The organism is Streptomyces sp. NPDC107654 (assembly GCF_055639035.1).
The window spans coordinates 227462-284509 of record NZ_JBVKBI010000010.1; the positions used below are offsets into that span (position 1 = coordinate 227462).

Below are 57048 nucleotides of genomic sequence, written 5' to 3' on the forward strand. Positions count from 1 at the left end.
GGACGCACTGACCTTTCCGGCGCTGGCCGAGCGGACGGGGCTGGCGCGCTCGTCCGTGTACGAGTACTTCCGCTCCCGGGCCGCCGTGGTCGAGGAGCTGTGCGAGGTCGACTTCCCGGTGTGGGCGGCCGAGGTCGCGGCGGCGATGGAGCGTGCCGAGTCGGCCGAGGGCATGATCGAGGCGTATGTGCGGCGGCAGCTGGCGCTGGTCGGGGACCGGCGGCACCGCGCGGTCGTCGCCATCTCCGCGAGCGAGCTGGACGCCGGGGCACGCGAGAAGATCCGGGCCGCCCACGGGGGTCTGGTCGCGATGATCGTCGAGGCGTTGGCGGAGACGGGGCACGGGCAGCCCCGGCTGGCGGCGATGCTGCTGCAGGGGGTCGTGGACGCGGCGGTGCGACGTATCGAACTGGGAGCCGCGGAGGACCCCGCGGTGGTGACGGAAGCGGCCGTGGCCATGGCGCTGCGGGGCGTGGTGGGCTGAGCCCCGCCGGGGCCGCGGGCGACCCCGGGCAGGGCGACCCCAGGCGGCAGGAACCGTGCGGCCGGCCGCGGCCGGCCCGCGGCTACGGCACGACCGGCAGCAGCCTCGACGGTCCCCTGGACAGCAGCCACGGTGGCAGCAGGGACAACGGGTTCAGGTAGGTCCCGCCCCGCAGCAGGCCCCAGTGCACGCACGCCGTGCGCCCGCAGTGGGAGCCGGTCGGCTCCACCGCTCCCACCACCTCACCCGCCCCCACCTGGTCCCCCTCGCGCACCGAGGCCCGCACGGGTTCGTACGTGGTCCGCAGGTCCGTTCCCCGCAGCTCCAGCGAGACCACCCCGCGTCCGGCCACCCGCCCCGCGAACAGCACCCGGCCGGCCGCGACCGCCCGCACCCCGGCGCCGGGAGGAGCGCCGAGGTCGGCCCCCCGGTGCCCGGGGCCGTACACCGTCGCCGGCGGTTCCCAGCCGCGCAGGACCGGTGGGCGCAGGCCCACCGGCCAGGCGCGGGCGAGAGCCGGGACCCGGGGCTGCGGAGCCCCCGGCGGGGCCGTCGGCGGGGCCGGGGGCGAGGTGGCCGCGCGGGCCGCGGGAGTCAGTGCCGTAGCCGCCGAGACCAGCAGCAGGGCCGTTCGGAGCATCACGTGTCGCATGCCGACACCGTCCCGCAGCCCGCCGATCACGGCCGGAGCCTGTGGACCACCCGCCGGTTGTGGACAGCGGCGTCACCCGGTGCCCCGCCGGTCCCGTACACTTCTTCTGGCGATCCGGGTCACCGGGTCGACTTCGCACGCCCCGGTACGAGTCCCGGCAACGGTTCGTACCAAGCGCCCCTCGGTCCTTCGCGGCACGGCGCATCGCGGGCGTCAGGCGCGACCGCCGTCCGGCGGACGCGGCACAACCGAGAACACCAAGGAGAAACGGCCATGGCCGTCGTCACGATGCGGGAGCTGCTGGAGAGCGGCGTCCACTTCGGTCACCAGACCCGTCGCTGGAACCCGAAGATGAAGCGCTTCATCTTCACCGAGCGCAACGGCATCTACATCATCGACCTGCTCCAGTCGCTGTCGTACATCGACCGCGCCTACGAGTTCGTCAAGGAGACCGTCGCCCACGGCGGCACGGTCATGTTCGTCGGCACGAAGAAGCAGGCGCAGGAGGCCATCGCCGAGCAGGCCACCCGCGTCGGCATGCCCTACGTCAACCAGCGCTGGCTGGGCGGCATGCTCACCAACTTCTCGACCGTCTACAAGCGTCTGCAGCGCCTCAAGGAGCTCGAGCAGATCGACTTCGAGGACGTCGCCGCGTCCGGTCTGACCAAGAAGGAGCTGCTGGTCCTCTCCCGCGAGAAGGCCAAGCTGGAGAAGACCCTCGGCGGTATCCGCGAGATGCAGAAGGTGCCCAGCGCCGTCTGGATCGTGGACACCAAGAAGGAGCACATCGCCGTTGGTGAGGCCCGGAAGCTGAACATTCCGGTCGTCGCGATCCTCGACACCAACTGCGACCCCGACGAGGTCGACTACAAGATCCCGGGCAACGACGACGCGATCCGCTCCGTCACCCTGCTCACCCGTGTGATCGCCGACGCCGTCGCCGAGGGCCTCATCGCCCGCTCCGGCGTCGCCACCGGCGACAAGGGCGAGAAGGCCGCGGGCGAGCCGCTCGCCGAGTGGGAGCGCGACCTGCTCGAGGGTGAGAAGAAGGCCGACGAGGCTGCTCCGGCCGCCGAGGCTCCGGCTGCCGAGGCTCCGGTTGCCGAGGCTCCGGCCGCCGAGGCCGCTCCGGCCGAGGGCGAGAAGGCCGCCGAGGGCGAGCAGGCCTGACGCCGGTCCGTCAGCGTTCGACGGCGGGGGCGGTGACATCTACTCCGCCCCCGCCGTTCACCCGCAGGTCGGCACCAGGTACGCGGTCCGCGACTACATGTGGAACGCAACCGTGCGGATCTGAAGATCTTCCAGACTTCGAGAAAGACTCACAGACTCATGGCGAACTACACCGCCGCCGACGTCAAGAAGCTCCGTGAGCTGACCGGCGCCGGCATGATGGACTGCAAGAAGGCGCTGGACGAGGCCGAGGGCAACGTCGACAAGGCCGTCGAGGCGCTGCGCATCAAGGGCCAGAAGGGCGTCGCCAAGCGCGAGGGCCGCTCCGCCGAGAACGGCGCCGTGGTCTCCATCATCGCCGACGACAACTCCTCCGGTGTCCTGGTCGAGCTGAAGTGCGAGACGGACTTCGTCGCCAAGGGCGAGAAGTTCCAGGCCGTGGCCAAGGCCATCGCCGAGCACGTCGCCAAGACGAACCCGGCCGACCTCCAGGCCCTGCTCGCCTCCGAGATCGAGGCCGGCAAGACCGTCCAGGCGTTCGTGGACGAGGCCAACGCCAACCTCGGCGAGAAGATCGTCCTGGACCGCTTCGCGCAGTTCGCCGACGGCTACGTCACCGCCTACATGCACCGCACCATGCCCGACCTGCCCCCGCAGATCGGTGTCCTGGTCGAGCTGGACAAGCCGAACGCCGAGGTCGCCAAGGGCGTCGCCCAGCACATCGCCGCCTTCGCGCCGAAGTACCTCTCCAAGGAGGAGGTGCCGGCCGACGTCGTCGAGTCCGAGCGTCGCATCGCCGAGGAGACCACCCGCGCCGAGGGCAAGCCCGAGGCCGCGATCGCGAAGATCGTCGAGGGTCGTCTGAACGGCTTCTTCAAGGACGCCACGCTGCTCGGCCAGCCGTACGCGCTGGACAACAAGAAGTCGGTCCAGAAGGTGCTGGACGAGGCCGGTGTCACCCTGAAGCGCTTCTCGCGCATCAAGGTCGGCATCTGAGTCCGTACCGCGATCGACGCGCGACCCGACGGGAATTCTCGGTAGGGTCGACCGCAGTCGTCCGCGCACACCGCCACACCCTGGCGTGAGGCGGACGGCAGCAGATCTGACGAGGAGGCCATTGCCGCGTATGGGAGCGAAAAGCAACCCCATCGGCAATGGCCTTCTTCGTATGTGCAACACGTGAAAGTTGGGATCCCCATGACCACCAAGGCCCAGAAGAGCGACGACGGCAAAGTACGCGGCCGGTTTCTGCTGAAGCTGTCCGGAGAGGCCTTCTCCGGCGGCGGGGGCCTGGGCGTCGACCCGGACGTGGTGCACAAGATCGCCCGCGAGATCGCGGCCGTCGTGCGCGACGGCGCCCAGATCGCGGTCGTCATCGGCGGCGGCAACTTCTTCCGTGGCGCCGAACTCCAGCAGCGCGGCATGGACCGAGCCCGCTCCGACTACATGGGCATGCTCGGCACCGTGATGAACTGCCTCGCCCTCCAGGACTTCCTGGAGAAGGAGGGCATCCAGTCCCGCGTGCAGACCGCCATCACCATGGGCCAGGTCGCCGAGCCGTACATCCCGCTGCGCGCAGTGCGCCACCTGGAGAAGGGCCGCGTGGTCATCTTCGGCGCCGGTATGGGCATGCCGTACTTCTCCACCGACACCACCGCCGCCCAGCGCGCCCTGGAGATCGACGCCGAGGCGCTGCTCATGGGCAAGAACGGCGTGGACGGGGTCTACGACTCCGACCCCAAGACCAACCCCGACGCCGTCAAGTTCGACGCCCTCGGCTACGGCGAGGTCATCACCCGCGACCTGAAGGTCGCCGACGCCACCGCCATCACGCTGTGCCGCGACAACAAGCTCCCGATCCTCGTCTTCGAGCTTCTCGCGGAGGGCAATATCGCCCGCGCCGTCAAGGGTGAGAAGATCGGCACCCTGGTGGGTGACGAGGGCAGCCGGGCCTGACCGGCGCACGCCCCCGTCGTCCGGGGAACGCCACCTGTCCGAGGGACGGACGGGACGCGCCCCGGCCGGGGGATGGACAATGTCCTGCCGGTCGGGAACCGTGCAGGAAGAAGACGCGACGCAGCCGGCCGCCGACCGACTTCAGGAACCGCAGCCGGGCCTTACTCAAGACACGCAGGAGCAAGTGGTGATCGAAGAGACCCTCCTCGAAGCCGAGGAGAAGATGGAGAAGGCCGTCGTGGTCGCCAAGGAGGACTTCGCCGCGATCCGCACCGGGCGTGCGCACCCGGCGATGTTCAACAAGATCGTGGCCGACTACTACGGTGCCCCGACGCCGATCAACCAGCTGGCCTCGTTCTCCGTGCCGGAGCCGCGCATGGCGGTCGTGACCCCGTTCGACAAGAGCGCGCTGCGCAACATCGAGCAGGCGATCCGCGACTCCGACCTGGGCGTCAACCCCAGCAACGACGGCAACATCATCCGGGTGGTGTTCCCCGAGCTGACCGAGGAGCGCCGCCGCGAGTACATCAAGGTCGCCAAGGGCAAGGGCGAGGACGCCAAGGTGTCCATCCGCTCCGTGCGCCGCAAGGCCAAGGACGCCATCGACAAGCTGATCAAGGACGGCGAGGTCGGCGAGGACGAGGGCCGTCGTGCGGAGAAGGAGCTCGACGACACCACGGCGAAGTACGTCGCCCAGGTGGACGAGCTCCTCAAGCACAAGGAAGCGGAGCTGCTCGAAGTCTGATGAGCGACTCTTCCTGGGGAGCGCCGTCGGCGGCGGGCCAGGCCGGGTACTGGGGGTCCGCCGGGGGCGGTCCGGCCCAGCCCGTCCCGGGAGCCGTCCCGGCGGGTCCCGCGTACGATGCGCCTGAGGCGCAGCAGACTCGCCCCATGCCCATCGTGCCCGACGGACCCGTGTACGGCGGAGACCAGGACGACGACCGGGGGGCCGCGCGGCTGAGCGGCCCCCTGTTCCCAGACGCGACGTTCCAGACCGGGGCACTCCCGGCCGAGACCCAGAACCCGGAGCCCATGCCCGACGCCCCGCAGCCGGCGCCAGCGCCGCAGAAGAAGAGCGCGGGCCGTGACCTGAGCGCGGCCATAGGCGTCGGTGTCGGGCTCGGTGTGGTCATCGTGGCGTCCCTGTTCGTGGAGAAGGCCGTCTTCGTCGGGGTGATCGCGGTCGCGGTCGTCGTCGGCCTGTGGGAGCTGACCAGCAGGCTCCAGGAGCGCAAGGGCATCACGGCGCCGCTGGTGCCGCTCGCGGTCGGCGGTGCGGCGATGGTCGTCGCCGGCTATGTGCGCGGCGCCGAGGGCGCGTGGGTCGCCATGGCGCTGACGGCCCTGGCCACGCTGGTCTGGCGGATGACGGAACCACCGGAGGGCTACCTCAAGGACGTCACGGCCGGTGTCTTCGCCGCGTTCTACGTGCCGTTCCTGGCGACGTTCGTCGCGATGATGCTCACCGCCGACGACGGTCCCTGGCGGGTCCTCACCTTCCTGCTGCTGACGGTCGTCAGCGACACCGGCGCGTACGCGGTCGGCTGGCGCTTCGGCAGGCACAAGCTCGCCCCGCGCATCAGCCCCGGCAAGACCCGCGAGGGCCTGCTGGGCGCGGTGCTGTTCGCGATGGCCGCGGGCGCGCTGTGCATGCAGTTCCTGATCGACGACGGCACCTGGTGGCAGGGGCTGCTGCTGGGCCTGGCGGTCGCGGCCAGCGCCACGCTGGGCGACCTCGGCGAGTCCATGATCAAGCGGGACCTTGGGATCAAGGACATGGGCACCCTGCTCCCCGGCCACGGCGGCATCATGGACCGCCTCGACTCGCTGCTGCCCACCGCGCCGGTGGTGTGGCTGCTGATGGTGATCTTCGTCGGATCGGCCTGAGCGGTACGGCTCCAGGGTCCCCGTCCCGGGCACAGGGCGGGGACCTTCGTCGTACCCGCGTCGTGTCCCGATGCCGTGCAAGGCCGTCGTAGGCCGTCGTAGGCCGTCGACGGGTCCCGATGCCGTGTCCCGGTCCCGCCCCGGATGCCGCAGCACAAGTCGGCGGCCGGGCCCCGGGCGCGGCAGACTCCCTGACAGGAAGGCGGTGCGGCCGCCCACGGCGACGCGGCAGGCCGCCGCCCGGTGACGCAGCAGGGAGTGAGCCCGCGATGCCCCTCGACCCGGCCCCCGCCACCCCCGGCGCGAGCGCCACCCCCGCCCCGGCCTCCTCGGAGCCCGCCCCCGGCCCTGCCCTCGCCTCCCACCCGCCGGTGAGGTTCTGGCCCGTGGATGACCTGCCCGCGCTCGCCCCCGACCCCCTCCTGGACGAGCTGCTGCGCGAGGAGCCGGTCGCCCGGATCAGGCTGCCGTACGGCTCGGGGCACGCCTGGCTGGTCACCCGGTACGAGGACGTCCGCCTCGTCACCTCCGACCCGCGCTTCTCCCGGGAGCGGGTCGTCGGCCGCGACGTCACCACCATGCGCCCGGCGCCGGTGGCCTCCCAGACGGCGGGGCTGCAGTACATCGACCCGCCCCGGCACACCCGGCTGCGCCGGGTCGTCGCCCGTGCGTTCACCGGCGGCAGCATGCAGCGGCTGCGCCCGCTCGCGGAGCGCAGGGCCGCCGAACTGCTGGACGGGATGGAGCGCGCGGGCGCGCCCGCCGACCTCATGGAGCACCTGCACGGCCCGTTCCCGATCGCCCTGATCCGTGACTTCCTCGGCGTGGACGAGAAGGACTGGCACCGCTGGGCGGAGACGGGGGAGGCCCTGCTGTCCGCGGGCGCCGGCTCCGAGGAGCGTGCCCGGGAGGCCGCTCTGACCACCCGGGCCCGGATCACCGAACTGCTCCGGCAGCGTCATGCGGAACCCCGCGAGGACCTGGCCGGAGTGCTGGCGCAGGCCGCCGCAGCGGGCGAGATCACCGACGACGAGGCGGTCTCCCTCGCCATCGCCGTGCAGGTCAGCGGTGGTCACGCGGTCCGCAACAACAGTGGTTCGATGATGTACGCGCTGCTCACCCACCCCGCGCAGCTGGACCGGCTGCGCCGCGAACCGGAACTGCTGCCCCGGGCTGTGGAGGAACTGTTCCGCTACGTCCCGCACCGCAACGGCGTCGGCATCCCCCGGATCGCCACCGAGGACGTCGAGGTAGGCGGCCGGCTGATCCGCGCCGGTGACGTGGTCTACAACGCCTATCTCGCCGCCAACCGCGACCCCGGGGTCTTCCCCGACCCCGACGCCCTGGACTTCGACCGCCAGGGCGCCGCCCACGTCGCCTTCGGCCACGGACCGCACCACTGCCTGGCCGCCGTCATGGCCCGCATGGAGGCCGAGGTCATGATCGGTTCGGTCCTCGCCCGCTTCCCCGGCATCCGCCTGGCCGTGCCGCCCGAGCGGGTCGAGTTCCAGCGGCAGGGCCTGATCCGGGGACCGAGGACGCTGCCCGTGACGTGGTGAGCAGGCCCGTGGAACCGGACGGGAACCGGACGGAGCCGCGGAGCACCGGACGGCCGCCGCGTGCACGCGTGCAGCCGTTCCCTCCCCTTCCCCCGATTCCTGCCCCCGTCCCGGACATGCGGAACGGTGACGGTCACGCGTGCTTGGGCACCGGCTACCTCAGCACCGGCCATGTCTGCGACGTCACCCGGGGCGGCCGGCACGGCATCGCCTGAACCACGGCCAGGCCCCGCACGCCGGAGCGTCCGGCGGACCGGCGCGGCCTGCCGGATGAGAGCATCCCTGGATGGCCGGCGCACAGCTTCCCCCGGGGTGGACCCTTCAGCGAATCCGCGACGTGTCCGGGGACCCGGAGGCGGTCGCCCTGGATCCGGACCGGGCCGTGAAGTGGGTCGGCCCCACCGGAGAGCACGAGGTGCTTCAGCCGGCGATCGTTCTCGGGTTCCACGGCCTGTGCCTGGTGAAGTCCGTCCACGGCGACGACTGGTACATGGGCAGCCTGTACGACGACGGCAGCATCGACTGCTGGGCGGCCTACGGCGATCTGTACGAGGCGCTGCGCGGCCTGTAGGGCACGCTCGTGACCGTTCACCGACGCCGGTCACCGTCGCAGCGGGCCACGGCCGCAGGCCACCCAAGTGGATCTGCGACACTGGTAAGACCATGCCCAAGCCCGGAGAACTCACTTTCGTCGCGCCGCGCGGAGCCAAGAAGCCGCCGCGGCACCTCGCCGACCTCACGCCCGCCGAGCGCAAGGACGCGGTGGCCGAGACCGGTGAGAAGCCGTTCCGTGCCAAGCAGCTCTCGCAGCACTACTTCGCGCGGTACGCGCACGACCCGGAGCAGTGGACCGACATCCCCGCCGGTTCGCGCGCCAAGCTCCAGGACGCGCTGTTCCCGGAGCTGATGACCGTCGTCCGGCACCTGTCCACCGACCAGGGGACCACGCGCAAGACGCTGTGGCGGCTGTTCGACGGCACGCTGGTCGAGTCCGTGCTGATGCGGTACCCGGACCGGGTCACCATGTGCATCAGCTCGCAGGCCGGATGCGGCATGAACTGTCCGTTCTGCGCGACCGGGCAGGCGGGGCTGGACCGGAACCTGTCCACCGCCGAGATCGTCCACCAGATCGTGGACGGGATGCGGGCGCTGCGGGACGGAGAGGTGCCGGGCGGCCCCGCGCGGCTGTCCAACATCGTCTTCATGGGCATGGGCGAGCCGCTCGCCAACTACAAGCGCGTCGTGGGCGCCATCCGCGCGCTGACCGATCCGGCACCGGACGGGCTCGGGCTGTCGCAGCGCGGGATCACCGTCTCCACCGTCGGGCTGGTGCCGGCCATCCACCGGTTCGCCGACGAGGGCTTCAAGTGCCGGCTGGCGATCTCCCTGCACGCCCCCGACGACGAGCTGCGCGACACCCTCGTCCCCGTGAACACGCGGTGGAAGGTGCGCGAGGTGCTGGACGCCGGGTTCGAGTACGCCGAGAAGAGCGGCCGCCGGCTGTCCATCGAGTACGCGCTGATCCGGGACATCAACGACCAGGCGTGGCGCGGGGACCGGCTCGGGCGGCTGCTCAAGGGCAGGCCCGTGCACGTCAACCTCATCCCGCTGAACCCGACGCCGGGCTCGAAGTGGACCGCGTCGCGGCCGGAGGACGAGAAGGCGTTCGTGGAGGCCATCGCGGCCCACGGGGTGCCCGTGACCGTCCGGGACACCCGTGGTCAGGAGATCGACGGGGCCTGCGGTCAGCTCGCGGCCACCGAGCGGTAATCTGACCCCGTCCACACATCTTCATATTCCGACAGGGGAGCGCCACAGCGCTGAGAGTGCGGCACCCAGGCCGCAGACCCTCTGAACCTCGCCCAGGTCATTCTGGGTAGGAAGTTCGGTCACCACCTCAAGCTGTCGTGCCCTGCCCGGCTCCCGGGCGGGGCCGCGTTCTTCCTGGCCCACCCCCAGGAGGACATCCAGTGCACCGCAAGACCTTCGTGGCCGCGGCGGTCGGCCTCGGCCTCGTCACGCTGTCCGCGTGCGGGTCCACCGACGCCAAGGGCACCGCCGGCACCAAGACCGTGACCGTGGTCAGCCACGACTCGTGGGCCGTCTCCAAGGACGTGCTCAAGGCCTTCGAGAGGCAGTCCGGGTACAAGGTCAGGGTCCTCAAGGACGGCGACGCCGGGCAGGCCGTCAACAAGGCGATCCTGACCAAGGACAACCCGCAGGGCGACGTCCTCTTCGGCGTCGACAACACCCTGCTCTCCCGCGCCCTCGACAACGGCCTCTTCCAGCCGTACGAGGCGAAGGGGCTCGGCACCGTCGGCGCCGAGTACCAGCTCGACAAGGGCAGGCACCGGGTCACGCCCGTCGACCACGGCGACGTCTGCGTCAACTACGACAAGGCCTGGTTCGGCGAGCACAAGCTGACCCCGCCGAAGTCCTTCGCGGACCTCGCCAAGCCCGCGTACAAGAACCTCCTCGTCACCGAGAACGCGGCCACCTCCTCCCCGGGCCTCGGCTTCCTGCTGGGCAGCGCCGCGCGATTCGGCGACGACGGCTGGCAGGGCTACTGGAAGAAGCTGAAGGCCAACGGCGTCAAGGTCGTCGACGGCTGGGAGCAGGCCTACTACCAGGAGTTCTCCGGCTCGTCCGAGGGCAGGAAGGCGGGCGGCGACCGGCCGCTCGTCGTGTCGTACGCCTCCTCCCCGCCCGCCGAGGTGATCTACGCCGAGAAGCGGCCCGGCACCGCCCCGACCGGGGTGTCGTACGGCACCTGCTTCCGGCAGATCGAGTTCGCCGGGCTGCTCGACAACGCCCGCAACCCCAAGGGCGCCAAGGCGTTCATCGACTTCCTGCTCTCCAAGGAGTTCCAGCAGGACATGCCGCTGAACATGTTCGTCTACCCGGTCGTGAAGGGGGCCGCCGTCCCCGCCGACTTCACGAAGTACGGGGCGGCCGCCAAGGACCCCGAGACCATGGCCTCCGACAGGATCGCCGCCAACCGTGACCAGTGGGTCAAGTCGTGGACCTCGCTCGTACTGAGGTAGTCCCGCGGAGGGACCGCGCGGGAAGCGCGGCGCGGCTCGGGCTGATGGCCCTGCCCGTCGCGTTCTTCGCGCTGTTCTTCGCCTGGCCCGTGGCCGCCATCGTCACGCGTGGACTGCGGACGGACGGCACCTGGCGGTTCGGGAGGATCGCCGACGTCGTCACCCAGCCGGACCTCCGGCACGTGCTGTGGTTCACCACCTGGCAGGCGCTCGCCTCCACCGGGCTCACCCTGCTGCTGGCCCTGCCCGCCGCCTATGCCGTCGCCCGCCTCGACTTCCCGGGCCGGCAGCTGCTGCGGGCCGTCGTCACCGTGCCGTTCGTGCTGCCGACCGTCGTCGCCGGCAGCGCCTTCCTGGCCCTGGTCGGCCACCACGGGCTGCTCGACCAGCTGTGGGGGGTACGGCTGGACACCACGGTCTGGGCGATCCTGCTGGCCCACGTCTTCTTCAACTACGCGGTCGTCGTGCGCACGGTCGGCGGGCTGTGGGCCCAGCTCGACCCCCGGCAGGAGGAGGCCGCGCGGATGCTGGGCGCCTCGCCGCTCACGGCCTGGCGGAGGATCACCCTGCCCGCGCTCGCGCCCGCCGTGGCCGCCGCCGCCCTGATGGTGTTCCTGTTCACGTTCACCTCCTTCGGCGTGGTGCAGATCCTCGGCGGCCCTGCCTTCTCCACCCTCGAAGTGGAGATCTACCGGCAGACCTCCGAGGTCTTCGACCTGTCCACGGCCGCCGTCCTCACCCTCGTCCAGTTCGCGGCCGTCGGCGCGATCCTCGCCGTGCACGCCTGGACGGTACGGCGCAGGGAGACCGCCCTGCGGCTCGTGGACCCGCGGACCACCGCCCGGCGCCCGCGCGGCGCCGGCCAGTGGGCGCTGCTCGCCGGCGTCCTCGTCACCGTCGCCCTGCTGCTGGTCCTGCCGCTCGCCGTGCTCGTACGCCGCTCCCTCGACGCGCCCGGCCTCGGCTACTACCGGGCGCTGGCCGACACGGACGGCGGTACGTTCCTGGTGGCGCCCGTGCACGCGGTGTGGACCTCGCTGGAGTACGCCGTCGCCGCCACCGCCATCGCCGTCGTGATCGGTGGTCTCGCCGCCGCCGCGCTGGCCCGCCGGGACGCGGGGCGGCTGGTACGGGGCTTCGACGCGCTGCTGATGCTGCCGCTCGGCGTCTCCGCCGTCACCGTCGGCTTCGGCTTCCTGATCGCGCTCGACAAGCCGCCGCTGGACCTGCGCCAGTCCTGGATCCTGGTGCCGCTCGCCCAGGCGCTGGTCGGCGCCCCCTTCGTCGTACGGACCATGCTGCCCGTGCTGCGCGCGGTGGACGTCCGGCTCAGGGAAGCGGCGGCCGTGCTCGGCGCCTCGCCCTGGCGGGTGTGGCGGGAGGTGGACCTGCCGCTGGTGCGGCGGGCGCTGCTGGTCGCGGCCGGGTTCGCGTTCGCCGTGTCGCTCGGCGAGTTCGGGGCGACCGTGTTCATCGCCCGGCCCGACAACCCCACCCTGCCGGTCGCGGTGGCCCGGCTGCTGAGCCGGCCGGGTGACCTCAACTACGGCCAGGCGATGGCCCTCTCGACGATTCTGATGGTGGTGTGCGCCGCCGCGCTGCTCGTTCTCGAGCGGCTGCGCACCGACCGGACCGGGGAGTTCTAGATGCTGCTGAGCCTGGACGCCGCGACCGTGCGCTTCGGCGGGCGGGCCGTGCTCGACGCCGCCGGCCTCGACGTCGCCGAGCACGAGGTGGTGTGCGTCCTCGGGCCCAGCGGCAGCGGCAAGTCGACCCTGTTGCGGGCCGTGGCCGGGCTCCAGCCCCTGTCGGACGGTCGCGTGCTGCTCGACGGCCGCGACCAGGCGGGCGTACCCGCGCACCGGCGGGGCGTGGGGCTGATGTTCCAGGACCACCAGCTGTTCCCGCAGCGGGACGTCGGCGCGAACGTCGCCTTCGGGCTGCGCATGCACGGCGTCGCCAAGGGCGAACGGGACGCCGAGGTCGGCCGGTTGCTGGAGCTGGTCGGGCTGCCGGGGGCCGCCCGGCGGGCGGTGGCCTCGCTGTCCGGCGGCGAGCAGCAGCGCGTGGCCCTCGCCCGGGCGCTCGCCCCCCGGCCCCGGCTGCTCATGCTGGACGAGCCGCTCGGCCAGCTCGACCGTTCGCTCCGGGAGCGGCTGGTGGTCGAACTGCGGGAGCTGTTCGGCCGGCTGGGGACGACCGTGCTCGCCGTCACCCACGACCAGGGCGAGGCGTTCGCGCTGGCCGACCGGGTGGTGGTGATGCGGGACGGGCGGATCGCGCAGACCGGGACTCCGCTCGAGGTGTGGCAGCGGCCCGCCGACGCGTTCGTGGCCCGCTTCCTCGGCTTCGAGAACCTGGTCCCGGCGACCGTCGCCGGGGCGGCGGCCGACAGCGCCTGGGGCAAGCTGCCGGTGCCGGACGGCTCCGCGCAGGGCGAGCGCATGGTCCTCGTCCGCCCGGCCGGCGTCCGGCTGGTCCCGGCCGACCAGGGACTGCCCTGCACGGTCACCGCCCGCACCTTCAGGGGCACCCATGTGGCCCTCCACCTCCAGCCGGCGGATGGCCCGCGCCTGGAGGCGGCCTGCGCGCTGCGGGACGCGCCGGAACCCGGCACGCCGGTGGGTGTGGTGTTCGACGTGACCGAAACCCTCGTGCTGGACTGATCACCCCGCCCGTAGGGTGAGGTCATGTCTGTGCTCACGCATGACCGTTACTGCGACGAAATCGCCCATCAGGTACAGCAGTTGAGAGCCGTGGTGACCTCCGGCGCCGACCTGTCCGCGACCGTGCCGACCTGCCCCGACTGGTCGCTGGAAGACCTCGTGCGCCACATGGGGGGCGCCCTGCGCTGGGTGGATGCCCTGGTGCGCACCCGGGCCAGGGAGAACATCCCGCCGGAGCAGGTGCCGCAGGGCGCCGGTCCGCAGGAGCGCGGGGACGCGGCGGCCCTCGACAAGTGGCTCGCCGACGCCGGTGAGCTGGTCGTGGGCGCGCTGCGCGAGGCCGGTCCGGACACCGAGGTGTGGTCGTGGACCGGGATGCTGCACACCGGTTTCTGGGCCCGCCGGATGGCCTGCGAGATCACCGTGCACCGGGCCGACGCCGCGCTCGCCGCCGGGCAGCCCTACGAGGTGGCGCCGGACATCGCGGCGGACGCGCTGGACGAGTGGCTGCAGCTCGTGCAGTGGGTGCAGCGCAACATGCCCCAAGAGCCGGAGAGGGAGCTGCGCGGCCCGGAGCGCTCGATCCACCTGCACGCCACCGACACCGACCCCGGCCTGAACGCCGAGTGGACCGTCGAGCTGGGCGAGAAGGGCGTGAGCTGGCGGCGCGGGCACGAGAAGGCCACCGTCGCCCTGCGCGGCCCGCTCACCCCGCTGCTGCTCGCCTTCTACCGCCGGCTGCCGCTGGACGCGCCCGGCCTGGAGGTGCTCGGCGACCGTGAGGTGCTGGAGTTCTGGCTGGAGCGGTCCACGTTCGGCTGACGCACACCGGCCCGCCCTCCCGGTGGCGGGAGGGCGGGCCGGGTCACGCCACGACGGACGGCGCGGGCTCAGCCGGGACGGCACCCGCTCCCCGCGGTTCAGCCGTTGCGGCTCGCCCCCCGGCGGCGCATGCCGAACCAGACCGCGCCGCCGCCGACGACGACGAGGAGCGCCGCGATCCCGGCGACCAGACCGGTGTTGGAGCTCGCACCGGTCTCCGCGAGGTTGGAGTCACCGGCCGCCGGGGACGGCGCGTTCTCGGAGGTGCCGGCCGGGGCGGTGCTCGACTCCGAGGCCGACGGGGCCGGACCGGCCGGCTCGGCCGACGCGGACCTGGACGCGGACGGGGACGGGGACGCCGACGGGGTGGTGCTGGCCGAGGGCGTCGGGGTCGGGCTCTCGGTCTTGCACGCGGTGGACGGGGTCACCAGGCCCGGCTGGATGTCCTCGTCGACGGCCTGGCCGGCCTTGACATGGATCCGGTAGGTGGCGCTGGGCTTCCAGTCCTCCGCGAAGGTGATCCGGGCGCCCTCCTTCGACCCCTTGACCGGCTGCTCGCCGATCCTGGTCTCGACGCCGCCGGCGCCCTCGAGGAAGACGGTGACGGTGGCGTCCTTGGCGGAGGCGTCCCTGTCGGTGACGACGATGACGCCCTTGCCGCCGTCGCACTTGGCTTCGGCGGAGAAGTCCTTGATGTTGCACGCGAGAGCGGAGCCGGCCAGGCCCAGTACCAGCGCCGCCGATCCGGAGGCGACACCCAGCACGCGCACGGAACGGCGTACGCTACGGCGAGTCATGGACAACGTTTGTCCTTTACAGAGAGCAATTGCGGGGGGTGGCAGGGGAGTTGGGGCGTCGGATGAGGTGAGGCCCCTGTGTCCCCGGAGGCTCACAGGTTTATAAGCGCTCCGTAAGTAGTGTCAACGCGTCGGCCGTCAACGGCCGTTGACTTTGCCCGTTTATTAACCACCCAGACGTTTGATCGCCTCCGGCGCCTGCTCGATCCGGTCGACAAGGGCGATACGGGACTCCATCGCCCTTTCCCGGGCCAGCGATCGCAGCAGCGGCCAGGCGGGCAGCTCCCGCGTCCAGTGCCCGCTGTCCACCAGCACCATGGGGGTCGGCTCACCGCGCGACTCGTAGTAGTTGGGCGTCGCGTTGTCGAAGATCTCCTGTACGGTCCCGGCGGCGCCCGGCAGGAACACCACCCCGGCGGTGGAGCGGGCCAGCAGGCCGTCCTCGCGGGTGGCGTTGGCGAAGTACTTGGCGAGGTGCGCGGCGAAGGCGTTCGGCGGCTCGTGACCGTAGAACCAGGTGGGGATGCCCACCGACTCCCCGCCGCCCGGCCAGCGTTCGCGCACCTCGAACGCGGCGCGCGCCCAGTCGGTGACCGACGGCCGGAACGAGGGCGCCTTGGCGAGCAGCCGGAGCGCGTCGTCCAGCATGCCATCGGCGAACGGGGCCGCGTACGCGCCGAGGTTGGCCGCCTCCATCGCGCCCGGTCCGCCGCCGGTGGCGACCGTGAACCCGGCGCGGGCCAGCGCGCGGCCGAGCCGGGCGGCACCGGCGTACGCGTCGGTTCCCCGCGCCATCGCGTGGCCGCCCATGACCCCCACCACCCGCGCGCCGGCGAGGAGTTCGTCGAGGGCGTCGGAGATGGCGTCGTCGTGGACCGCGCGGAGCATCGAGGCGAAGACGTCACCGTCGGCCTTCGTCCGCTGGAACCAGGCGTAGGCCCGCGCGTCCGGCGTCGCCTCGTACCCCTCCTCCAGCGACTCGAACAACTCGTCGGGCGTGTAGGCGAAGGCGCGGTACGGGTCGAACGGGAGCCCCGGTACGGGCGGGAACAGCAGGGCTCCCGCGGCCCCGACGCGGGTGGCGGCCTCGGGGGCCATCGGGCAGCCGAGGAACACGGCACCCGTGATGTCGAGGCGGAGCAGGACGTCGGTACGGCCGGTCAGGTCGACGGCCTGGACCCTGAATCGGGCGAGGGAGCCGTGCTCGGCGACCACCGCGTCGAACTCGGCGAGGGACTCGATCTCGCGGTCGTGGGCGGCACGGGGCGGCTGGGCGGGTGTCGGTTGCACCCGCCCATGCTGGCACGGATGTTCGGGCCGTGGGGGGTCAGCCCTGGATCGCGGCCGGGTCCATCCACGTGACCTCCCAGGTGTGGCCGTCGAGGTCGTCGAAGGCACGGCCGTACATGAAGCCGTGGTCCTGGGTCTCGCCGCTCGCCGTGCCGCCCGCCGCGATGGCCTTGTCGACCAGCTCGTCCACCTTCTCGCGGCTCTCGGCGCTCAGACAGATCAGCACCTCGCTGGTCGTCGTCGCGTCGGCGATCTCCTTCTTGGTGAAGGTCGCGTAGAACGGCCTGGTCAGCAGCATCACGAAGATGGTGTCGCTGATCACCACCGAGGCCGCCTTCTCGTCGCTGAACTGCGGGTTGATCGTGTAGCCGAGCTCGGTGAAGAACTTCTTCGAGGCGTCCAGGTCGTTCACGGGCAGGTTCACGAAGATCATCTGCTGGTACATGCGGGCTTCTCCCGGGGTCGTGCGCGGTCCGTCCGTCGCGTTCGAAGGGGTGGACCGGGGGGCCGCCCCGAACTCATCGGCGATCACCGCACCTTTTTCCGCGGGCCGGCCGGGCGGGCGGCCGTCAGCGGGTCAGGGGAAGGGCCGACAGCGCGGCGATCACCAGCGTGAGCGGGGCGAACAGGGCCAGCAGGGCGGCCGCGCGGAGGGCGGCGGCCACGCGGAGCGTGCCCGCGGGCGCGCCCAGGCGGAGCAGCGCGGCGGTGGTGCCGGCACGGCACTGGCGGGTCTCCACGGCCGTGGTGAGGAGGGTGGCGACCGTGGACCCGGCGACGACGAGCGCGCCGAGGGCGGACAGCGGGCCGAAGGCGGCGTCCGGGCCGTCGTACAGGGTGGTCATGGCGTAGCCGGCGGACGCCACCGCGGACACCACGCCGAGCGGACGCCCGATCCGGGCGGCCTCCGTCATCAGCACCCGGCCGGCGAGCAGCCTCAGCGCACCCGGCCGGCGGACCTGGAGCAGCCGGCCGCACAGGTGGGTGAGGCCTGGGGAGGCCACGACGAGACCGGTGGCGGTGAGCAGCCAGCCGAGGAGCACGGCGAGGGAGGGCGCGGGGGCGGAGCGGCCGGCGTAGGCGTGGGCGGTGAGGCCGGCGGCGACGAGGGCCACGCCCCAGGGGAGGCCGACGGGGGTGCGGAGACCGGTGTCCGGTGCCGGAGGCCGGCGGCCGGGTTCGCCGCCCGGTGCCGTCTCGTCGCCGTCCGCACCGGCGGTGGCGCTCTCCGCGGGGAGGGGTTCCGCCGCGGGTCGCGGCCGCGGGTCCTTCGGGCGGAGTGCCACGGCCACCGTGGTGGTCGCCGTGGCCGGCAGGACGGCCAGGAGGGTGGCCGTGGCCGGGACCGGGAGGGGGACGCCCGCGGCCAGGACGCCGGCCGCCGCGCCGTCGAACGGCATGCCGGTGAGGTCTCCGCGCAGGTGGAGGAAGAAGAGGAGCGCCAGTGCCGAGCCCAGGGCGCAGGACAGGGCCGTGGTGAGGGCGGAGATCGCCATGAGGCGGGCCGGGCCTAGGCCCACCGCGGACAGGCCGGGGCGCGGCCGGGTGCCCGGGTCGGTGCGGGCCACGGCGAGCGCGAGGTACACCGTGGCGGCCAGAGGCAGCGCGCACCAGGCCAGGCGCAGCGCGGCGGCGTCCGCGGCCTCGGGGTGGTTCAGGGCGTGGGCGAGGCAGGACAGCAGCAGGAAGCCGGTGCCCGCCGAGGCCGCGGCCACCAGCAGGCGGCGCAGCTGGACGGCGGGCCGGGCGGCACGGGTCAGGCGGAGAGCGAGCACGCGGCCCGGCCTTCCGCGTCGGGGCTGTCCGGCAGGTGCACGGTGTGCACCCGGCGCCCGTCCAGCAGGGCCACCGTGCGGTCGGCGAGGGCGGCGGTGTCGGGGTCGTGCGTGGCGAGCACGACGGTGATGCCGTGCGAGCGGGCCGCCGCGGTGAGGGTGCGCAGCGCATGGGCGCGGTCCGCGCGGTGCAGGGATGCCGTGGGCTCGTCGGCGAAGAGGATCGCGGGTGCCGGGGCGAGCGCGCGGGCGATGGCGACGCGCTGGCGCTCGGCCTGCTGCAGTGCGTGCGGGCGGCTGCGGGCCAGGTCGCCGACATCCAGCCGCTCCAGCCACTCCAGCGCGGCCGCCTTGGCCCGGCGCCGGCCGGTGCCGCGCAGCATCAGCGGGAGCGCGGCGTTCTCCCACACGTTCAGCTCGGGGACCAGGAGCGGCTCGGGGTCGATCCAGCCGAAGCGGTCCCGGCGCAGCCGCTCGCGGGCCATCGGGCCGAGGGTGTGCACGGGGGAGCTGTTGAACCAGACCTCCCCGCTGTCCACCGGCACCTGGCCGGACAGACAGCGCAGCAGGGTCGTCTTGCCGCTGCCGCGCGGGCCGCTGACGGCGAGGATCTCGCCCTCCCGGACACCGAGCGAGACCCCGGTGAGTCCGGGGGAGCCGTCACGGTGCCTGAAGTGCAGGGAGCGTGCCCAGAGCACGTCGTTGTCCGGCGGGGCCTCCATGGGCGTACACCTCGGTTCTGATCCGTTTTCCCGTGTCCGTTCCCCCGTCCGGGGGAACGAAAGCCGGGCCGGTCGGTCACTGGAACGCTAGGCAGCCGGTGCGGGGAGGCCGGACAGCACACGGCCCCGGGCCCCCGTTCTCACTCGAACGGAGGGCGCCGGGGCCGGGCCGGTCATCCGGGCGGATGATCAGAGCTTCGTCCACGCCTCGGTGAGGGTGGCGCGCAGGATCTGCTCGATCTCGTCGAAGGTCTCCTGGTTGGAGATCAGCGGCGGGGCGAGCTGGATCACCGGGTCGCCGCGGTCGTCGGCACGGCAGTACAGGCCGTTGTCGAAGAGGGCCTTGGAGAGGAAGCCGTACAGGACGCGCTCGGTCTCCTCGTCGTTGAAGGACTCCTTGGTGTGCTTGTCCTTCACCAGCTCGATGCCGTAGAAGAAGCCGTTGCCGCGTACGTCGCCGACGATCGGCAGGTCGTGCAGCTTCTGCAGCGTCTGCAGGAAGGCGCCCTCGTTGTCCAGCACGTGCTGGGTGAGGTTCTCGCGCTCGAACAGGTCGAGGTTGGCGAGGCCCACCGCGGCCGACACGGGGTGGCCGCCGAAGGTGTAGCCGTGCAGGAAGGTGTTGTCGCCCTTGTAGAACGGCTCGGCGATCCGGTCGGAGACGATGCACGCGCCGATCGGGGAGTAGCCCGAGGTCATGCCCTTGGCGCAGGTGATCATGTCCGGGACGTAGCCGAACTTGTCGCAGGCGAACATCGTGCCGAGGCGGCCGAAGGCGCAGATGACCTCGTCCGACACGAGCAGTACGTCGTACTGGTCGCAGATCTCGCGCACGCGCTGGAAGTAGCCGGGCGGCGGCGGGAAGCAGCCGCCGGCGTTCTGCACCGGCTCCAGGAAGACCGCGGCGACGGTCTCCGGGCCCTCGAAGAGGATCTGCTGCTCGATCTGGTCGGCGGCCCAGCGGCCGAAGGCCTCCGGGTCGTCGCCGTGGATCGGGGCGCGGTAGATGTTGGTGTTCGGCACCTTGTGCGCGCCTGGCACCAGCGGCTCGAAGGGCGCCTTCAGCGCCGGCAGGCCGGTGATCGACAGGGCGCCCTGCGGGGTGCCGTGGTAGGCGACCGCGCGGGAGATGACCTTGTACTTGGTCGGCTTGCCCTGGAGCTTGAAGTACTGCTTGGCGAGCTTCCAGGCGGTCTCGACGGCCTCGCCGCCGCCGGTGGTGAAGAAGACCTTGTTCAGGTCGCCCGGGGCGTGGTCGGCGAGGCGCTCGGCCAGCTCGACGGCCTTGGGGTGGGCGTACGACCAGACGGGGAAGAAGGCCAGTTCCTGGGCCTGCTTGAACGCGGTCTCGGCGAGTTCCGTGCGGCCGTGACCGGCCTGGACCACGAACAGACCCGCGAGACCGTCGAGGTAGCGCTTGCCCTTGTCGTCGTAGATGTAGGTGCCCTCACCCCGGACGATGGTCGGGACGGGGGAGTTCTCGTACGAGGACATGCGGGTGAAGTGCATCCACAGGTGGTCGTACGCGGTGCGGCTGAGGTCCTTGGTGCTCACGGTTATCGGGTCCTCACGGTTATCGGGTTCCCCACATGTAGGTCTGCTTCTTCAGCTTCAGGTAGACGAAGCTTTCGGTGGAGCGCACTCCGGGCAGGCACCGGATGCGTTTGTTGATGACGTCCAGCAGGTGGTCGTCGTCCTCGCAGACGATCTCCGCGAGGATGTCGAACGAGCCCGCGGTCATCACCACGTACTCGACTTCCGACATGTCGGTGAGCGCGTCCGCGATCGACTCGACATCGCCCTCGACGTGGATGCCGACCATCGCCTGCCGGCGGAAGCCCACGGTGAGCGGGTCCGTGACGGCGACGATCTGCATCACGCCCTGGTCCAGCAGCTTCTGCACGCGCTGGCGCACGGCCGCCTCGGACAGGCCCACGGCCTTGCCGATCGCCGCGTACGGCCGGCGGCCGTCCTCCTGGAGCTGCTGGATGATGGCGAGGGAGACGGCGTCCTGCTGGGGACTGTTGCCGTTCCTGGACTCGCGGGACGAGTCCCTCTGGTCTGCGCTTCGACTGGCCACGACCTCACTGTGCACGACGTCTCGATAGTTTCGCAAGGCCCAGGCGATGAAATTCGTTGTTTCCGAGACCAGACCTTGCGGATTTCGCAGATGTGACGGCGACAGGGGTGTTGAAAACGTCGGTTCGGCGACTAGGGTGGGTGTCTCGAAGAACGGACAGTGTGAACAGATCAGGAGGCCGGCAGTGAGCACCGAGCTGCGTCGTCTGCGCAACTACATCGACGGTGAGTTCCGGGACGCCGCCGACGGACGGACCACCGAGGTGGTCAACCCCGCGACCGGCGAGGCGTACGCCACCGCGCCGCTGTCGGGGCAGGCGGACGTGGACGCCGCCATGGAGGCCGCCGCCCGCGCGTTCCCGGGCTGGCGCGACACCACGCCGGCCGAGCGGCAGAAGGCCCTCCTGAAGATCGCCGACGCCTTCGAGGAGCGGGCCGAGGAGCTGATCGCGGCCGAGGTGGAGAACACCGGCAAGCCGGTCGGGCTCACCCGCTCCGAGGAGATCCCGCCGATGGTCGACCAGATCCGCTTCTTCGCGGGCGCGGCACGGCTGCTGGAGGGCCGCTCGGCCGGCGAGTACATGGACGGGATGACCTCGATCATCCGCCGTGAGCCGGTCGGCGTCTGCGCCCAGGTCGCCCCGTGGAACTACCCGATGATGATGGCCGTGTGGAAGTTCGCCCCGGCCATCGCCGCGGGCAACACGGTCGTCCTGAAGCCCTCGGACACCACCCCGGCCTCCACCGTCCTCATGGCCGACATCATCGGCTCGGTCCTGCCCAAGGGCGTCTTCAACGTCATCTGCGGCGACCGCGAGACCGGCCGCATGATGGTCGAGCACGACACCCCGGCGATGGCCTCCATCACCGGCTCCGTGCGCGCCGGCATGTCCGTCGCCGAGTCCGCCGCCAAGGACGTCAAGCGGGTCCACCTGGAGCTGGGCGGCAAGGCCCCGGTCGTCGTCTTCGAGGACACCGACATCGCCAAGGCCGTCGAGGACATCTCCGTGGCGGGCTTCTTCAACGCCGGCCAGGACTGTACGGCCGCCACCCGCGTCCTCGTCCACGAGTCCATCCACGACGAGTTCGTGGCCGCGCTCGCCAAGGCCGCGTCCGAGACGAAGACGGGGCAGCCGGACGACGAGGACGTGCTCTTCGGCCCGCTCAACAACCCCAACCAGCTCAAGCAGGTCGCCGGCTTCATCGAGCGCCTGCCGGCCCACGCCAAGGTCGAGGCGGGCGGCCAGCAGGTTGGCGACAAGGGCTACTTCTACGCCCCGACCGTCGTCTCCGGCCTGAAGCAGGACGACGAGATCGTGCAGAACGAGGTCTTCGGCCCGGTCATCACCGTCCAGTCCTTCACCGACGAGGAGCAGGCCGTCGAGTACGCCAACGGCGTCGAGTACGCCCTGGCCTCCTCGGTGTGGACCAAGGACCACGCCCGCGCGATGCGCATGTCCAAGAAGCTCGACTTCGGCTGCGTGTGGATCAACACGCACATCCCGCTCGTCGCGGAGATGCCGCACGGCGGCTTCAAGAAGTCCGGCTACGGCAAGGACCTGTCGGCGTACGGCTTCGAGGACTACACGCGGATCAAGCACGTGATGACGTCGCTGGACGCGTAAGCACCGGGAACAGCCGCGCGGCCCCGGACGGGTTCACCTCTCCGTCCGGGGCCGCGCCGCGCCATGGGCCCGCCCCGCGACCGGACCCGCTTGATCGACAAGGTGTCGGGCGGGCGGCGGGGCGCTCGACGCAGCGTCGATTGTCCCCACGCGCGGCGGACCGGCATGCTTTCGGGGTGCCCCGGACTTCCACTCGTACCTCCGCGCCGTCCCGCCGTTCCCTCCTCGCCGCCCTCGGCGGCACCGCCGCGCTCGGTGCCCTGGCCGGATGCGGGGTGCCCGCCGCCTACGTCCGCCCGGGGGACCGGGCCGCGGCCGACGAGTCAGCGGCCGACAAGAAGCTGACCTGGGCGAACTGGCCGCTGTACATCGACACCGACGACCACGACCCCGACCGGCGGCCCACCCTGCGGGCGTTCGAGAAGCGCACCGGGATCTCCGTGGACTACGTCGAGGAGATCAACGACAACGACGAGTTCTTCGGCAAGATCAGCCCCGCGCTGATGAACCACCAGTCCACCGGCCGCGACCTGATCGTCATCAGCGACTGGATGTGCGCCCGGTACGTCCGGCTGGGCTGGGTGCAGGAGATGGACCGCGCCCGCCAGCCGAACGTGGCGCACCACCTCGACCCGCTGCTGCGCTCGCCCGCCTTCGACCCGGGCCGCCGCTTCACCGTGCCCTGGCAGTCCGGCATCACCGGCATCGCCTACAACCACCGCAGGCTCGGCCGCGAGATCCGCGCCGTCTCCGACCTGTGGGCGCAGGACCTCAAGGGCCGCGTGACCCTGCTGTCCGGCCTGGACGAATCGTTCGCGCTGCTCATGCAGGGCAACGGCGTGGACGTCACCCGGTGGACCGCCGACGACTTCCACCGGGTGTGCGACCAGGTCGAGCGGGAGGTCCACCGCGGCCAGATCCGCCGCTTCACCGGCAACGACTACACCAAGGACCTGGTCAGCGGGGACGTGCTGGCCTGCCAGGCGTACTCCGGCGACGTCATCCAGCTCCAGGCGGACAACCCCGACATCCGCTTCGTCGTGCCCGAGGAGGGCGCCGAGCTGTGGTCGGACTCCCTGATGATCCCCGACCGGGCCCGCCACAAGGCCAACGCCGAGCGGCTCGTCGACCACTACTACGAGCCGGAGGTCGCCGCGCGGCTCGCCGCCTGGGTGAACTACGTCTGCCCGGTGCCGGCGGCCCGGGAGGTCCTCGCCCGTGCCCGGGACAGGGACACCGCGGCCCTCGCCGACAACCCCCTGGTCTTCCCCGACGGCACGATGCGCGAGCGGCTCGCCGTCGCCCGCGACATCACCTCCACGGAACGGACGGAGTTCGCCCGGCGCTGGAACAGGATCGCGGGCCTGTGACCCCCTTGGGACTCACTTGAGGCCGCTGAGCATGACCCCCCGGATGTAGTGCTTCTGCAGCAGCAGGAAGAGGACCAGGACCGGCAGGACGCTCAGGACCAGGCCGGCCATGACGATCGGCATCGTGCGGGCCGGGTCGACGTGGTCCTGCAGGAGCTGGATGCCGACGGGCAGGGTCATCACGTCCGGGTGGGCGGTCGAGACGAGCAGCGCCCAGATGTACTCGTTCCAGGAGTCCACGAAGGTCAGCAGCCCGAGCGTCACCAGCACCGGCTTGGTCTGCGGCACCACGATCCGCCACCACACGGCGAACTCCCCGGCCCCGTCGATGCGCGCGGCCTCCAGGACCTCGTCCGGGATCGCGACCATGAACTGGCGCATCAGGAAGATCCCGAAGCCGTTGACGAGGAACGGCATGGCGAGCGCGACGATGCTGACGGTCAGCCCCGCACCGCCCCGCCCGAACAGGTCGTTGCCGCCCGCCAGCGGCCAGTGCACCAGGATCAGGAAGCGGGGGACGAAGAACAGGAACGGCGGGAACATCATCGTCGCCAGCACCAGGCGGAAGACCAGGTCCCGGCCGGGGAAGCGCAGTTTGGCGAGGGCGTAACCGGCGAGCGAGGAGGTGAACAGCACCGATCCGGTGATGACCGCGGTGGCGACGACACTGTTGCGGAAGAGCATCGGCAAGTCCAACTGGTCCATGGCGGCCCGGTAGTTGGACAGGTCGAACGCCTTCGGCAGGAACCGGTACGGCAGCGTGCCGGCCTCACCGGGCCCCTTGAAGGACGTCATCACCATGTCGAGGAACGGCACCACCGTCAGCACGGCGCCGATGACGACCACCAGGTACGACAGCCACGGGAAACGGCGACCGGTCACGAGTCCTGCCCCCTTCACGCGTCCTCCCCCTTCCGCCGGAAGATCCACAACTGGGCCAGGGTGACCGCGAGGACCACCAGGAACAGCACGAAGGCGGCGGCGCTCGCGGTGCCCCAGTCGCCGTAGGCGAAGGCCTGCCGGTACATCTCCAGCGCGGCCACGTCGGTCGCGTCACCCGGGCCGCCCTTGGTCATCACGATGATCAGCGCGAAGGACTGCAGGCCGGTGAGGAACTGGGTGACGCACACGAAGAGCAGGGACGGCCGCAGCAGCGGCAGCGTGATCCTCCGGAACACGGTGACGGGACCGGCCCCGTCGAGCGCGGCGGCCTCGTAGTACGACTCCGGAACGGACTTCAGCCCGGCGGTCAGGACGAGGATCGCCGAGCCCAGCGAGGCCCAGGCCTGGACGACCACGAGCGACGGCAGCGCGGTGTCCGGGTCCTGCAGGAACGCCACCGAGCCGAGCCCCAGGGCGTTGAGCACGCCGTTGACCAGGCCGCCCGGTTCGTACATGTACTTCCACACGTTGCCGACGGCGACGACGGTCGTGACGATCGGCAGGAAGTACAGGGTGCGCCACAGCCCCTGCCAGCGCAGCTTCTCGATGCAGGTGGCGACGAGCACGGAACCGGCGAGCGCCAGCGCCACGGTGCCGAGCGCGAACAGCAGCGTGTTGCTCAGGACCGGCACCAGGAACGTCGACCCGTCCGCGAAGAGACCGGCGAAGTTGTCGAGGCCGGCCGGATCGATGTCCGCGAGATCGAAACCGGCCCAGCGGGACAGCGACAGCAGCAGCGCGAAACCGAGCGGGAGGGCCAGGAAGACCGCGAAGAACAGCAGCGTCGGCGCGAGGAACAGATAGGCGACGACGGCCTGGCGGTGCCGGCGCCGAGTCCGCCCGCGGCCGCCCCCCGCGGGCCCGGCGGGCCCGCCGGCCCGTGCGCCGGGCGCCCGCTCGGTCGGCTCCGGTGCCAGGGTGTTCACCATGAGCGCGCCACCTCCTGATCGACCTGGCGGCGGACGGCGCGCAGGGTCTCGGTGACCGACTGCTGACCGGTCCACAGCGCCTCGATGTTCTTGCGCAGCAGCGACTTGGCCGCCTGCGCGCCCGGCCCGTTGGGCTCCGGCACCGCGTACGCCAGCGCGTCCAGGAACGGGCGCAGGTTCGGGTCGCCGCCCGCGCCCAGCAGCGTCCGCATGTCGTCGGCACGGGCGGTCAGCGAGCCGGCCGCCACCTGCAGGGCGCTCATCCGGGTCGCCGTGGTGCCCTTCTTCCCGCGCACCTTCGCGGTGTTGAGCCAGCGCAGGAACTCCCAGGCCTCACGCGGGTGTGCGCTGGCGGTGTTGACCCCCAGCATGAAACCGGTGGAGAGCGTGGCCCGCGGGTCACCGGCCCGGGGGACGGGCACGGGCGCGACCCCGACGTCCCGGTAGGCCCCGCCCATCACGGCCCGCAGGCTCCCGGTCCACCAGCCGGCACTGATCACCATGGCCACCCGCCCGGACGCGAACGCCTGGTAGACGTTGACGCCGGGGTCGCTCGCCCCCTCCAAGACGAGGCGCCGCTCCAGGCCGAACACCGCCCGGCCGGCGGGGGAGTCGAGGGCGGTGCTCCTGCCGTCAGCGGAGACGAACCTCCCGCCCGCCGCGTTGAGCAGGGCGAGGGTCTGGCCGACGGTGGTGGAGTCGTCGTACACGGACAGGCCGAACCCCTGGACCAGCGTGTTGCCGTACCGGTCCCGCCGGGTGGTGCGGTACGCCGTGTCCTCCAGCTCCCGCCAGGTGCGCGGCGGCCCGTCGACGCCGGCCGCGCGCAGCAGCCGCTTGTTGTAGTAGAGGGCGTAGGTCTGCACCTCGGTCGGGTAGCCGTAGACCGTGCCGCCCACCGAGGCGGCGCCGACCGCCGCCTCGCCGTAGCCGCGCCGGATCTCCCCGGCGTGCTCGGGCGGGGCGGGCCGCAGGACGCCGGCCCGTACGAGCTGGCCGTTCCACAGGCAGTACGGGTGGACGATGTCGGCGCCCTGCCCGGCGGCCTGCCGGACCATGAACGTGGTCAGCAGGTCCGTGAACTCCACGGCCAGTGTCCGCACCTTGACCCGGTCGTGCGTGGCGTTCCACTCGTGCACCGGGCCCTGGAGCGCCTCCCGGAGCACCCCGCTCGCGTAGTGCGAGAGCAGCGTGAGCACGATCGGGTCCCCGGGCCGCCCGGTGCCCCGGTGCGGTGCGGCGCATCCGGAGACGAGCAGCGCCGGGGGGAGCGCGAGCGCGAAGCGACGGCGGCTCAGACCGCCGGTGCCGCGGGGTGGCGGTGTCATCGGGCGGCCTCCCGGCGCAGTACGCGGAACACCCGGGTCGTGCGGAAACCCGCGGCGCGGTACAGGTGGCCCGCCGGGGACCGCTCGCCGGTCCACAGGAACCACGCGGAGTGCGCGCCGCGCGCCCGCATCCGCTCCAGGACCAGGTGCAGCAGGACCTTGCCGAGCCCGGTGCCGCGCATCTCCTCCAGCACCCCGAACGGCCCGAACCGCTCGTCCGCGCGGTCGTACGCGCCGTGCATCGCCCAGCCGGCCAGGCGGCCCGCGGGGTCCCGGGCGACAACGATCCGGTCCAGCGGGGTGCCCGCGGCCAGACAGGTCCGGATCGCCCGTGCCCAGTCGGCGTTGAAGTGGTCCCGGGCGAGCGCGACCAGGTCCACCAGGTCGTCGTCGCAGGGGGTGCCGAACCGGTGGCCCCGTGCCGTCAGTTCCTCCGCGCGCCGCGCGACCTCCTCCGGGAGGCGGTAGCCGACCAGGCCGCGGTCCATCGCCGCCGCCTCGTACAGCGTGCGGAACCCCAGCGATCCGAGGAGCCCGGCGGCCTCCGGGTAGGTCGCGGCGTCCAGGCCGGGGAGGACGTAGTGCGGGGTGTACGAGGAGAAGTCCACCCGGGTGCGGCCGTGGGCGTGCAGCCAGTCGAGGGCCTCGGTCAGCAGCCGGCGGCCGAGGCCGCGCCGGCGGGCGGCCGGGTCCACGAAGAAGAACGGGATCCAGCCCTGCTCCGGCTCCAGGTCGGTTCCGGCCAGCGGGGTGAGCCGGCGCACCGCGTAGGCGGCGCCGACGACCCGGTCCCCGTCGACGGCCACCCGCAGCCCCTCGGGGTCGAAGTTGGCGTCGAGCAGCACCAGGGAGCGGAAGCGGTCCGGGGTGACGGGATCGGCCGGCGCGCTCCGGCGCCACGCCTCCACCAGCCGGGGGCCGTCGCCGACGCGGAAGCCGCGGACGCCGGCCCGGGGCGGGATCGTACGAACGGTCACTGACGGGTCGTCCTTCCCGGTGGCGGGGGGCCGGCCTTCGGGGGGCCGGGTCTCGGGGTCCGGTCTCATACGTCCGGTCATACGTCCGGCCTCCTGGATCTCCGGCCTCAGGAGTAGAGCAGCACGTCGTCGCCGGCCCACCGGCCCGGCGGTGCCGGGGGTTCGCACAGCGGCAGCGGGTCCTCGCCCGCGTCCACGGCGTGCCGCAGCCGGTCGGACCCCCACAGCAGGTCGATGAAGTGCCGCCGGTCGTCCCCCGGCACGCCACCGTTCGCGGTGTGCCAGGCGAAGTCGTCCGGGTACAGCCGCCGTACGGTGGCGAGCATCAGGGCGGCGGTGCGTACGGGAGCGAACGCCTCGCGGTCGGTGATGTGCAACTGGACGCCGCGCAGCGGCCGTCCGGCGTGCTTGTGGAAGGCCGGGACGTACCACAGGTCGCGGAAGTGCACGCCGGGCAGGGCGAGTTCGGTGAGGGCGGGGGTGAAGCGGTCGTCGAGGTAGGGGGCGCCGATGATCTCGAAGGGCTGGGTGGTGCCGCGGCCCTCGGAGAGGTTCGTCCCCTCGAACAGGCAGGTGCCGGGGTAGACGCGGGCGGTGGCCGGCGTCGGGATGTTCGGCGAGGGCGCGATCCAGGGCAGACCGGTGGCCTCCGCGTCCATGGCCCGCTGCCAGCCGGCCGCCTCGATCACCGTCAGCTCGGCGGCGCGGCCGGCCGCCTCGGGCACGGCGGAGGTGTTGAGCCGCCGGGCGAGTTCGCCGCAGGTGAGGCCGTGCCGGACGGGCAGCGGGGCACGTCCGACGAAGCTGGCCCAGGCCGGGTCGAGCGGCGGGCCCTCGCTGACGAGTCCGCCCAGGGGGTTCGGCCGGTCGGCGACCACGAACCGCAGGCCCGTACGGGCCGCCGAGACCATCAGGTCGAACATGGTCCAGACGTAGGTGTAGAACCGGGCCCCGATGTCCTGGAGGTCGTACACGAGGGCGTCCACGCCGCTGTCGATCAGCAGTTTGTCGAGGCGTTCGCCGTCGCACCGGTAGGTGTCGTGGACCGGCAGCCCGGTGACGGGGTCCGTCCGGGCGGCCTCGCTCTCGCCGGCCTGGCCGCTGCCGTGCAGCCCGTGTTCGGGACCGAACAGGGCGACCAGCCGTACGCCGGCGTCGAGCAGAGCGGGCGCGGTGGGGCGCAGGTCGGGCAGGACACCGGTGTGGTTGGTGACCAGCCCCAGCCGGCCGGGGCCGGCGAGTGCCGGTGACGCGTGCAGCCGTGCGATCCCGGGCGTCACCCTGACGCGGTCGTCCGTGCCCATGCCTTGCCCCCGTCTGCCGGTGAGCGCTCGAAGCGGTGGGCGGAAATTTACGCGTATGTCCGAGCATTGTGAAATGACGCACCGGAAGTCCCCGTCGGGAAAGGGGTTTTGAACATGTTCAATTCTCGGCGTACGCTCCTGTCATGAGCGACAGAGCCGCCCTGCTCAAGGGCATCCGTGTCTGGCTGGCCCTCTTCGTCGTGTGCCTCGTCCTGAGCGGGGCCACCGCCTTCCCGCTGGTGCACGAACTGCACTGGACCGAGAGCGCGTTGCGCGCGCTGTCCGTGCCGGAGCACCTGCCCGGGCTGACGGCGTGGATCTCCCGGGTGCGGGAGGGGCTGGACAGCGTCGACGCCGAGTACCCCTTCGTCCTGTACGGCACCGACTGGCTGGCCTTCGCCCACCTCGTCATCGCGGTCGCGTTCTACGGCCCCTACCGCGATCCCGTCCGCAACATCTGGGTGGTCGAGTTCGGCATGATCGCCTGCGCGGGGATCATCCCGCTCGCCCTGGTCTGCGGACCCGTGCGCGGCATCCCGCTCTGGTGGAGCGTCATCGACATGTCGTTCGGGGTCCTCGGGGTCGTCCCGCTGTACGTCGTACGGACGAAGATCAAGCGGCTGGAGGCGCTGGGCGTGCCGTCGGCGCCCCCGGCCGCCGCCGTCGTCAGCGGTTGAACGCCGGGAACGCGAAGCGCTGGGCGGCGGCCTGCTGGCCGTCGCCCTTGGCGTCCGTGGAGTTCACGGAGTAGACCAGGGTGCGGGACAGGTCCCGGGTCGCGGCGATCACCGCGGTGTAGCCCGGCCGCGAGCCGGTCTTGCCCCAGATCACCCTGCCGTTCACCTCGAACCGCTCCAGCGCGGCGCCGTACCGTGCCCCGGGCACGTCCGGCAGCGTGAACATCTCCTTCAGCTGCGGCTCGGGCACCACCCGGCCGCGGAACAGCCCCACCAGCAGCCGCTCCAGGTCGGCGGTCGTGGAGATCAGGTCGCCCGCGGCGAACCGGTCGGTCATGTTCCAGTCGGTCACGTCGACCAGCCTGCCGTCGATCCAGTCGTAGCCCCGGTTGTGCGGCCCGTGGATCCGGGGGTCCCCGCCGACGGGGAAGGAGCTGTGCCGCATGCCGAGCGGCCGGAAGATCCGCGCCTCGGCCTGGTGCGCGTACGAGTCGCGGGTCACCTTCTCGATGAGCATGCCCAGCACGGTGTAGTGGATGTTGCCGTAGGTCTGCCGCGTGCCCGGCGCGTACGCCGGGCCCTGGGCCACGGAGTCCGCCACGACCTGCCGGGGCGTCAGCGTCTCGAAGCGGTGCGCGTACCCCGCCTCCACCGTGTCGCCCAGGGACGAGCCCGGGCGCAGGCCGCTGGTGTAGTTCAGCAGCTGCCGTACGGTGATCGGGGCGAAGTCATCGGTGAGCAGACCCGGCAGGTAGTGCTGCACCGTTCCGTCGAGGTCGATCCGGCCCTCCGCGGCCAGTTGCAGCACGATCGACGCGGTCACCACCTTCGTCACCGAACCGGCCCGGAACCGCCCGTTCTCCAGCGCCGGCGCCCCGCTGCGCACGTCCCGTACCCCGGCCGTCCCGCGCCAGCTCCCGTCACCGCCGACGCGCAGCAGCGCGGCGGTGACGTCGTGATCCGGCAGCCCGGCGAGCGCGGCGGCGAGCGCCTCGGCGTCCGGGCCGGTGGTCGCGCGGGCCGACGCCGGGGGAGCGGGTGCGGCGAACGCGGGCGCGGCCAGCGGGCCGGCGGCCAGCGCGGTGACGACGGCGGTGGCCAGGAGGAGGGAACGACGGGTGCGGCGCATGCGAGAACTCCTTGAGGACGCTTCGGCGTGCGGAAGGCGACTGGTGATCATCCTCCGGCGCCGGTGCGGGACGCGGATCCTCACCGAGGACGGCGTGGAACCCTGGCGCGGCCCCGACCAACCGGCCGTGGAACTGGGGGAGTTCTCGGGGGCGGCCCCTACGGGTGGGGGTGGCGGCGCTGAGGGCTGTCGGCGCCGCGGCACCCGCTCCGTCTCTCTCCCCGAGGGGACCGACTCACCCGCCGGGCCGCGCCGACCACGGCCCGAGCGTGCCGCCGACCCTGTGGGGCGCGGTGGAGGAGGACGTCACGGCCGGCTCCGACCGGGGGCGTCCGGCGCCGCGGCCCGGTCCGCGACCCCGGCACGGACGACACCCCGGTCCCGCGGTACGCCACCCGCGCCCCCCGGCCGATCCGGCGACGGTGGCTCAGCGGGCCCGGGTGTGGTCCCGCGGGGCCGCGGTGCGCAGGGCGTGCAGGACGTCGATCCGGTTCGTGGTGATCGAGTCGACGCCCAGGTCCAGCAGGCGGCTCATGGAGCGGCGGGTGTCCGGCGTCCACACCGACAGCAGACAGCCGTCGTGGTGGACGCGGGCCGCCAGCTCCCGGCTCACCAGGGAGAAGCGGTAGTTGAGCCAGCGCGGACGGACGGCGGCCAGCACCGCGGGCCGGGGCGGGGCCAGGCTCGTCCAGGTCAGGGCGATCTCGGCAGCCGGGTCGGCGGCGCGCACGGCGAGCATCGTCTCCGCGTGCGCGGAGTAGTAGACCCGGTCCCGGGCCCCGCTCTGCCGGACCACGTCCAGCGTCCGCTCGACCGTACGGCGCCCGACCGGCCCGCACAGGTCCACCATCACCCTGCTGTCCCCGGTCGCGGCCAGCGCCTCCGCGAGCGTCGGCACCCCGCCCGCCGTCAGCCCGCGCAGCTCCTCGGCGGAGAGCGCGGCCAGCGGCCGGCCGACCTCCCACAGCCGTTGCAGCGTCTCGTCGTGCAGCAGCACGGGGACGCCGTCACGGGTGAGCCGCACGTCGACCTCGACGGCGTCCGCGCCCTGGTCGAGCGCGGAACGCAGTGAGTCGAGGGTGTTCTCGCGGAAGCGGTAGGGGTCGCCGCGGTGGGCCACGGCGGTCACGGTCTGCATGGGCCCATTGTGAGGGGCGTCAGGAGCCCAGCCAGGCCGAGGTGTAGGAATCGATCTCGGCGGCGAGCCGCGCCTTGCCCTCCGCGTCCAGGAAGGAGGCGTCCACGGCGTTCTTCGCCAGACCGGCCAGGCCCCGCTCGTCCAGGTCCAGGAGCCGGGCGGCCACCGCGTACTCGTTGTTCAGGTCGGTGCCGAACATGGGCGGGTCGTCGGAGTTGACCGTGACCGGCACCCCGGCCCGGACGAACTCCCTGATCGGGTGCTCCTCCAGGGTGCGGACCGCGCGGGTGGCGATGTTGGAGGTCGGGCACACCTCCAGCGGGATGCGGTGCTCGGCGAGGTGGGCCAGCAGCTTCGGGTCCTGCGCGGAGCTGGTGCCGTGTCCGATCCGCTCCGCGCGCAGCTCGGTCAGCGCGTCCCACACCGTCTGCGGGCCGGTGGTCTCCCCGGCGTGCGGCACGGACCGCAGCCCGGCGGCGATGGCCCGGTCGAAGTACGGCTTGAACTGCGGCCGGGGCACGCCGACCTCCGGCCCGCCGAGCCCGAACGACACCAGGCCCTCCGGGCGGATCCGGTCCTCGGTGGCGAGCCGTGTCGTCTCCTCGGCCGCCTCCGGACCGGCCTCGCCGGGGATGTCGAAGCACCAGCGCAGTACGGTCCCGAACTCGGCCTCGGCCGCCTTCCGGGCGTCCTCGATCGCGTCCATGAAACCCCGCTCGTCGATCCCGCGCCGGGTGGAGGAGAAGGGCGTGATCGTCAGCTCGGCGTACCGCACCTGCTGGCGGGCCATGTCACGGGCCACCTCGTAGGTGAGCAGCCGGACGTCCTCCGGGGTGCGGATGAGGTCCACGACCGACAGGTAGACCTGGATGAAGTGCGCGAAGTCGGTGAACGTGAAGTACTCGGCCAGGGCCTCGGGGTCGGTGGGGACCTTGGAGTCGGGGTGGCGGGCGGCCAGTTCCGAGACGACGCGGGGGGAGGCGGAGCCGACGTGGTGGACGTGCAGCTCGGCCTTGGGCAGCCCGGCGACGAAGGCGCGCAGATCGCGGTCGGCTGTGCCGGTGGCGGGTACGGAGCTGTCGGTCAAGGGGTCCTCCCCGGGGTGATCGGCTGATCGGTGGCGCGGCGTCCGCGCTGCATCATCGTAGGCCCCGGGCCATGGCCTCCCGTCCGGCCCGTAGCATGGCGGGACGTCCAGCGAGGGGGGCCCTTCACCATGTCCGACGACGTGCCGCAGTCCGCGCCGCGGGAGCAGACCGACGCGCACCCGTCCTCGGCGGCCCAGGTCTCCCTGCGGAAGCAGCCGGCACCGGCCCAGGACGCCGCCCCGGCACCCGCCTCGGTCCACGACCAGCAGACGCTGACCTCCCTGCCGACGGCCCCGCCCGCACCCGCCGACGCCGGCCCCGCACCCTGGGCCGGCCCGGCCCACGGATACGCACCCCCGGCCGCCGCCCCCCAGCAGAACCCCTTCGCACCCCCCGCCCCTCCGGCGAACCCCTTCGCGCCCCCGGCGCCGGTGAACCCCTTCGCGCCCCCCTCCGCCCCGCACGGCGGAGCCGAACCGGTGCCCCCGCCGCCCATCGCCCCCGGCGGCCCCGGCCAGGTGCCCTACGGCCACCCGGGCCCCGCACCGGCCTACGGCTACGGCTACCCGGGCCCGCAGCAGACCCCCTACGGCGCCCCCTACCCCGCCGGCGGCTACGCCTGGCCCGGCATGCAGCTTCCGCCGAGCAACGGCATGGGCACCGCCTCCCTGGTGCTCGGCATCATCTCGGCGGTCGGGTTCGTCATGTGGCCGGTCGCCCTGGTGCTGGCCGTCCTGGCCCTGATCTTCGGCGGGATCGGCCGGGGCAGGGCACGCCGCGGCGAGGCGACGAACCCGGGCGTGGCCCTGGCCGGCATCATCTGCGGTGCCGCCGGCATCGTCCTGGTCCTGGGCCTGTTCGCCCTGGTCATCGCGACGCGTGGCTGAGCACCCCGGCAGGAGGGGGCCCGCCGTGCGGCGCACGGACCTCACCGGGGACGACGGCACGTGGACGGGCCTGTCCCTGGAGGTGCGGTCCCGGCGGCGACCCGGCCTGTGCCTGTTCACCGCGGAACGGCGGCTGCTCCTGGCCCAGGAGTCGCGGCCCGTGCTCCTCGCGGACGTCGAGCGGGACGACGGCGGGGTGGACTTCTGGCGCACCGACGCCTATCACCCGCCCGTCCCGCCGCTGCGGGCGCGGACGGCACGGGACCTGGCCGGCGACCCGGCCCGCTGGGCCCACCGTCTCGTGTCGTGCCTGCTCGACGTGCCGGGTGGCCCGCTCCACGACGGCCGCTGGCTGATCTCGCCCGACAGCCCGCTCCTGCGCTGGAACCACCTCGGTCTGCCGGAGGCCGAGTACTGGGGGGAGATGCTGGTCGAGGGCCACCCCGACGGGTACATCGACTGGTTCCTCCACTCCGGCTCCTGGGAGATCCTCCCGCTGCGCCCGATGCCCGACGCGCGCGACGCCCGGGTCAAGGCGTACCGCAAGCAGGTCCGGGACGGAACGCTCCCGCCCGTGCTGTTGTCGTGGGTCAGCGGCCTGGACTGCCATCTGGTCCTGGACGGTCACGCGCGGCTGGCCGCGGCGATCGCCGAGTCGACGGCACCGCCGCTGATGCATCTGCACCGCACCGCACCGGGCGACGAGGTGGCGGCGGGCACCGCACGGGCGGTCCACGGCTACGGGGCCGAGCTGGCCCGGTACGCCGAGCTGCGCGCCGCCCACGGCACCGCCGTCCCCGACGGCGCCGCCCTCGCAGGGCCGGTCCTCGCACGCCGGCTCCACGAGCTGCGCACGGCGAAGCGGCCCACCTGGGCCTGGCCGCTGTCCGGCGGCGAAGAGGAGTGGCGGCGCGTCGCAGCGGAGGCGACCGGCGCCCCCGACTGGCCCCCGGCCGGCAGCTCCTCGACGTGACGGCACATCCCCTCCGCAGGGCTACGCTCCCGCGATCTCCGCAGGGCTACGCCCCCGCCCCCGCCACACGCTTACGCCCCCGCCCCCGCCAGCCGCTCCCGGGCCTCCATCAGGGCGAAGCCCAGCAGGTTCAGGCCCTTCCAGCGCTCCGGATCACCGGCCGCCTCGTCGTCCGCGGCGAGGCCGATGCCCCAGATCCGGTCCGGCGGGCTCGCCTCCACCAGCACCCGGTCCCCGGTGTTCAGCAGGAACAGGCCGAGGTCGTCATGGGCGGCGAACTTGTGCACGCTGCCCTCGACCACCAGCCGGAAGCGCTCCCGCTCCCACACCGACTCGTCGAAGTCCCGGACCAGCCGGCCCGCCTTCTTCGCCGCCGCCGGATGCTCCGCGGCCAGCACCCGGCGCTCCGCCTCCGCGTCCCCGAACAGCCGGGCCTTGCCCGCCATCATCCAGTGCTCGGCCGTCGCGTACTCCACCCCGTCCACCGTGAACGGGGCCGGCCACCACTGGCTGAGGCAGCTCGCGCCGACCCGGCCGTCCGGTCGCGGCCGGTGCCCCCAGAAGTGCAGATACCTGATCCGTGACCCCGCCCGGACCTCCCTGATCAGGGCGTCCACCCCGTCGATCTTCCCCATGCACGCGAGTGTGGCACGTACCACTGACACTCCGTCCGTCCTTTTCGCCCCCGACTCGACACCTGGTCGACAGATTCCGTCGCGTAACCAAAAGGCAACAACGGAATCACTTGTTGGAGTCCTATGGCTCTGTCAGGATCGGCACTCAAATCGAGCTGGAGCTACGCCACCCGCCCCCCGGGACGGACGTACGGCGGAGGAGAGCGACATGCACAACCCGGGCACCGCCACCCCGGAACGATTTCCCGCACCGGACCGCTTCGCGGACGGCGCGCAGTTCATCGCGGGCCGTCTCGCCCAGGGCACCTCGGGCCGCCACCACGCCGTGGTGGACCCCTCGACCGGCGCGGAGGTGTACACGTACGAGCTGGCCGGCACGGAGGACGTCGACGCGGCCGTCGCCGCCGCGCGCGCCGCGTTCCCCGGCTGGGCCGCCGCCACGCCGGGCGAGCGCTCGGACGCCCTGCACCGGTTCGCCGCCGTGCTCGCCGACCGCGCCGAGGACCTCGCCCGCGCGGAGTCCCTCCAGTGCGGCAAGCCGCTCAAGCTCACCCGCGAGTTCGACGTGCCGGGCACCATCGACAACACCGCGTTCTTCGCGGGCGCGGCCCGGCACCTGCAGGGGCAGTCCGCCGGTGAGTACTCCGGTGACCACACGTCGTACGTCCGGCGGGAACCCATCGGCGTCGTCGGCTCCATCGCGCCCTGGAACTACCCCCTGCAGATGGCCGCCTGGAAGATCCTCCCGGCGATCGCCGCGGGCAACACGATCGTGCTGAAACCCGCCGAGCTGACCCCGCTGACCTCGCTGCTGTTCGCCCAGGCCGCCACGGACGCGGGCATCCCGGACGGCGTGATCAACATCGTCACCGGGACCGGGAAGGAGGCCGGCGAGCGCCTGGTCGGGCACCCGGACGTCGCCATGACCTCGTTCACCGGGTCCACCGCCGTCGGCAGGCGGGTCGCCGAGATCGCCACCGCCACCGTCAAACGGCTGCACCTGGAGCTGGGCGGCAAGGCGCCCTTCGTCGTCTTCGACGACGCCGATCCGGAGGCCGCCGCGCACGGCGCGGTCGCGGGCGCGCTCATCAACACCGGGCAGGACTGCACGGCCGCCACGCGCGCGTACGTGCAGCGTCCCCTGTACGAGGCGTTCGTGGAGCGGACCGCTGCGCTGATGGACACCGTCCGGCTCGGCGACCCCTTCGCGCCCGGCACCGACCTGGGGCCGCTGATCTCGCACGCCCAGCGCGACCGGGTCGCCGCCTTCGTGGACCGAGCGCGGGGGCACGCGCGCGTGGTGGCGGGCGGCGAGATCCCCCAGGGCGAGCTGAAGGACGGCGCCTACTACCGGCCCACCCTGATCGCCGACGCGGCCCAGGACAGCGAGATCGTCCAGTCGGAGATCTTCGGTCCCGTGCTGGTCGTGCTTCCGTTCGACAGCGATGATGAGGGCATCCGGCTGGCCAACGACACCCCGTACGGCCTCGCCGCCTCCGCGTGGAGCAGCAACGTCTACCGCGCGAACCGCGCCACCCGCGAGATCAAGGCGGGCTGCGTCTGGGTCAACGACCACATCCCGATCATCAGCGAGATGCCGCACGGCGGCTACAAGGCCTCCGGCTTCGGCAAGGACATGTCGGCGTACTCCTTCGAGGAATACACGCAGGTCAAGCACGTAATGTTCGACAACACGGCGGTGGCCAGGAAGGACTGGCACCGCACGATCTTCGGGGACCGCTAGAGACCGACCAGGCCACCGACCAGGCCGATCCCTCCCGAAAGGCACCATGCGCATGGAGCAGTACGAGCCCGACCGCCTGACCCCGCCCCAAGCGGCCGCGATGCGGCGCAGCCTGCTGGGCGGCAGGGCCGCCCTGACCCGCCGGTCGCTGCTGCGGGCCTCCGCGACCGGTGCGCTCGCGGCCGGTGGCCTCGGGGCGCTGAGCGGTTGCGGGATCCCCGCGGCGGGCCGGAGCCAGGGCGGCACCTCCGCCCAGGACCACTCGGCCCGGGAGAAGGTCGTGAACTTCTCCAACTGGACCGAGTACATCGACGTCGACGACAGCGGCAAGCACCACCCCACCCTGGAGACCTTCCGCAGGCGGACCGGCATCACGGTCGACTACACCGAGGACATCAACGACAACAACGAGTTCTTCGGCAAGATCAAGCCGCAGCTCGCCGCGGGCCAGGACACCGGCCGGGACATCATCGTCCTCACCGACTGGCTGGCCGCCCGGCTGATCCGCCTCGGCTGGGTGCAGAAACTGGACCCGTCCCACCTCCCGCACGCGTACACGAACCTCTCGCCCCAGTTCCGCGACCCCGACTGGGATCCCGGGCGGGCGTACTCGTACCCCTGGCAGGGCATCTCGACGGTGATCGCCTACAACAAGAAGGCGCTCGACGGCGTCGAGGTGACGTCGGTCTCCGACCTGCTCGACAACCCCAGGCTGAAGGGGCGCGTCGGCTTCCTGTCGGAGATGCGGGACTCCATCGGCATGACCCTGCTCGACATGGGCAAGGACCCGGCGCGGTTCACCGACGACGACTTCGACGCGGCGATCGCCCGGCTCCAGAAGGCCGTCGACAAGGGCCAGATCCGCCGCTTCACCGGCAACGACTACACCTCCGACCTGACCAAGGGCGACTTCGCGGCCTGCGTCGCCTGGGCCGGTGACGTGGTCCAGCTGAAGGCCGACAGCCCGGACGTCGACTTCGTCGTCCCGGACAGCGGCTACATCACGTCGACCGACAACATGTGCGTACCGAACAGGGCCCGGCACAAGACGAACGCCGAGCGGCTCATCGACTTCTTCTACGAGCCCGAGCAGGCCGCCGCGCTCGCCGCCTACATCAACTACGTGACGCCGGTCGACGGCGTGAAGCCGTACCTTGCGAAGATCGACAAGGACGCCGCGGACAACCCGCTGATCGTCCCCGACAAGGCCATGCAGGCGAAGTCCCATGCCTTCCGCTCCCTGAGCCAGAAGGAAGAGACGGCCTACGAAGAGAAGTTCGCGAAGCTCACAGGGGCGTGACGACGATGAAGACGACACCAGACAACAGCGGCGACGTCCGCCTCTCCGGCATCTCCAAGACCTACGGCTCCTTCACCGCCGTCCACCCGCTGGACCTGATCGTGCCCGAGGGCTCCTTCTTCGCCCTGCTCGGCGCCTCCGGCTGCGGCAAGACCACCACCCTGCGCATGATCGCCGGCCTGGAGGAGCCCACGAGCGGCACCGTCCGGCTCGGCGACCAGGACGTCACCCACCTTCCGCCGTACAAGCGGCCGGTCAACACGGTCTTCCAGTCCTACGCCCTCTTCCCGCACCTGGACATCTTCGAGAACGTCGCCTTCGGTCTGCGCCGGCGCGGTGTCAAGAGCGTCAAGAAGCAGGTCGAGGACATGCTGGAACTGGTCCAGCTGGGCGAGCAGGCGCGCAAGAAGCCGCACCAGCTCTCCGGCGGCCAGCAGCAGCGGGTCGCCGTGGCCCGTGCGCTGATCAACCACCCCAAGGTGCTCCTCCTCGACGAGCCGCTCGGCGCCCTCGACCTCAAGCTGCGCCGGCAGATGCAGCTGGAGCTGAAGCGCATCCAGACCGAGGTCGGCATCACCTTCGTCCACGTCACGCACGACCAGGAGGAGGCCATGACCATGGCCGACACGGTCGCCGTGATGAACGGCGGCCGGGTCGAGCAGCTCGGCTCGCCGGCCGACCTGTACGAGAACCCGCGGAGCACCTTCGTCGCGAACTTCCTCGGCACCTCCAACCTCATCGAGGCCGAGGTCGACACGAAGAACGGCGACGACATCGTGCTCAAGGCGGGCGGCGGCAAGCTGGTGCTGCCCGAGGCGCGGTGTTCCGCCCCGACGACGGCCGGCGGCAAGGTGCTGGTCGGCATCCGCCCGGAGAAGATCTCGCTCACGCACGCCGACGACGCGGGGGAGATCCCGGACGGCCGCAACCGCCTCACCGGCAGGATCGCCGACGCCAGTTTCATCGGCGTCTCCACGCAGTACGTCATCGACAGCCCCGTCTGCGACGAGCTGGCGGTGTACGTCCAGAACGTCGAGCGCGACGGCCGGCTCGTCCCCGGCGCCGACGTCGTCCTGCACTGGAGCCCGGCGCACACCTTCGGCCTGGACGCGGCGCAGCGCATCGACGCGGGCACCGAGGAAGAGGTCGCCGCCTGATGTCCACGCTCACCGAGGCGCCCCCGCCCCTCGCACCCACGGCACCCGAGAAGAAGCCCCCGCGCAGGCGCGGCCGGTTCACCCCGTACTGGCTGCTGCTGCCCGGCATGCTCTGGCTGATCGTCTTCTTCGCGCTGCCGATGGTCTACCAGGCCTCCACCTCCGTGCAGCAGGGCTCCCTGGAGGAGGGCTACAAGGTCACTTGGCACTTCGCCACCTACTGGGACGCGCTGTCCGAGTACTGGCCGCAGTTCCTGCGGTCCGTCTTCTACGCCGCCGCCGCGACCGTGCTGTGCCTGCTGCTCGGCTATCCGCTGGCCTACCTGATCGCCTTCCGCGCCGGCCGCTGGAAGAACCTGATCATGATCCTGGTGATCGCGCCGTTCTTCACCAGCTTCCTGATCCGCACCCTGGCCTGGAAGACGATCCTCGCGGACAACGGCGTGGTCGTGCACGCCCTGAACTCGCTGCACGTCCTGGACCTCACCGACTGGCTCGGCTGGACCGCCGGCGACCGCGTCCTCGCCACCCCGCTCGCGGTGGTGTGCGGTCTGACGTACAACTTCCTGCCGTTCATGATCCTGCCCCTGTACACCTCGCTGGAGCGGATCGACGGCCGGCTGCACGAGGCCGCCGGCGACCTGTACGCCCGGCCGTGGACCACCTTCCGCAAGGTCACCTTCCCGCTGTCCATGCCGGGTGTGGTCTCCGGAACACTGCTGACCTTCATCCCGGCGGCCGGTGACTACGTGAACGCCGAACTCCTCGGCTCCACCGACACCCGCATGATCGGCAACGTCATCCAGACGCAGTTCCTGCGCATCCTGGACTATCCGACGGCCGCGGCCCTCTCCTTCATCCTCATGGCCGCGATCCTGGCCATGGTCACGCTCTACATCCGCCGGTCCGGGACGGAGGACCTGGTCTAAATGCCCGTCGTCAACTGGCTCAAGCGCCGTCTCGTCGTCATCGCCGGACTGCTGACGCTCGCCTATCTCCTGCTGCCCAACATCGTCGTCACGGTGTTCTCCTTCAACAGACCGAAGGGGCGCTTCAACTACGAATGGCAGCAGTTCTCCACGGACGCCTGGAAGGACCCGTGCGGTGTCGCCGACATGTGCGGCTCGCTGTCCCTCAGCCTCCAGATCGCCGTGTGGGCGACGGTCGGCGCCACGATCCTCGGCACGATGATCTCCTTCGCGCTGGTCCGCTACCGCTTCCGCGCCCGCGGCGCCGTGAACTCGCTGATCTTCCTGCCGATGGCGATGCCCGAGGTCGTCATGGCCGCCTCGCTGCTCACCCTGTTCCTCAACATGGGCGCCCAGCTGGGCTTCTGGACGATCCTGATCGCCCACATCATGTTCTGCCTGAGCTTCGTCGTCACCGCCGTCAAGGCACGCGTGATGTCGATGGACCCGCGGCTCGAAGAGGCCGCCCGGGACCTGTACGCCGGTCCCGTGCAGACCTTCCTGCGGGTCACCCTGCCCATCGCGGCCCCCGGAATCGCCGCGGGCGCGCTGCTCTCCTTCGCGCTCTCCTTCGACGATTTCATCATCACCAATTTCAACGCCGGTTCGACCGTCACGTTCCCCATGTTCGTATGGGGTTCGGCGCAGCGCGGAACGCCCGTGCAGATCAACGTCATCGGTACGGCGATGTTCCTCGTCGCCGTCCTCTTCGTGCTGACGTCGATGGTCGTCACGAACCGCCGGAACAAGCACAAGGCATAGGCCTTGACGCAGCCTTTGTAGGGAGTTGAAATCATGGCCCCAAGCGCCATGAGCCGTGGCACAGACGACTGGATCGCCTCTCTCTCCGAAGCCCAGCCGGTCCCGTACTGGCTGGAAGACCCCGGCAAGCCGCCCGCCGAGCCCGCCCTCACCTCCGCCGAAACCTGTGACCTGCTCGTCGTCGGCGGCGGCTACAGCGGGCTGTGGACCGCGCTCAACGCCAAGGAGCGCGACCCGCAGCGCGATGTGGTCCTGCTGGAAGGCCGCGAGGTGGGCTGGGCCGCCTCCGGCCGCAACGGCGGCTTCTGCGCCGCCTCCCTCACCCACGGCCTGCCCAACGGCCTGGCCCGCTGGCCCGACGAGATCCACCGGCTGCAGGAGCTGGGCCGGCGCAACCTCGACGAGATCGAGGCGGCGGTCGCCCGGCACGGCATCGACTGCGACTTCGAGCGCACCGGCGAGATCGACGTCGCCACCGAGACGTACCAGGCCTGGGAACTGCGCGACTGGCACCGCCGACTGGAGGAGAAGGGCCTCGCGGACGGCATCGAGTTCCTGGACGCCGACGCCGTGCGCGAACAGGTGAACTCGCCCACCTTCCAGGCGGGCCTGTGGGACCGCCGGGGCGTGGCCATGCTGCACCCCGCCAAGCTGGCCTGGGGCCTGAAGAAGGCCTGCCTGGACCTCGGGGTGCGGGTGTACGAGCACACCCCCGCCCTCACCCTGAAGAGCTACGGCGCCGGGATGGCCGTACGCACCCCGTACGGCGGCGTCCGCGCCCGCAGGGTCGCGCTCGGCACGAACATCTTCCCGAGCCTGCTGCGCCGCGTGCGGTCGTACACCGTCCCGGTCTACGACTACGCGCTGATGACCGAGCCGCTGACCGCGGACCAGCTCTCCTCGATCGGCTGGAAGAACCGGCAGGGCCTCGGCGACTCGGCCAACCAGTTCCACTACTTCCGGCTGTCCGCCGACAACCGCGTCCTGTGGGGCGGTTACGACGCGATCTACCCCTACGGCGGCCGGGTCCGCGCCGAGTACGACGACCGGCCGGAGACCTACGCCAAGCTCGCGGGCCACTTCTTCACGTGCTTCCCGCAGCTGGAGGGCGTCCGCTTCACCCACGCCTGGGGCGGCGCGATCGACACCTGCTCACGCTTCTCGGCCTTCTTCGGCACCGCCCACCAGGGCCGGGTGGCCTACGCGGCGGGCTACACCGGCCTCGGCGTCGGCGCGACCCGGTTCGGCGCGGACGTGATGCTGGACCTGCTGGACGGGGAGCGCACCGAGCGGACCGAGCTGGAGATGGTCCGCAAGAAGCCGCTGCCGTTCCCGCCGGAGCCGTTCGCCTGGACCGGCATCGCCCTCACCAAGTGGTCCCTGGCCCGGGCGGACGCCCACGGTGGCCGCCGCAACCTGTGGCTGCGGGCGATGGACAGACTGGGACTGGGCTTCGACAGCTGACGCGGCCGGCCCGGCCGTCGTGGTGAGCCGGATCACCCCGAGGGGTCGGGCGAACCCGCGTAATGCCCCCGGAGGACCTCCCTCTCCCTTGTGACGCGACCGCGTCCACGAGAGACAAGGGAGGTCTTCTCATGACTGGGGCGAAGACGGCGGTCGAATGGCTGGCATCCGTCGCACCGGATCCCGAGGCCTGCCGCCGGGAGTGGGAACGCAACCCCCTGGGGGTCGCCCTGCTGCCCGCCGGCAAGGCGTGGGACGTCCTGATCCTGCCGGGGCACCTCGGCTATCCGACCCTGGACGTGCTCACCCGCATCCTCGACCAACTCGGTCCGGTGCTCGTGGACTTCGGCGACAGCCGGGTGGGGTTCCTGGTTCCCCCGGGCACGGCGGCCCGCTGGCTCGGCACCGGTGTCCGCACCGCCGGAGCCGGCACCTGGATCGTCGTGCCGTATCCGGGGCGGGCGACCCGCGGGGTGCGCTGGCTGGTGCCGCCCGACGGCTCGGGCACGCTGACCGATCCGGCGCTGCTGGAACTGGCGATGCACGAGGCCGCGGCCGGACCGGCCAGGCGGCGGGATGAGGAGGAGTAGCGGCCCGACACCTTGACAACAGGATTGGTCTGGACCAAGTTGTGTGCGCTCCGCCCCTCCAACTCCCCCGATCACGGAGGCCCTTGTGGACCGCGCCCGACGTCCGAGACCCGTCCTCACCGCGCTCACGGCCGCCCTGCTGGCGGTACCCGGCATCACCGCGCTCTCGTCGGCCGCCCGTGCGGCCGACGCGGACGTCGCGGTCAACGGCGGCTTCGAGTCCGGCCTCACCGGCTGGACGTGCACGGCCGGCACGACCGTCACCTCACCCGTGCACAGCGGGCGTTCCGCGCTCCAGGCCACCCCGGCCGGCAGCGACAACGCCCAGTGCTCCCAGACGGTCACCGTGCGGCCGGACGCGCAGTACACCCTGTCCGGTTACGTCCGCGGCTCCTACGTCTACCTCGGCGCGAGCGGCACCGGCACCACCGACGTCTCCGCCTGGACCCAGTCCGCCCCCGACTGGCAGCGGCTGAGCACCACCTTCCGCACCGGGGCGACCACCACCAAGGTCACGATCCACACCCACGGCTGGTACGGCACCGGCGCCTACCAGGCCGACGACCTCACCCTCGTCGGCCCCGGCGGCAGCGGCACCACACAGCCGCCCGCCGCCCCGGCCGGTCTGAGGACCACCACCGTGACCGCGTCCTCCGTCGGCCTGTCCTGGTCGGCGGTGACCGGCGCGACCGGTTACGCGGTCTACCGCGACGGCACCAGGGTCCAGACGGTGACCGGCACCTCGGCGACCGTCTCCGGCCTCGCGGCCTCGACGGCGTACGGCTTCCAGGTCACCGCCGTGAACGACGCCGGCGAGTCCGCGAGGTCCGCCGTCGTGACCGCGACGACCGGCGCCGGTAGCGGCGGTGGCGGCTCGTCCGACCTGCCCGCCCACGCCCTCGTCGGCTACCTGCACGCCGGCTTCGCCAACGGTGCCGGCTACACCCGGCTCGCCGACGTCCCCGACAGCTGGGACGTGATCGACCTCGCCTTCGGCGAGCCCACCTCGTCCACCTCCGGAGACATCCGCTTCACCCGCTGCCCGGTCACCGAGTGCCCGAACGTCGAGAGCGACGCCGAGTTCAAGGCGGCGATCAAGGCCAAGCAGGCCGCCGGCAAGAAGGTGCTGATCTCCATCGGCGGCCAGAACGGCCAGGTCCAGCTGACCACGACCGCGGCCCGCGACGCCTTCGTCACCTCGGTCTCGAAGATCATCGACGAGTACGGCCTCGACGGCCTCGACATCGACTTCGAGGGCCATTCGCTGTCCCTCGACACCAACGACACGGACTTCAGGAACCCGACCACCCCCGTGATCGTGAACCTCATCTCGGCGCTGAAGACCCTGAAGGCCGGGTACGGCGCGAAGTTCGTCCTCACGATGGCGCCGGAGACCTTCTTCGTCCAGAACGGCTACCAGTACTACGGCACCGGCAAGTGGGGCGGCCAGGACCCGCGCTGCGGCGCCTACCTGCCGGTCATCCACGCCCTGCGCGACGACCTGACCCTGCTGCACGTCCAGGACTACAACTCCGGCCCGATCATGGGCCTGGACAACCAGTACCACTCCATGGGCGGCGCCGACTTCCACATCGCCATGACCGACATGCTGCTCACCGGCTTCCCGGTGGCCGGCGACCCGGACAACGTCTTCCCGCCGCTGCGCCCCGACCAGGTCGCCATCGGCATGCCGGCGTCGGTGAACGCGGGCAACGGCTACGTCTCCCCGGCGGAGGTCACCAGGACCCTGGACTGCCTGACGAGGAAGACGAACTGCGGCTCGTACGCCCCGCACGGGAGCTGGCCCGCGCTGCGGGGGCTGATGACCTGGTCGGTGAACTGGGACCGGTACGCGAACTGGGAGTTCCAGAAGAACTTCGACGCGTACTTCGGCTGAGCACCGGGGACAGGGCGGCCAGCAGCACCGTGCTCAGGCACCAGCCGGCCACCACGTCCAGCGGCCAGTGCCAGCCGTGGCGGACCAGGCCGTACGACACCCCGAGGACGAGGGCCAGGCACCCGGTGACCAGGGCGCGGCGGGCGGCGGGGGAGCGCAGCCAGGGCAGCAGGAGCAGGGTCGCCGAACCGTACGCGACCGCCGCCGTCGTCGTATGGCCGGACGGGAAGTAGCCGGTCCCCGGGGGCACCACCGGTGTCCCCGGCCGGGCCGTCCACACCTTCAGCGGTACGACGACCGCCGGGACCAGCGCCATCGCCACGGCCGCGGCGAGCGGCGGCAGCCACCACCGCCCGGCACCGGCGGCCCGGCCCCGCCAGGCCGCGTAGCCGAGGGCCGCGGCGAGCACGGGAAGGGCGACCTGGACGTTGCCGAGGTCGGAGAGGAGCTGGGAGAGGCGGTCCGGGTGGACGAGGGCGCGGCTGGCGTCCGCGTCCAGCCGCAGCAGCGGCCCGTCGACGAGGACCTGCCAGGTGAAGAGGGCCAGCGCGACCGCCGGGAGGACCAGGAGCAGCATGCGCCCAGCTTGGCAGAGAGCCGGCGGGAAGGAGGTCGGCCGCCTCGGAACGGGGGGGTGGTTCCGAGGCGGCCGTCCGGACCGGAACGTCGCGCGCCCCGGGGGGTTTGGGGCGGCGACCGTCCGATCGGTGAGGAGATCCCGGAGCCGTCAGGCGCCGGTGGTGTGCGCGAGGGCACGACCAGGTCGAAGCTGGGGAGGCCCCGGCCCGGCGTCCGTCCGCAGTCCCCTGTGGACGGGTGTATCTCTCATCTGGGAAGAACCTACGGCAGGCCGGGGCGCTTGGGCAGACGGAATCCGCTCCCGTCATCCACCCCCCACACCTTCTTCACACGGCCTGCCGCAGGCACCCTTCAGGGGTGCGGATTCGCTGCTCAGATGCGCGCGAACGCCTGCTCGATGATGTCGAGGCCCTCGTTCAGCAGGTCCTCGCCGATCACCAGCGGGGGCAGGAAGCGGAACACGTTGCCGTAGGTGCCGCAGGTCAGGACCAGCAGACCCTCGGCGTGGCAGGCCTTGGCGAGCGCGGCGGTGGCCTCGGGGTTCGGCTCCTTGGTGGCCCGGTCCTTGACCAGCTCGATGGCGATCATCGCGCCGCGCCCGCGCACGTCACCGATGATGTCGAACTTCTCGGCCATCGTGGCGAGGCGGCCCTTCATGACCTCCTCGATGCGCTTGGCCTTGCCGTTGAGGTCCTGCTCCTTCATGGTCTCGATGGCACCGAGCGCAGCCGCGCAGGCGACGGGGTTGCCGCCGTACGTACCACCCAGCCCACCGGCGTGCGCGGCGTCCATGATCTCGGCGCGCCCGGTGACGGCGGCGAGCGGCAGACCGCCGGCGATGCCCTTGGCGGTCGTGATCAGGTCGGGCACGATGCCCTCGTCCTCGCAGGCGAACCACTGCCCGGTCCGGCAGAAACCGGACTGGATCTCGTCCGCGACGAAGACGATGCCGTTGTCGGCGGCGAACTGCCGGATCGCCGGCAGGAAGCCCTTCGCGGGCTCGATGAAGCCGCCCTCGCCCAGCAGCGGCTCGATGATGATCGCGGCGACGTTGTCCGGGCCGACCTGCTTGGTGATCTGGTCGATGGCCTGCGCGGCGGCCTCGGGGCCGGCGTTCTCCGGGCCGGTCGGCCAGCGGTAGCCGTACGCCACCGGCACGCGGTACACCTCGGGGGCGAACGGCCCGAACCCGTGCTTGTACGGCATGTTCTTCGCGGTCAGCGCCATGGTCAGGTTGGTGCGCCCGTGGTAGCCGTGGTCGAACACGACCACGGCCTGCCGCTTGGTGTACGCACGCGCGATCTTGACGGCGTTCTCGACGGCCTCGGCGCCGGAGTTGAACAGCGCGGACTTCTTGGCGTGGTCACCCGGGGTCAGCTCGGCCAGCGCCTCCGCGACCTCCACGTAGCCCTCGTACGGGGTGACCATGAAACAGGTGTGGGTGAAGTCGGCGAGCTGGGCGCTCGCCCGCCGTACGACGGCCTCGGCGGAGGCACCGACGGAGGTCACGGCGATACCGGAACCGAAGTCGATGAGCCGGTTGCCGTCGACGTCCTCGATGATGCCGCCGCCCGCGCGCGTGGTGAACACGGGCAGCACGGAGCCCACGCCCTGTGCGACCGCGGCGGTACGGCGGGCCTGAAGCTCCTGCGACTTCGGGCCGGGGATGGCGGTGACGACGCGGCGCTCCTGCGGAAGTGCGGTCATGGGGGCTCCCTGATGATCTTGCGTACCGGGCGGTCCCGGGGAGTTCCGGGCGGTGCGTTTTCGGACGCATACCTTCTTTTCTCGCAGGCTAAGACCGGTTCCGGGGGGTCGGCATGCTCCATGTGGGCGTTGTCGGCGGCTCCCGTTGTCCGCCGTGGACATAGCCCACCCGGGCGCCCGCCGCCGCTTCCGGCCATGTAAGCGGTGAACTCCCCTTCCCGGGGCGTTAGATTGACTCGCTGATGACGGACGGAACGGCGGACGCACGCGCTGGTCAGGGGGCAGGCTCGATGGACAGCGACAGCACGCGGGACCCACGCGGCACGCACACGAACCCTGTACCACGGCCTATGGCTTCGGTTGAGGGGGTGGGGGTGCCGCCCATGCCGACACAGGCGCCTGACGTGCCGCCCCCGGCTGTCCGACCCCCGGCCGCCCAGCCCTACGCGCCTCTGCGCTCGCCCGTGGCCGACTGGGTGGACGAGCCGCGCCCGGCCGTCCAGCCCGGTATCTGGCGCTTCGGGTACCGTCCGGCCAAAACCGCAGGTGGCGGGCAGCGCCTGGCTCCCGTCACGATCGTCGGCTTCATCGTCCCGCTGGTGGTGGGGCTCTTTCTGTGGTCACTGTGGCGGCACGGCAGCGTGCCCTACCAGTGGGCCCTCCTGCAGCTGCTCACCCCGGACGACTGGTGGTGGGCCGGAACCACGTCACCGAAGGGCTACCAAGGTGCAGAGGCGATCACGGTCGCCGACGGCGTGGTCTTCGCCGTCCTCGTCTTCGCCATGGCGCGCCTCGGCAGCTGGTCCGACATCATCCGGCATGTGGTCACCCGCCGCGCACAGCCCGCTCGCGCCCTGATCGCCGCCCTCGGCGCACTCGTGGCTCTGGCCTTCGTCTTCCCCAGCGCCTTCGGCCTCGGCTGGGACGCCCTGCCCGTGCAGGACCCGCTGTTCTCCCTCATCGTCCTGATCACCGGCGACTACGCGGTGTTCGGGTCGAAGCTGCTGACGGACGGGCTGTACGCGCTCATCACCCTGCTGGTGCTGTGGCCGTTCGCCCGGATCGGCGGCTGGCTGCCCCTCGCCAAGGAGGCGATCGCCGCGCGCGGGCGGGCCACGCCGGACCAGGTCGCCGAGCCGGCCGTCGACCGGCGGCCGTCACGCTGGCCCCACCTGCGGGAAGCCGGTCAGCACGAGGCCGCGGACCTGCTCACCGCCGAGCTGTACGCCGGCCGGATGAACGACGTGGACTGCGCGCGGGTCGCTCACATGTGGACCGTGGCCCGGGGCCGTGCGCGGCTCTCCTCTTTCACCGAGACGGTGCTCCGCGAGGGCGCCGCCGCCTGGACCCATCCTTCCGGCTCCCGCGACCTGCCGGGCCGGTCCGCCCGGCACGATCTGCTGGCCCGGGAGGTACGCATCGGCCAGTGGGCCGCCGGCGACCGCACGCCGCCGGCTTACGCTGGAGCAGGTGCGGCGCTCGGACCCGACACCCTCGGCACCTCGCTGCTGGCCGTGGGGCCCTCGGGGTCGGGCAAGACGGCTCACCTCATCCGGCCCGTGGTCGAGTCGCTCGGCCTGCAGGCCCTCGCCGGGCAGTGCGCGGTCGTCACCGTCTGCGCGGCCGGCACGCCCCTGGGCCCCGACTCCTCCTACGACGTCGTCGTGCGGCTCGGAGACCCCGCGTCCGTGTACGACCTGGACCCCTACGCGGACTCCGAGGACCCGGACGAGGCGGCGGCCTTCCTCGCGGAGGGACTGGCCGGCGATCTGGACACGATCAGCGGACAGCGGGCCACCACCGCGCTGGCCCAGCTCCTCGGACCGTACCGGGCCGCGTACGGACGCTTCCCGACCCTGCCCCAGCTCAGGGAGCTCCTGGAAGGCGAGCCCTCGGCCCTGTCCGCGCTGCGGGAGGCGCTGGCGGGGGAGGAGCACACCGTGATGCGTCGCGAGCTGGACGCGCGCGCCCGGCAGGCGGGCAGTACGGGCGACCCCGGGCCGGCGCTGGCCGACCGCCTGGCCGCGCTGGACCGGCCGGCGTTCGCCGGGTTCTTCGGCGCCGACCAGGGGCAGGCCCGGCCGTTCTCGCTGCGCGCCGTCGCCCACCATCCGCTGCGCGTCCGGATCGACCTCCCCGACCGCGGACACGACGAGGCGTCCCGACTGCTCACCCGCCTGCTTCTCGCCCAGTTCACCGCCCTGGCCATGACGTGCGAACGGACCCACTTCGCCTGTCTCGTCCTGGACGACGCCACCGGTGCCGTGACAACGGAGTCGGTCCGACGCGTCCAACGCCTGCGCTCCCGTAACGCGGGTGTGGTGCTCGCCCTGCGTACCGTCGGTGACGTCCCCGAGGCGCTGCACGGGCCTCTGTACGCGGCCGTGGGCTGTCGCATGGCCTTCTCCGGCGTGACCACCTGGGACGGCAGCCGGTTCGCGGAGGCCTGGGGCACGCAGTGGGTGGAGACCCGGGACGTTGCCCGGCACACGGTCTTCGCGGACCAGCCGATGACCCGCGCGATCCATGCCCTGCGCAAGCTGGTCACCGGGAAGGCGGTGACCACGGAGGCCGTCACCGTGCGCCAGGTGGAGCGCGAGCGCTGGTCGGCTTCCGAGTTGGCCCATGGGGTGCCGCCGGGGCATGCCGTGTTGTCGTTGACCACCGTGCAGGGGGAGCACGCGCCGCCGTTGCTGGTGGATCTGCGGGGGTGAGGGGCCAGCGCGGGGTCGTACGGTGAGGCAGAATCGAGGTAGGCCGTTCATACACGGCGGCCAAAAGGTCACCGCGATCGCCGGATCCCCCTCACCGTGAAGGCCCCATGCCCCCGACTCTCTCCTCGCTCGTCCACCACTCCGCGCTGAAGCTGACCGTGCGCGCGGGCGAGGACCGCCTGGACGTGCCCGTCCGCTGGGCGCACGTCAGTGAGCTGGCCGACCCCGTGCCGTACATGGAGGGCGGCGAGCTGCTGCTGATCACCGCGCTCAAGCTGGACGCGGAGGATCCGGAGGCCATGCGGCGGTACGTGCGGCGGCTGGCCGGCGCCGGTGTGGTCGGGCTCGGGTTCGCCGTGGGGGTCAACTACGAGGAGATTCCCCAGGCCCTCGTCGACGCCTGCGCCGAGGTGGAGCTGCCGTTGCTGGAGGTGCCCCGCCGCACCCCCTTCCTCGCCATCAGCAAGGCCGTCTCCGCCGCCATCGCCGCCGACCAGTACCGGGCGGTCACGGCAGGCTTCGCCGCCCAGCGCGAGCTGACCAAGCAGGCGCTGAACACCGGCCCGGAGGGGGTGCTCGGCGCGCTCGCCGCCCAGGTCGACGGCTGGGCGGCGCTGTACGACGCCTCGGGCGCCGTCGTCGCCGCCGCGCCGGAGTGGGCCGGCCGCCGTGCCGCCCGGCTCACCGCCGAGGTGGAGCGGCTGCGGGAGCGGCCCGCCCCCGCCTCCTCCGTCGTCGGCGGCCCCGACCACGAGGACCGCGTGGAACTGCACAGTCTCGGCACCGGCCGCCGCCCGCGGGCCGCGCTCGCCGTGGGGACGGCCGCCGCGCTCGGCACCGCCGAACGGTACGCCGTCCACTCCGCCATCGCCCTGCTCACCCTCACCACCGAACGCTCCCGCTCCCTGCACGCGGCCGAGCAGCGCGTCGGTGCGGCGGTGCTGCGCATGCTCCTCGCCGGGGAGCCCGACCACGCCCGGGCGGTCGCCGGGGATCTGTACGGCGGGCTGCTGGACGCCCCGTTCCGGATGATCGTCGCCGAGTCCGGGTCCGGCGCGGCGGGCGAGGCGCTGGGTGAACTCGCGGAGACCGTGGAGTCCGCGGCGGCGCGGGCCGGGGAGGCCGTGCTGGTCGTGCCGGAGGGCGAGCGGCTGGTGGTGCTGGCCGCCGACCGGGGTGCCGCGGTCGCCGCGTGCTCCGCGTACGCGGCGGCGCTGGAGGCGGGCCGGACGGCGAGCGCGGGGCGGACGGCGGCCGAGCAGGGGCGGGCGGACGAGGGCGAACTGGTCGTCGGCCTGTCGGCGCCCGCGGGACCGATCGCGGCGGCAACGGCGTACAAACAGGCCGAGCAGGCGCTGTCGGTGGCGCGGCGGCGGGGGCGGGTGTTCGTGGAGCACGAGCAGCTGGCCGCCGGGTCCGTCCTCCCGCTGCTGGCCGACGACGCGGTGAAGGCGTTCGCCGACGGGCTCCTGCGGGCGCTGCACGAGCACGACGCGACCGGGCGGGGGGACCTCGTCGCCTCGCTGCGGGCGTGGCTGTCCCGGCACGGCCAGTGGGACGCCGCCGCGGCCGACCTGGGTGTGCACCGGCACACCCTGCGGTACCGGATGCGCCGGGTCGAGGAGATCCTCGGACGGAGCCTGGACGACCCGGACGTCCGGATGGAGCTGTGGCTCGCCCTGAAGACGACGTCGGCCGAGTGACCGACGCGGGCGGCGCCCCGCGCCCGGCCCGGTGACCGGCGCCCGCCGTCCATCTCGCCAATCCGGAGTGACCCCCACCGCAACTGCTACGACTCGGACAAACGACCCCCGGCCCGCCCCGCCCTACCGTGGACCACGCAAGCCAAGCAGCACACCTCCAACGCGGAAGGGCCGGGACTCGTACATGACTTCCACCCATGCCTTCTGGCTCGCCGGCCGCCAGGTCACCGGCGAGGACACCTTCGACGTCACGTCCCCGTGGGACGGCCGGCTCGTCGGCAAGGTCGGCGTGCCGAGCGACGCCCAGGTCGAGGAGGCCGTGGCCGCCGCGTACGCCGTCCGGGACGAGTTCGCCGGCACCCCGGCGCACGTGCGTGCCGCCGCGCTCGACCACGTCAGCAAGCGGCTGGCGGAGCGCACCGAGGAGATCGCCCAGCTGATCTCCGCCGAGAACGGCAAGCCGATCAAGTGGGCCCGGGGCGAGGTCGGCCGCGCGGTCTCCGTGTTCCGGTTCGCCGCCGAGGAGGCCCGCCGGTTCAACGGCGGCGAGGCCCAGCGCCTCGACACCGACGCGGGCGGCCAGGGCCGGCTCGCGCTGACCCGCCGCTTCCCGAAGGGTGTCGTGCTCGGCATCGCGCCGTTCAACTTCCCGCTGAACCTGTGCGCGCACAAGGTCGCCCCGGCGATCGCCGCCGGTGCCCCGATCATCCTGAAGCCGGCCCCCGCCACCCCGCTGTCCGGTCTGATCCTCGGTGAGCTGCTCGCCGAGACCGACCTGCCGGCCGGGTCGTGGAGCATCCTCCCGGTGCCGAACGACAAGATGCCCGCCCTCGTCCAGGACGAGCGCCTGCCGGTCATCTCCTTCACGGGTTCCGAGAAGGTCGGCTACGCGATCATGGACTCGGTGCCGCGCAAGCACTGCACGCTGGAGCTGGGCGGCAACGGCGCCGCGGTCGTCCTCGGCGACTACGCCTCCGACGCCGACCTGGACTGGGCCGCGACCCGCATCGCGACCTTCTCCAACTACCAGGGCGGCCAGTCCTGCATCTCGGTGCAGCGTGTCATCGCCGACGCCTCCGTGTACGACCGGCTGCTGCCGCGCATCGTCGCCGCCGTCGAGGCCCAGGTCACCGGTGACCCGTCCGACGCCAAGACGGACGTCGGCCCGCTGGTCAGCGAGGACGCCGCCAAGCGCGTCGAGTCCTGGGTGAAGGAGGCCGTCGAGGCCGGCGCCACCCTGCTCACCGGCGGTGACCGGGACGGCGCGTCCTACGCGCCGACCGTGCTCGCCGACGTGCCGGCGGACACCACCCTCGCCTGCGAGGAGGTCTTCGGGCCGGTCCTCACCGTGCAGAAGGTGGACGGCGAGGCCGAGGCGTTCGCCGCGGTCAACGACTCCAAGTACGGCCTCCAGGCGGGCGTGTTCACCCACGACCTGCAGGTCGCCTTCCGTGCCCACAGCGCCCTGGAGGTCGGCGGTGTGGTGATCGGCGACGTCCCGTCCTACCGTGCCGACCAGATGCCGTACGGCGGCGCCAAGCAGTCCGGTGTGGGCCGCGAGGGCGTGCGGTTCGCGATGGAGGACTACACCTACGAGCGCGTGCTGGTCCTGACCGGCCTCGCGCTCTGACCTGCCACGGACAGGTCAGGTACCGAACGGCCGCAGCCCACTGTGCGGGGGCTGCGGCCGTTCGCCGTTCCCGGCACCGGAATGCCGTCAGGGGAAACCCTCTCGGTAGCCTGAGTCGAGCCGCCGCACCGGAGGGGCCCGGCACCGCTGCCTTCCGGTGCCGGGCCCCTTCCCGGTGCCGGGCTTCCGCGGACCCTCAACCGGAGAAGTCGAGGTGCGCCAGCCGCAGGGGGCCGCGCAGTGCGAGGCGGACGTCGTGGACGCCCTCGGCGACCAGGGCGGCGGTCACCCTGGTGTAGGAGTACGGGCCGGCCGTGGGGGTGTCCGGGGCGAGGGTCGCGAGGACCGGGCCGCCGTCCAGGGAGAGTTCCAGGGTGCCCTCGCCCGCCAGCTCCGCCGACACCTCGCTCACCCCCGCGCCGAAGTCGCAGGCGTGGTAGACCAGTTCGGCCGTCCCGCCGTGGGCCGGGGTCACCGCGTCGCCCGCCGCCTTCGTCCGGTCCACGAGCGCGACACCGGACTGCTCGTCGAAACCGGCGCCGGCCAGGCCGCGCTCCCGTACCCTGCGGGGCGCCGGCGGCGGCCCCTCCAGGTGCACGGTCGTCCGCAGCCGCACGTCCGCGCTGGACGCGCCCAGCAGGAGCTCGTACGGTCCCCCCTCGCGGTGCCAGCCGCCCTGTCGTACGTCCCAGAACTCCAGTGCGGCCGACGGGACCTCGAAGGAGACGGCGGCCGTCTCGCCGGGGGCGAGGGTGATCCGGCGGTGGTCCAGCAGCTCGCGGCGCGGACGGACCGCCGACGGCTCCACCGCCCGGCCGTACAACTGCACCACCTCGTCCGCCGTCCGGTCCCCGGTGTTGGTGACCGTGCAGCTCACCAGCACCGAGTCCGCCTCCACCCGGGCGGCCGGGCCGGCGTACCCGAACGACGCGTACGACAGGCCGTGGCCGAAGGGGAAGAGCGGGGTGCCGTCGAAGTAGAGGTAGGTCTGGCGGCTGCCGATCACGTCGTAGTCGAGCAGGTCGGGCAGGTCGGCGTCGGAGGCGTACCAGGTCTGGGGGAGGCGGCCGGCGGGGGAGACGTCGCCGGCCAGTACCCGGGCCAGGGCCGTGCCCGCCGCCTGGCCGCCGTGCGCGGTCCACAGCGCGGCCGGCAGCCGGACCGTGTCCACCGCGTACGGGTACGCCGACACCAGCACCAGCACGGTGCGCGGGTTGACGGCCCGGGCCGCGTGCAGCAGCCGCCGCTGGTGCCCGGGCAGCAGCAGGGTCGTGCGGTCCTCGGTCTCGCGGCCGTTGACGTGCGGGTCGTTGCCCGCCACCACCACGACGACGTCGGCCCCGGCCGCCGCCCGGGCCACGGCCTCCTCGCCCCGCTCGACCGTGACGACCTCGAAGACGTCACCGGTGCCGGCAACCTTCACGCCGTCGGCGGCGACCCGCACATGACGGCCCGTGCCCAGGTGCGTGAGGAGGTGACCGCCGCGGTGCGGTTCCAGACGGAACGTCTCCTGGACGACCCAGCCGCCGGGCTGGTCGGCGGAGGCGCGGAGGTACCCGTCCTCGGCGACCGAGAGGTAGCGCCCGTCGGGGGCGCGCAGCGTCAGCACCCCGTCCCCCCAGTCGGCCAGCGCGAACTCGGTGCCGGTCGGGTCCGTCGTCAGCGGCGGCAGGTCGGTGCGGCCGGACAGCAGCGCGGGGTCCAGCGCGCCCTCGGCGGCGCGGGCCCGGTCGGGGGCCTCGGCCGGCGGCACGGACAGGAACGCCCCGGCCGCCGTCCGCAGCCGGACCCGGTCCACGCCCTCCGCGAACTCCACGCGCTCCGCGCCGAACCGCTCGTACAGGCCCTCCAGGGGGGTGGAGCGGTGGATGAGGCTGCCGCTGTACCAGTCGAGCTTGCACTCGTCGGCGAGCAGCCCGACGACCGCGATCCGGGTGTCCGGGGCGAGGGGCAGCAGGCCGTCGTCGTTCTTCAGCAGCACGACCGCCTGCTCGGCGGCCTCCCGCGCGAGCGCCCGGTGGACCGGGGTGTCGAACTCGCCGGTGCCCGCGTGCGGGTCGTAGTGCGGGTCGAACTCGCCGAGCCGGAAGCGGACCGAGAGCTGGCGGCGTACGGCGGTGTCGATGTCCGCCTCCGTCAGCAGGCCCCGCGCCACCGCCCCCCTGACCCGCGCGGTGGTCGGCGAGGAGTCCGTGCCGTGGTCCGTGAAGCTGTCCACGCCGGCCAGCAGGGCCGCCGCGGTGGCCTCCTCGTGGGTGTCGAAGTAGTGCTCGGCGTCGACCAGGTTGGAGGACGCGCCCGCGTCCGAGCAGACCAGCAGCTCCTCGTCGGTCCACGTGCGCAACTCCTCGCGCAGGTACGGGGAGACGTGGTTGGGACGGCCGTTGACCAGGTTGTAGGCGGGCATCACCCCGGCCACCGCCCCCGCCTCCACCGTCTCCCTGAAGGCGCGCAGGTCGTACTCGTGCAGCACCCGGGGGCGTACGGAGGCCGACGAGGTGGCGCGGTCCGTCTCGTTGTTGTGCGCCAGCCAGTGCTTCAGCACGGGTGCGGTGCGCCAGTACACGGGGTGGTCCCCGCGCAGGCCCCGCGTGTACGCCGTGGCGATGGCCGAGGTCAGCTTCGGGTCCTCCGAGTAGCCCTCCTCGTTGCGGCCCCACAGGGGGTGGCGCAGCAGGTTGACCGTCGGGGACCAGACGTTGAGGCCGACCCGCTCGTCCCGGGCGCGCATCGCCCGCGCCTCCTTGGAGACCGCCTCGCCGATCCGGCGCACCAGCTCCGGGTTCCAGGTCGCGCCGAGACCGACCGCCTGCGGGAACACCGTCGCCGGACCCATCCAGGCCACACCGTGCAGGGCCTCCTGGCCGGTCCGCCAGGCGGCGATGCCGAGCCGCTCCACGGCGGGCGTGAACTGGTGCAGGAAGGAGA

48 protein-coding genes and 1 pseudogene (2 of these 49 only partly in view) are annotated in these 57048 nt (G+C 72.3%); 29 read left to right on the forward strand and 20 right to left on the reverse strand.

Going from position 1 to position 57048, the window contains the following annotated elements:
- Positions 1 to 484: the 3' portion of a TetR/AcrR family transcriptional regulator gene (locus tag ACZ7N4_RS20175; RefSeq protein ID WP_471359740.1), read on the forward strand. The gene continues 74 nt to the left of window position 1, outside the view; 484 of the gene's 558 nt are visible here — the last part of the coding sequence; its start codon lies beyond the left edge, outside the window; the stop codon is at positions 482 to 484.
- 82 nt (positions 485 to 566) lie between these two features.
- Here ACZ7N4_RS20175 and ACZ7N4_RS20180 read toward each other — a convergent pair whose 3' ends face one another.
- A complete protein-coding gene (locus tag ACZ7N4_RS20180; protein ID WP_471359671.1) occupies positions 567 to 1136 on the reverse strand; it encodes a peptidoglycan DD-metalloendopeptidase family protein in 570 nt (189 codons plus the stop codon).
- Positions 1137 to 1409: 273 nt separating this feature from the next.
- Here ACZ7N4_RS20180 and rpsB point away from each other — a divergent pair, with 273 nt between their 5' ends.
- The 12 genes from rpsB to ACZ7N4_RS20240 all read left to right on the forward strand — a co-directional run bounded on the left by rpsB (position 1410) and on the right by ACZ7N4_RS20240 (position 14240).
- Positions 1410 to 2306 carry a 30S ribosomal protein S2 gene (gene rpsB / locus ACZ7N4_RS20185; RefSeq protein WP_230919110.1) on the forward strand — a complete coding sequence of 299 codons (897 nt, stop codon included), beginning with the start codon at positions 1410 to 1412 and terminating at the stop codon, positions 2304 to 2306.
- 159 nt (positions 2307 to 2465) lie between these two features.
- Positions 2466 to 3302, forward strand: a complete 837-nt coding sequence (gene tsf, locus ACZ7N4_RS20190) for a translation elongation factor Ts (RefSeq protein WP_471359672.1) — start codon at positions 2466 to 2468, stop codon at positions 3300 to 3302.
- 201 nt (positions 3303 to 3503) lie between these two features.
- A complete protein-coding gene (pyrH, locus tag ACZ7N4_RS20195) occupies positions 3504 to 4262 on the forward strand; it encodes a UMP kinase (protein ID WP_471359673.1) in 759 nt (252 codons plus the stop codon).
- A gap of 187 nt (positions 4263 to 4449) precedes the next feature.
- The gene (gene frr, locus ACZ7N4_RS20200; RefSeq protein ID WP_014675285.1) at positions 4450 to 5007 is read left to right on the forward strand and encodes a ribosome recycling factor; all 558 of its coding nucleotides are present in this window, start codon (positions 4450 to 4452) and stop codon (positions 5005 to 5007) included.
- A complete protein-coding gene (locus ACZ7N4_RS20205) occupies positions 5007 to 6149 on the forward strand; it encodes a phosphatidate cytidylyltransferase (protein ID WP_471359674.1) in 1143 nt (380 codons plus the stop codon). Before frr ends, ACZ7N4_RS20205 begins: the two co-directional genes overlap by 1 nt.
- 269 nt (positions 6150 to 6418) lie before the next feature.
- Complete coding sequence (locus ACZ7N4_RS20210; protein WP_471359675.1) at positions 6419 to 7708, forward strand: cytochrome P450; 1290 nt, start codon at positions 6419 to 6421, stop codon at positions 7706 to 7708.
- Between the two features lie 286 nt (positions 7709 to 7994).
- Entirely contained in the window at positions 7995 to 8279 is a 285-nt protein-coding gene (locus tag ACZ7N4_RS20215) for a hypothetical protein (RefSeq protein WP_471359676.1), read from the forward strand.
- Between the two features lie 92 nt (positions 8280 to 8371).
- The gene (rlmN, locus tag ACZ7N4_RS20220; protein WP_471359677.1) at positions 8372 to 9478 is read left to right on the forward strand and encodes a dual-specificity RNA methyltransferase RlmN; all 1107 of its coding nucleotides are present in this window, start codon (positions 8372 to 8374) and stop codon (positions 9476 to 9478) included.
- A gap of 200 nt (positions 9479 to 9678) precedes the next feature.
- Positions 9679 to 10752, forward strand: a complete 1074-nt coding sequence (locus ACZ7N4_RS20225) for a thiamine ABC transporter substrate-binding protein (protein WP_471359678.1) — start codon at positions 9679 to 9681, stop codon at positions 10750 to 10752.
- 44 nt (positions 10753 to 10796) lie between these two features.
- Positions 10797 to 12398, forward strand: coding sequence for an ABC transporter permease (locus tag ACZ7N4_RS20230; RefSeq protein WP_471359679.1), 1602 nt, complete (start codon positions 10797 to 10799; stop codon positions 12396 to 12398).
- Positions 12399 to 13418, forward strand: a complete 1020-nt coding sequence (locus tag ACZ7N4_RS20235) for an ABC transporter ATP-binding protein (protein WP_471359680.1) — start codon at positions 12399 to 12401, stop codon at positions 13416 to 13418. It begins immediately after the preceding gene.
- Positions 13419 to 13442: 24 nt separating this feature from the next.
- Positions 13443 to 14240, forward strand: a complete 798-nt coding sequence (locus tag ACZ7N4_RS20240; RefSeq protein WP_471359681.1) for a maleylpyruvate isomerase family mycothiol-dependent enzyme — start codon at positions 13443 to 13445, stop codon at positions 14238 to 14240.
- A gap of 98 nt (positions 14241 to 14338) precedes the next feature.
- Here the strand turns inward: ACZ7N4_RS20240 and ACZ7N4_RS20245 are convergent, their stop codons facing one another.
- From ACZ7N4_RS20245 to ACZ7N4_RS20275, 7 genes are all read right to left on the reverse strand, one after another.
- Positions 14339 to 15037: an LAETG motif-containing sortase-dependent surface protein gene (locus tag ACZ7N4_RS20245; protein ID WP_471359682.1), complete on the reverse strand. Its 699-nt coding sequence runs from the start codon at positions 15035 to 15037 to the stop codon at positions 14339 to 14341.
- A gap of 165 nt (positions 15038 to 15202) precedes the next feature.
- A complete protein-coding gene (locus ACZ7N4_RS20250; protein ID WP_471359683.1) occupies positions 15203 to 16327 on the reverse strand; it encodes an LOG family protein in 1125 nt (374 codons plus the stop codon).
- A gap of 37 nt (positions 16328 to 16364) precedes the next feature.
- Positions 16365 to 16772: a VOC family protein gene (locus tag ACZ7N4_RS20255; RefSeq protein WP_471359684.1), complete on the reverse strand. Its 408-nt coding sequence runs from the start codon at positions 16770 to 16772 to the stop codon at positions 16365 to 16367.
- Between the two features lie 124 nt (positions 16773 to 16896).
- A complete protein-coding gene (locus tag ACZ7N4_RS20260; protein WP_471359685.1) occupies positions 16897 to 18102 on the reverse strand; it encodes a hypothetical protein in 1206 nt (401 codons plus the stop codon).
- Positions 18084 to 18824 carry an ABC transporter ATP-binding protein gene (locus ACZ7N4_RS20265; RefSeq protein WP_471359686.1) on the reverse strand — a complete coding sequence of 247 codons (741 nt, stop codon included), beginning with the start codon at positions 18822 to 18824 and terminating at the stop codon, positions 18084 to 18086. The genes ACZ7N4_RS20260 and ACZ7N4_RS20265 overlap by 19 nt, the downstream gene beginning before the upstream one ends.
- 189 nt (positions 18825 to 19013) lie before the next feature.
- Positions 19014 to 20378: an aspartate aminotransferase family protein gene (locus ACZ7N4_RS20270; RefSeq protein WP_471359687.1), complete on the reverse strand. Its 1365-nt coding sequence runs from the start codon at positions 20376 to 20378 to the stop codon at positions 19014 to 19016.
- A gap of 19 nt (positions 20379 to 20397) precedes the next feature.
- Complete coding sequence (locus ACZ7N4_RS20275) at positions 20398 to 20919, reverse strand: Lrp/AsnC family transcriptional regulator (protein ID WP_471359688.1); 522 nt, start codon at positions 20917 to 20919, stop codon at positions 20398 to 20400.
- Positions 20920 to 21088: 169 nt separating this feature from the next.
- Here ACZ7N4_RS20275 and ACZ7N4_RS20280 point away from each other — a divergent pair, with 169 nt between their 5' ends.
- Positions 21089 to 22528: a gamma-aminobutyraldehyde dehydrogenase gene (locus ACZ7N4_RS20280; RefSeq protein ID WP_471359689.1), complete on the forward strand. Its 1440-nt coding sequence runs from the start codon at positions 21089 to 21091 to the stop codon at positions 22526 to 22528.
- 176 nt (positions 22529 to 22704) lie between these two features.
- Positions 22705 to 23898: an ABC transporter substrate-binding protein gene (locus tag ACZ7N4_RS20285; RefSeq protein ID WP_471359690.1), complete on the forward strand. Its 1194-nt coding sequence runs from the start codon at positions 22705 to 22707 to the stop codon at positions 23896 to 23898.
- Between the two features lie 12 nt (positions 23899 to 23910).
- On the opposite strand, the gene ACZ7N4_RS20290 is transcribed toward ACZ7N4_RS20285, so the two are convergent.
- The 5 genes from ACZ7N4_RS20290 to ACZ7N4_RS20310 form a co-directional block, all read right to left on the reverse strand.
- Positions 23911 to 24780: a carbohydrate ABC transporter permease gene (locus ACZ7N4_RS20290; RefSeq protein ID WP_471359691.1), complete on the reverse strand. Its 870-nt coding sequence runs from the start codon at positions 24778 to 24780 to the stop codon at positions 23911 to 23913.
- A gap of 14 nt (positions 24781 to 24794) precedes the next feature.
- Entirely contained in the window at positions 24795 to 25769 is a 975-nt protein-coding gene (locus ACZ7N4_RS20295; protein WP_471359692.1) for a carbohydrate ABC transporter permease, read from the reverse strand.
- A complete protein-coding gene (locus ACZ7N4_RS20300; protein WP_471359693.1) occupies positions 25763 to 27097 on the reverse strand; it encodes an ABC transporter substrate-binding protein in 1335 nt (444 codons plus the stop codon). The genes ACZ7N4_RS20295 and ACZ7N4_RS20300 overlap by 7 nt, the downstream gene beginning before the upstream one ends.
- Positions 27094 to 28074 carry a GNAT family N-acetyltransferase gene (locus ACZ7N4_RS20305; protein WP_471359694.1) on the reverse strand — a complete coding sequence of 327 codons (981 nt, stop codon included), beginning with the start codon at positions 28072 to 28074 and terminating at the stop codon, positions 27094 to 27096. The genes ACZ7N4_RS20300 and ACZ7N4_RS20305 overlap by 4 nt, the downstream gene beginning before the upstream one ends.
- 107 nt (positions 28075 to 28181) lie before the next feature.
- Positions 28182 to 29378, reverse strand: coding sequence for an exo-beta-N-acetylmuramidase NamZ family protein (locus ACZ7N4_RS20310; RefSeq protein ID WP_471359695.1), 1197 nt, complete (start codon positions 29376 to 29378; stop codon positions 28182 to 28184).
- Between the two features lie 143 nt (positions 29379 to 29521).
- Here ACZ7N4_RS20310 and ACZ7N4_RS20315 point away from each other — a divergent pair, with 143 nt between their 5' ends.
- A complete protein-coding gene (locus tag ACZ7N4_RS20315; protein WP_471359696.1) occupies positions 29522 to 30055 on the forward strand; it encodes a hypothetical protein in 534 nt (177 codons plus the stop codon).
- On the opposite strand, the gene ACZ7N4_RS20320 is transcribed toward ACZ7N4_RS20315, so the two are convergent.
- The 3 genes from ACZ7N4_RS20320 to ACZ7N4_RS20330 form a co-directional block, all read right to left on the reverse strand.
- Complete coding sequence (locus ACZ7N4_RS20320) at positions 30045 to 31184, reverse strand: serine hydrolase domain-containing protein (RefSeq protein ID WP_471359697.1); 1140 nt, start codon at positions 31182 to 31184, stop codon at positions 30045 to 30047. The genes ACZ7N4_RS20315 and ACZ7N4_RS20320 overlap by 11 nt on opposite strands.
- 427 nt (positions 31185 to 31611) lie before the next feature.
- Positions 31612 to 32322: a glycerophosphodiester phosphodiesterase gene (locus tag ACZ7N4_RS20325; RefSeq protein ID WP_471359698.1), complete on the reverse strand. Its 711-nt coding sequence runs from the start codon at positions 32320 to 32322 to the stop codon at positions 31612 to 31614.
- A 19-nt stretch (positions 32323 to 32341) separates the two neighbouring features.
- Positions 32342 to 33520 (reverse strand): adenosine deaminase, encoded by a 1179-nt coding sequence (locus tag ACZ7N4_RS20330; RefSeq protein WP_471359741.1) that lies wholly within the window; start codon positions 33518 to 33520, stop codon positions 32342 to 32344.
- An 18-nt stretch (positions 33521 to 33538) separates the two neighbouring features.
- On the opposite strand from ACZ7N4_RS20330, the gene ACZ7N4_RS20335 reads away from it, so the two are divergent.
- Both ACZ7N4_RS20335 and ACZ7N4_RS20340 read left to right on the forward strand, forming a co-directional pair.
- Complete coding sequence (locus ACZ7N4_RS20335; RefSeq protein ID WP_471359699.1) at positions 33539 to 34297, forward strand: DUF4190 domain-containing protein; 759 nt, start codon at positions 33539 to 33541, stop codon at positions 34295 to 34297.
- A 25-nt stretch (positions 34298 to 34322) separates the two neighbouring features.
- The gene (locus ACZ7N4_RS20340) at positions 34323 to 35270 is read left to right on the forward strand and encodes a hypothetical protein (RefSeq protein ID WP_471359700.1); all 948 of its coding nucleotides are present in this window, start codon (positions 34323 to 34325) and stop codon (positions 35268 to 35270) included.
- 71 nt (positions 35271 to 35341) lie between these two features.
- On the opposite strand, the gene ACZ7N4_RS20345 is transcribed toward ACZ7N4_RS20340, so the two are convergent.
- Positions 35342 to 35905: an NADAR family protein gene (locus ACZ7N4_RS20345; RefSeq protein WP_471359701.1), complete on the reverse strand. Its 564-nt coding sequence runs from the start codon at positions 35903 to 35905 to the stop codon at positions 35342 to 35344.
- Positions 35906 to 36113: 208 nt separating this feature from the next.
- Between ACZ7N4_RS20345 and ACZ7N4_RS20350 the strand changes: the two genes are divergently transcribed.
- The 8 genes from ACZ7N4_RS20350 (at position 36114) to ACZ7N4_RS20385 (ending at position 45787) form a co-directional block, all read left to right on the forward strand.
- Positions 36114 to 37649: a gamma-aminobutyraldehyde dehydrogenase gene (locus ACZ7N4_RS20350; RefSeq protein ID WP_471359702.1), complete on the forward strand. Its 1536-nt coding sequence runs from the start codon at positions 36114 to 36116 to the stop codon at positions 37647 to 37649.
- Positions 37650 to 37701: 52 nt separating this feature from the next.
- Entirely contained in the window at positions 37702 to 38949 is a 1248-nt protein-coding gene (locus tag ACZ7N4_RS20355) for a polyamine ABC transporter substrate-binding protein (protein ID WP_471359703.1), read from the forward strand.
- Positions 38946 to 40106, forward strand: coding sequence for an ABC transporter ATP-binding protein (locus ACZ7N4_RS20360; RefSeq protein ID WP_471359704.1), 1161 nt, complete (start codon positions 38946 to 38948; stop codon positions 40104 to 40106). The genes ACZ7N4_RS20355 and ACZ7N4_RS20360 overlap by 4 nt, the downstream gene beginning before the upstream one ends.
- Positions 40106 to 41035, forward strand: coding sequence for an ABC transporter permease (locus ACZ7N4_RS20365; RefSeq protein WP_471359705.1), 930 nt, complete (start codon positions 40106 to 40108; stop codon positions 41033 to 41035). The genes ACZ7N4_RS20360 and ACZ7N4_RS20365 overlap by 1 nt, the downstream gene beginning before the upstream one ends.
- Positions 41036 to 41836 (forward strand): ABC transporter permease, encoded by an 801-nt coding sequence (locus ACZ7N4_RS20370; protein ID WP_471359706.1) that lies wholly within the window; start codon positions 41036 to 41038, stop codon positions 41834 to 41836. It abuts the gene before it with no gap.
- A 33-nt stretch (positions 41837 to 41869) separates the two neighbouring features.
- Positions 41870 to 43300 carry an NAD(P)/FAD-dependent oxidoreductase gene (locus ACZ7N4_RS20375; RefSeq protein WP_471359707.1) on the forward strand — a complete coding sequence of 477 codons (1431 nt, stop codon included), beginning with the start codon at positions 41870 to 41872 and terminating at the stop codon, positions 43298 to 43300.
- 131 nt (positions 43301 to 43431) lie between these two features.
- Entirely contained in the window at positions 43432 to 43890 is a 459-nt protein-coding gene (locus tag ACZ7N4_RS20380) for a hypothetical protein (protein WP_471359708.1), read from the forward strand.
- A gap of 85 nt (positions 43891 to 43975) precedes the next feature.
- The gene (locus ACZ7N4_RS20385) at positions 43976 to 45787 is read left to right on the forward strand and encodes a chitinase (RefSeq protein WP_471359709.1); all 1812 of its coding nucleotides are present in this window, start codon (positions 43976 to 43978) and stop codon (positions 45785 to 45787) included.
- Between the two features lie 52 nt (positions 45788 to 45839).
- Here ACZ7N4_RS20385 and ACZ7N4_RS20390 read toward each other — a convergent pair.
- Both ACZ7N4_RS20390 and gabT read right to left on the reverse strand, forming a co-directional pair.
- Positions 45840 to 46364: pseudogene (locus ACZ7N4_RS20390) on the reverse strand (phosphatase PAP2 family protein); the annotation flags it as partial.
- A gap of 374 nt (positions 46365 to 46738) precedes the next feature.
- Positions 46739 to 48073: a 4-aminobutyrate--2-oxoglutarate transaminase gene (gabT, locus tag ACZ7N4_RS20395; protein ID WP_471359710.1), complete on the reverse strand. Its 1335-nt coding sequence runs from the start codon at positions 48071 to 48073 to the stop codon at positions 46739 to 46741.
- 290 nt (positions 48074 to 48363) lie between these two features.
- Between gabT and ACZ7N4_RS20400 the strand changes: the two genes are divergently transcribed.
- The 3 genes from ACZ7N4_RS20400 (at position 48364) to ACZ7N4_RS20410 (ending at position 54120) form a co-directional block, all read left to right on the forward strand.
- Positions 48364 to 50787, forward strand: a complete 2424-nt coding sequence (locus ACZ7N4_RS20400) for a type IV secretory system conjugative DNA transfer family protein (RefSeq protein ID WP_471359711.1) — start codon at positions 48364 to 48366, stop codon at positions 50785 to 50787.
- A 107-nt stretch (positions 50788 to 50894) separates the two neighbouring features.
- A complete protein-coding gene (locus ACZ7N4_RS20405) occupies positions 50895 to 52490 on the forward strand; it encodes a PucR family transcriptional regulator (RefSeq protein ID WP_471359712.1) in 1596 nt (531 codons plus the stop codon).
- Positions 52491 to 52674: 184 nt separating this feature from the next.
- Positions 52675 to 54120 (forward strand): aldehyde dehydrogenase family protein, encoded by a 1446-nt coding sequence (locus ACZ7N4_RS20410; protein WP_471359713.1) that lies wholly within the window; start codon positions 52675 to 52677, stop codon positions 54118 to 54120.
- 196 nt (positions 54121 to 54316) lie between these two features.
- On the opposite strand, the gene ACZ7N4_RS20415 is transcribed toward ACZ7N4_RS20410, so the two are convergent.
- Positions 54317 to 57048, reverse strand: the 3' portion of a protein-coding gene (locus tag ACZ7N4_RS20415) for a glycoside hydrolase family 3 C-terminal domain-containing protein (protein ID WP_471359714.1). Its footprint extends 103 nt past the window's final position; only the last 2732 of its 2835 coding nucleotides appear in the window; the start codon falls outside the window, past its right edge; the stop codon is at positions 54317 to 54319.

What these genes read in the sequence shown, in the direction of transcription:
- ACZ7N4_RS20335 (WP_471359699.1), top strand. Translation starts at nt 33,539, where the DNA reads ATGTCCGACGACGTGCCGCAGTCCGCGCCGCGGGAGCAGACCGACGCG.
- ACZ7N4_RS20400 (WP_471359711.1), top strand. Translation starts at nt 48,364, where the DNA reads ATGGACAGCGACAGCACGCGGGACCCACGCGGCACGCACACGAACCCT.
- ACZ7N4_RS20410 (WP_471359713.1), top strand. Translation starts at nt 52,675, where the DNA reads ATGACTTCCACCCATGCCTTCTGGCTCGCCGGCCGCCAGGTCACCGGC.
- ACZ7N4_RS20240 (WP_471359681.1), top strand. Translation starts at nt 13,443, where the DNA reads ATGTCTGTGCTCACGCATGACCGTTACTGCGACGAAATCGCCCATCAG.
- ACZ7N4_RS20255 (WP_471359684.1), bottom strand. Translation starts at nt 16,772, where the DNA reads ATGTACCAGCAGATGATCTTCGTGAACCTGCCCGTGAACGACCTGGAC.
- rlmN (WP_471359677.1), top strand. Translation starts at nt 8,372, where the DNA reads ATGCCCAAGCCCGGAGAACTCACTTTCGTCGCGCCGCGCGGAGCCAAG.
- ACZ7N4_RS20300 (WP_471359693.1), bottom strand. Translation starts at nt 27,097, where the DNA reads ATGACACCGCCACCCCGCGGCACCGGCGGTCTGAGCCGCCGTCGCTTC.
- ACZ7N4_RS20235 (WP_471359680.1), top strand. Translation starts at nt 12,399, where the DNA reads ATGCTGCTGAGCCTGGACGCCGCGACCGTGCGCTTCGGCGGGCGGGCC.
- rpsB (WP_230919110.1), top strand. Translation starts at nt 1,410, where the DNA reads ATGGCCGTCGTCACGATGCGGGAGCTGCTGGAGAGCGGCGTCCACTTC.
- ACZ7N4_RS20380 (WP_471359708.1), top strand. Translation starts at nt 43,432, where the DNA reads ATGACTGGGGCGAAGACGGCGGTCGAATGGCTGGCATCCGTCGCACCG.
- ACZ7N4_RS20370 (WP_471359706.1), top strand. Translation starts at nt 41,036, where the DNA reads ATGCCCGTCGTCAACTGGCTCAAGCGCCGTCTCGTCGTCATCGCCGGA.
- ACZ7N4_RS20295 (WP_471359692.1), bottom strand. Translation starts at nt 25,769, where the DNA reads ATGGTGAACACCCTGGCACCGGAGCCGACCGAGCGGGCGCCCGGCGCA.
- ACZ7N4_RS20405 (WP_471359712.1), top strand. Translation starts at nt 50,895, where the DNA reads ATGCCCCCGACTCTCTCCTCGCTCGTCCACCACTCCGCGCTGAAGCTG.
- ACZ7N4_RS20350 (WP_471359702.1), top strand. Translation starts at nt 36,114, where the DNA reads ATGCACAACCCGGGCACCGCCACCCCGGAACGATTTCCCGCACCGGAC.
- ACZ7N4_RS20375 (WP_471359707.1), top strand. Translation starts at nt 41,870, where the DNA reads ATGGCCCCAAGCGCCATGAGCCGTGGCACAGACGACTGGATCGCCTCT.
- ACZ7N4_RS20210 (WP_471359675.1), top strand. Translation starts at nt 6,419, where the DNA reads ATGCCCCTCGACCCGGCCCCCGCCACCCCCGGCGCGAGCGCCACCCCC.
- ACZ7N4_RS20215 (WP_471359676.1), top strand. Translation starts at nt 7,995, where the DNA reads ATGGCCGGCGCACAGCTTCCCCCGGGGTGGACCCTTCAGCGAATCCGC.
- ACZ7N4_RS20355 (WP_471359703.1), top strand. Translation starts at nt 37,702, where the DNA reads ATGGAGCAGTACGAGCCCGACCGCCTGACCCCGCCCCAAGCGGCCGCG.
- ACZ7N4_RS20245 (WP_471359682.1), bottom strand. Translation starts at nt 15,037, where the DNA reads ATGACTCGCCGTAGCGTACGCCGTTCCGTGCGCGTGCTGGGTGTCGCC.
- ACZ7N4_RS20265 (WP_471359686.1), bottom strand. Translation starts at nt 18,824, where the DNA reads ATGGAGGCCCCGCCGGACAACGACGTGCTCTGGGCACGCTCCCTGCAC.
- gabT (WP_471359710.1), bottom strand. Translation starts at nt 48,073, where the DNA reads ATGACCGCACTTCCGCAGGAGCGCCGCGTCGTCACCGCCATCCCCGGC.
- ACZ7N4_RS20310 (WP_471359695.1), bottom strand. Translation starts at nt 29,378, where the DNA reads ATGGGCACGGACGACCGCGTCAGGGTGACGCCCGGGATCGCACGGCTG.
- ACZ7N4_RS20325 (WP_471359698.1), bottom strand. Translation starts at nt 32,322, where the DNA reads ATGCAGACCGTGACCGCCGTGGCCCACCGCGGCGACCCCTACCGCTTC.
- ACZ7N4_RS20365 (WP_471359705.1), top strand. Translation starts at nt 40,106, where the DNA reads ATGTCCACGCTCACCGAGGCGCCCCCGCCCCTCGCACCCACGGCACCC.
- tsf (WP_471359672.1), top strand. Translation starts at nt 2,466, where the DNA reads ATGGCGAACTACACCGCCGCCGACGTCAAGAAGCTCCGTGAGCTGACC.
- ACZ7N4_RS20345 (WP_471359701.1), bottom strand. Translation starts at nt 35,905, where the DNA reads ATGGGGAAGATCGACGGGGTGGACGCCCTGATCAGGGAGGTCCGGGCG.
- ACZ7N4_RS20180 (WP_471359671.1), bottom strand. Translation starts at nt 1,136, where the DNA reads ATGCGACACGTGATGCTCCGAACGGCCCTGCTGCTGGTCTCGGCGGCT.
- ACZ7N4_RS20315 (WP_471359696.1), top strand. Translation starts at nt 29,522, where the DNA reads ATGAGCGACAGAGCCGCCCTGCTCAAGGGCATCCGTGTCTGGCTGGCC.
- pyrH (WP_471359673.1), top strand. Translation starts at nt 3,504, where the DNA reads ATGACCACCAAGGCCCAGAAGAGCGACGACGGCAAAGTACGCGGCCGG.
- ACZ7N4_RS20230 (WP_471359679.1), top strand. Translation starts at nt 10,797, where the DNA reads ATGGCCCTGCCCGTCGCGTTCTTCGCGCTGTTCTTCGCCTGGCCCGTG.
- ACZ7N4_RS20205 (WP_471359674.1), top strand. Translation starts at nt 5,007, where the DNA reads ATGAGCGACTCTTCCTGGGGAGCGCCGTCGGCGGCGGGCCAGGCCGGG.
- ACZ7N4_RS20320 (WP_471359697.1), bottom strand. Translation starts at nt 31,184, where the DNA reads ATGCGCCGCACCCGTCGTTCCCTCCTCCTGGCCACCGCCGTCGTCACC.